Below are 57,047 nucleotides of genomic sequence, written 5' to 3' on the forward strand. Positions count from 1 at the left end.
AGTACCTGCTGGCCGCACAGGAGGTGGCTCTCTCAAAGGGAATTACCGCCGTACACGACATGGTGCGGCAGTCTCACGCCCCGCGAGTGTACCGCGACCTAGACACCGAGGACGCACTCTCCCTGCGGATTCGGCTCAACTACTGGGTAGACCACCTCGACGCCATACGGGAACTCGGACTGGTGACGAACCACGGGAGCGACCGAGTGCAAACGGGCGCGATCAAGACGTACATCGACGGGTCGCTCGGGGCCGGCACCGCGCGGCTCCGGGAGCCGTACGCCGACAGCGACAGCGTCGGCGAGTGGCGAACGGACCCAGATGCCCTCCGGGAACTCGTGTCAGCGGTCGACGACGCGGGCCTCCAGTTCGCCGCTCACGCCATCGGCGACGCGGCTATCGACGCGCTGCTTTCGGCTATCGAATCAGTCGACGCCGCGGATGAGCGCCACCGCGTCGAACACGCCGAGGTGCTCACCGGCGACCTGGCGGAGCGACTGGCGGCGTCGCCACTGGTCGTTTCGGCGCAGCCGAACTTCCACCGCTGGGCGGTGCCGGGCGGCCTGTACGACGAGCGACTCGGCGAGCGCCGCGCGCTGACGAACCGGTTCCGCGACCTCGTGGATGCCGGCGCACAACTGGCCTTCGGGAGCGACTGTATGCCGCTTTCCCCGCTGTACGGCGTCGAGCAGTCCGTCACCGCGCCGGAGTCGAACCAGCGGCTGACAGTTGACGAGGCACTCCGGGCGTACACCAGCGGTGCCGCGTACGCGGGCTTCGACGAGGACCGGATGGGCACGATTACGCCGGGATCGGTTGCGGATTTCGCCGTGCTATCGGCCTCTCCGTGGGACGTCCCGAATGCGGATATCTCGGACGTAGCCGTCACGCTGACCGTCAGCGACGGCCAGACCGTGTTCGATTCCGGCGAGTAAGTCCGACAGACGGTAGTATCGACGCGTCACGTTTCCTGTTTCTCAGTAACAAACAACATAATTCGACAGTACGGGATATAGAAGCAGTTAGATCGCCAAAGCCGGATATAAAACCCGATAGGCCACCAACACCGGAAACAGAACTGTAGTTACCTCCAATACCAGGTATACAATCTCCTTGCCCACCAAGCCCCGACTTTGAAGATAAAATCTTTTCACGGGAGAGCTCCGAAGTGTGAGTACCGACAGGTGGATACATCGTGCCCGAAATGGAAACCGCAGCGTTCGAGACGGACCTCAGCCTCTTCAAGTACGACAACCTCGAGCAGCTCCCGCCGGCGTACCGGGACCTCGATGCGGACGAGCGGACCGAACGCATCGAGAGCGCGCTCGATACCCTCGGTGACGACGTGGTCATCCTCGGCCACAACTACCAGCGCCGGGAGATCGTCGAACACGCCGACTTCATCGGCGATTCCTACCAGCTCTCGAAGGAGGCCGCCGAGTCCGACGCCGACTACGTGATTTTCGGCGGTGTGACGTTCATGGCCGAATCCGCGGACATCATCACGGACGACGACCAGTCCGTGATCCTCCCGTCGATGGAGGCGTCCTGCCCGATGGCCGGCATGGCCGAGGCGCTGCAGGTCGACGCCGCGTGGGCGGAACTGACCGCGGCGCTCGACGACGACGAAGATATCATCCCGATCACGTACATGAACAGCTACGCCGACCTGAAGGCCTTCTGCGCCGAGCAGGGCGGGCTGGTCTGTACCTCCTCGAACGCGCACAAGGCCTTCGAGTACGCCTTCGAGAAGGGCGACAAAGTGCTGTTCCTGCCCGACAAGCACCTCGGTGAGAACACGGCCCACCGGCTCGGCATGGCCGACGAGACCGTCGAGTGGGACCCGTGGGACGCCGAGGGCACCGACGCCGCTGACGCCGTCGAAAACGACGTCATCCTCTGGGAGGGGTACTGCCAGGTCCACGAGCGCTTCCGCGAGCACCACATCGAGTCCATCCGCGAGGACTACCCCGAGGCGAACATCATCGTTCACCCCGAGTGTCGCCGCGAGGTCGTCGAGGCCGCCGATGTGGCCGGCTCCACCTCGACCATCTGTGAGTCCGTCGCCGAGGCTGACCCCGGCGAGACGTGGGCCATCGGCACCGAAATTCACCTCACCCACCACCTCCAGCGGTGGCACCCCGAGGTGAACGTCGTGCCGCTGTGTGGCGATGCCTGCATGGACTGCAACGCCATGCGTCAGATCGATCCGAACTACCTCGCGTGGGTGCTGGAGGAACTGGTCGAGGGCCGCGAGCGAAACGTCATCGAAGTCGCGCCGGAGGAGAAGGAACTGGCACAGGTCGCGATGGACCGAATGCTGGAGATCTAACCATGACGGACGACCCGATTACAACGGACGTGCTGGTCATCGGCTCCGGCATCGCCGGGCTGGCGGCGGCGCTGTCTGCGGCCCGCGAAGGCGACGACGTCACGCTCGCCACGAAGGCGACCCGCCCGGAGGGCTCCTCATCCTGGTGGGCCCAGGGCGGCATCGCAGTCTCCCGGGACACCCCCGAAGAGTTCAAAGAAGACATCATGGCCGCTTCGGACGGCACTGCCGACCCCGACGCCGTCGACGTGCTGGTCGAGAACGCCAACGGAGCCGTCGAGGACGTGCTGCTTGACACCCTCGACATTGACTTTGACCACAACGGCTCCGACCACGACTTCACCCGCGAGGCCGCCCACAGCGAGGACCGCATCCTCCACGTCGACGCCTCGACTGGCAAGCACATCCACGTCCCGTTCCTGAATTACATCGACGACCACGACAGCGTGGAGATTCTGGACGACACCGCCGCGCTCGAACTCATCCGTCACGAGGGTCGTGTCCACGGCGCGATGCTCGAATCCGACGGCGCGGTCGACCCGTACTTCGCCGGCAGCGTCGTGCTGGCGACCGGCGGCATCGGCGACCTCTACCCGCGGACGACGAACCCCGACAATACCACCGGGGACGGCATCGGGATGGCCGCACTCGCCGGGGCCGACGTGGAAGGTATGGAGTACGTGCAGTTCCATCCGACGGCGTGCGTACTCGAAGGTAATTCCGGTAGCGCTGAGGTCGCCTTCCTCGTCAGCGAAGCCGTCCGCGGCGAGGGCGGCCTGCTGCGCAACGGCAAGGGCGAGCGGTTCATGCCCGACTATCACGCCGACGCCGAACTCGCGCCGCGCGATGTGGTGGCTCGGGCGGTCAAAGCCGAGCGCGAGGCGACCGGCGAGGTCACGCTGGATGTCTCTCCCCTGAACTTCGTCGAAGAGTTCCCAGACCTTGCAGACAACTGCGAGGAGTACGGCATCGACTGGACAGACGGCATTCCGGTCGCGCCCGCCGAGCACTTCCTCTGTGGCGGCATCAGCGTCGACGACCGCGGTCGGACGACACTGGACCGGCTCTATGCCGTCGGCGAATGCTCCCGAACCGGCGTCCACGGCGCGAACCGCCTCGCCAGCACCTCCCTGCTCGAAGGGTTGGTCTGGGGCCTGCGCGCCGGCGAAGACGCCGCCGGGGCCGAGCCGGAGCCAATCGAAGCGCCGGAACTCCTCGAACGCGACCCGGATCTGCCCGACCGCTTCGCCCGCGACAAGTTCCAGCGGCTGACTCGCGTGATGGACGAGAACGTCGGCGTCGAGCGGGACCCCGCGGACCTCCAGCGCGCGATGGCCGTCCTCCGCCGGCTCAAGGGCGAAGTCGACGCCTACGTTCGCACGCGGACCAGCCGCTCGCTGTACGAACTCCGCCACGCCAGCGTCACCGCGCTGTTGATCGCGCGCCACGCCGCCGAGAACGAGGAGAGCGTCGGTACGCATAACCTCGTGGATGCGAGTGAGGAACCGCCGGAGTCCACGGCCGACTGATGCTCGCCGATAGCGACATCGAGCGGTGGCTCCGCGAGGACGTGGGCCACCACGACGTGACCAACGACGTGCCCGGGACGACCGAGGGCCGGCTGGTAGCGAAAGAGTCCGGCGTCGCCGCCGGTCTCGACGCCGCCACCGCTGTGTTCGAGTATCTGGACTGTGCGGTTGAGACACCGGTCGACTCCGGGGACGCCATCGATGCCGGCGACGTAGTGCTTCGCGTCGACGGCCCCGCGCAGTCGGTCCTCCGCGGCGAGCGCGTCGCCGTGAATATCACCGGCCACGCCTCGGGCGTGGCGACGAAGACGCGGGCCGCCGTCGATGCGGCGGAATCGGCTGCGACGGATTCCACGCCCCGCATTGCCGGCACGCGCAAGACGACTCCCGGCCTGCGCGGCATCGAGAAGCGAGCGGTAGCGGCCGGCGGCGGCGACACCCATCGACTGGACCTCTCGCACATGGTGATGGTCAAGGACAACCATGTCGCCGAGATGGGACTGGTCGACGCCATCGAGCACTTCCGCGAGCGGGCGTCCTTCGCCACGAAACTCGACGTGGAGGTCGAAGCTCCGGCGGACGCCCCGCGGGCCGCCGAGGCCGGCGCGGACATCGTCCTGCTCGACAACATGACTCCCGCGGAAACTGAGCGGGCCGTCGACAGAGTGGCAACGTCTGCTTCCGACGCGCTTACCGAGGCTAGCGGCGGTATCACAGTTGCGGACGTGCCGGCCTACGCCGAAACGGGCGTGGACATCATCTCGATGGGGTCGCTGACCCACTCCGCGCCGACGCTGGATTTCTCTTTCCGAACGGGCTGAGTCCCGGTTACTCCGGTCCACTCGTCGAAGATTCGGTTCTGAGTTCCGGCGGGAGTTCGAGTTGCTTGATACCGGCCCGCTCGTCGATTCGGAACCGATACAGCGCCGTGGCCTCCGTCTCGGCCGCCCGCTCGAACACGTCGGGCGTCCAGGAAGTGTCTATCTGTTCTTCGATTGCCCTGCGTTCGTCGCCAGGGACTCGTTCGATGGTCCCCGTCAGCAGGACGCTGCGCCAGTTGAACGTCGTTTCGACGTCGTAGATGAGAAACCGGGCAACGTCCGCGTGGTCGCTCACCGTCACTTTCCGGCTGTCGGCACCGAGAACGTAGACGAAGTAGAGCGTGGACTCGCCGTCGTACCAGAAACCAAGCGGGCGCAGTAGCGGCGCGGAATCGGTCGGGACGCCAAGCACGCCGATGCTCTTCCGTTCGAGGGTCTTTTCGATGTCCTCGACGTCCATCTGGAGCATTCCGTAGTCTTCTAGTTCGGTAACTGTCATGTCGTCACTTGTCGGTAGACAATCATAAATCCATAGGGCGCTATCTCCGGGTTCTCCGCTCACGAGCGTGGCGCTTGCCGTCAGTCCGTCTCACTCCAGCCGGCGCGCCATCATCACCTCGTCGACCAGTTCGCCGTCGATCTCGTAGTGGCCATCGCGGACAGCCTCGACCGTCCAGCCGGTCTCCTTCAGGAAGTCGATGGCCCGCTCGTTCGTGGCCGGCAGGCTGTTGTACACCTTTCGACAGCCGCGGCTCGCGGCCCATTCGACCCCGCGGTGGAGCAGGTGGCTGCCGATACCGTGACGGCGGTACGTCTCCATTACTCCGAGCGTGAGTTCGGCCGTCGACGCGAGTTCGGCCACCTCGGACATGGCGACGTGGACCCAGCCGACGACGTCGTCGTCGACCGTGGCGACGAACACGACGCGACAGCGATTGGGACCCCAGCGGACGAGCGTGTCCTCGTAGGCCAGTTGCTCGGCGACACCGGCCGCGATGATGTACGGCGCTTCGCTGGTCACGTCGCGTATCGTCCCGACGACGCCGGAGAGGTCCGACGGCCGGGAAGGCCGTATCTCGTAGCTGACGCCGGCCTCGTAGTGTTCGGCCGTCTCGCCGTGGTGGAGCGCCACGGTCAGCTTCCCGTCCTCGGTGGCCTCGATGAGGTCGTCCCGTTTGAGAATGGAGACGTGGTGCTGGAACCGCTCGGGGTCGACGCTGATGGCTTCGGCCACCTCGGCGGGCGCGACAGGGCCGTTCCGCTCCACGAACCGATACACATCGGACCGCTCACCGCCGAGTTCGAGGTCTGTTGGGGACGGCATTTCGTTATGGCAGACTGATGACTGTATCTACTTGAAGATACCCGCCCGCCGGGATGGAGAGTTAAGCGCTACTTCGGAAGTAGCAGTGCCGTGGCCGCCGGTGAAAGCGTCTGGGACAGCTGTCGATACGCGGGCCGTCGTCACGTCCGCGTGACGCTTTTGTATGGTCGCGGCCCAACCCCGACCATGCCAGATGCGGTCCGTCGCTGTCCCGAGGACGGCTTCTTCGAGGGGAATGCGTGCCCGGTCTGTGACAGAGAGGGGACCCTCGTTCTCGACGGCGCACGGCGACGACAGCTCTCGAAGTTCGTCTCCGGGGCGCTCAGACACTTTCCCGAGGACGCAGGCATCGAGGTAGACGAAGCGGGGTGGACGGCGTTTACCTCTCTCCACGCTGCTGTCGAGCGGAAGTACGACTGGGCCGACGGCGAGGCACTGGCTGGAGTCATCGCCACGGACCCGAAAGGGCGGTTCGAGCGGACAGGAACCAGTGACGAGTCAAGCACAGTAGCCGCTGGCGGCCGCGTTCGGGCGGCTTACGGGCACTCTGTCGACGTGACTCTCGACGCGACCGACGACCCGGTCCCGACGACGCTGTATCACGGAACTGCGCCGCGAAACGCCGCCTCGATACGCGACGCGGGACTGAAGCCGATGGGGCGACAGACGGTCCACCTCTCGGACTCCGTCGCGGCGGCCCGCGAGGTGGGGCGTCGCCACGCCGCCGACCCCGTCGTGTTCGTCGTCGACGCCGCGGCGATGCAGGCCGACGACCGCCGAATCGTCAAGCGCGGGACCGAGACGTACACGACTGACCGCGTGCCGCCGGGGTATCTCTCACTGCTCGAAAAATAGCGTGATCGCGTCGCCCGCTATTCGATAAGCGGCGTGCCGGTCATCGCCTCCGGCTGGTCGATGCCCATGAGCATGAGCATCGTCGGCGCGAGGTCGGCCAGCGTCCCGCCGTCGCGGGCGGTCCGGCCGCCGGCGGTCCCGTCGGCGGCCAGGTAGATGAACGGGACGGGGTTGGTCGTGTGGGCCGTGTGCGGGTCATCGACGGTCCCCATGTCGTCGGCGTTCCCGTGGTCGGCACAGATGAGAGTGTGGCCGCCGGCGGCCCCAATCGCCGCGACCAGCCGGCCGAGCTGTTCGTCGACGGTTTCGACGGCGGTCACCGCCGCGTCGAAGTCGCCGGTGTGGCCGACCATGTCGGGGTTGGCGAAGTTCAGGACCATCGCGTCGGGGTCCTCGCGGTCGATGAACTCGATGGCGGTGTCTGCCAGTTCCGGCGCGCTCATCTCCGGTTGCATGTCGTAGGTCGCCACGTCGGGGCTGTCGACGATCTCGCGGCTCTCGCCGTCGAACGCGACCTCGCGGCCGCCGTTGAGGAAGTAGGTGACGTGGGGGTATTTCTCGGTCTCGGCCAGCCGGATCTGTGTCTTCCCGGCTTCAGAAAGTACCTCGCCGAGCACGTCCTCGGGCTGGTTCGGCGGGAAGGCGACCGGCAGGTCGAACGTCTCGTCGTATTGCGTCATCGTCACCAGTCGGATGGCCGGCGGCTCGGTGTCGGCCCCCCAGTCCTCCGGGCGGATATCCCCGAGCATCCGGGTGAGCTGTCGGGCGCGGTCCGAGCGGAAATTGAAAAATATGACCGCGTCGCCGTCTTCGAAGCCGGCGTGGTCGCCGACGGTCGTCGGCTCGATGAACTCGTCGGTGGTGTCACGGGCATAGGATTCAGTGGCGGCCGCGACAGCGTCGGCGGCGTGGTGGTCGCCCTCGCGGTGAACGATGGCGTCGTAGGCCCGGCGGGTCCGCTCCCAGTTCTGGTCGCGGTCCATTGCGTAGTAGCGGCCGCAGACGGTGGCGACGTGGCCAGTTCCGTGCGCCTCGGCGTGGGCTTCGAGGTCGGTGAGGTAGTCCTCGCCGCCGGTCGGCGAGGTGTCGCGGCCGTCGGTGAAGGCGTGCGAGACGGCGTCGGTCCCGCGCTCGCCGGCGAGTTCGATGAGCGCGTGGAGGTGGTCCTGATAGGAGTGGACGCCGCCGTCCGAAACGAGGCCCATGAAGTGGACTCGACCGCCGTGTTCCTCGGCGTGCTCGAATGCCGACAGAACCGTTTCGTTCTCGAAGAACGGCGGGTCCTGTGCGGCGTCGTCCGGTGGCGACTGGCCCCGCGAGCGGGCGATGCTGTCGCTGACGCGGGCGGAGTCCTGTTTGACGACGCGGCCGGCCCCGATGTTGAGGTGGCCGACCTCGGAGTTACCCATCTGACCTTCCGGGAGACCGACCCGGCGGCCGTGGGTGGCAAGCGTCGACGCTGTGCCTGCGTCTCGGTAGCGGTCGAAGTTCGGCGTGTCGGCGGCGGCGACGGCATCCCGGACATCGTCGTCCGGATTCAGGCCCCACCCGTCTAAGATGATGAGTCCGACGTCCATACCCGGTGGGTCACGCGACCGGCCTAATACACTGTCGGTCAGCCCCGAACGTGACGGTCGATAATGCGAGATTCGGCGGTTCTGGTGTCGGTACTCCATATCACTACCCTGCTATCACTGCCAGTATCGGGAACCCTGAAATTAAGAGGGAGGCCCGCCTTCGGTCTGGCATGACTCGGAACATTCTCTCGGACGATCTGGCCGACGCAATCGTCACGACAGCCCGGACAGCGACGGGTGACTCGCTCCGTTCAGTGACGTATTTCACGCGTGCGAACTTCGAGCAACTCTACCTGCGGGAGGACCTCGAACAGGACGCCGACCTCAACGACTTCGTCGGTCACGAGTGGCAGGGGTACAAGCAGACGAAAAACGCATATCAGGAGTCCGAACTGGGCGACTACCGCTTCACCGTCCGCGCGTTCTCTAACGGCTACCTCCTGCGGGCGACGACCGAGCGCCAGGGCGTGCTCATCACCACGGACGGCCTGACGATGCAGTCCTACGAGGAGATCGCCGAGGCCATCGAACGCATCCTCCGTGAAGAGTCCGGCAAGGAGTAATACTGTCGGCTGTAACTGTTACAAGATATTCGCCAACCCGGAGTGGCGGAATTCGTCACAGACGGACAGCCGACAGTATAAGCGCCGAATCGGCAGGTGACCAAAGGGTTATGCCCGTCCCCGCGAACGCACGGGCATGACGCTGGACCCGGTCCACGTCGACGGCATCGCCAAGCTCGCCGGGCAGGTGCGCGAGACCGTCGAGACGAGCGACCAAGAGGCGGCCGCCGAGGAAGTCTGGGAGAGTTTTCTCGACCCGCTGTGGCAGGACGGAACGAAGATTCTGGAACCGCTAGACGAGCAGCGCCGCCGGAAGGTCCCTATCGAGGATATCGCGCTGGCGGACCCGCCGTTTCCGACCCAGCACGGCCTGGATTCGGGGACTATCAATCCCACGACGTTCAAGAACGGGCTGGTGCTGGACGTGGCACAGGCGGCGATGGGCAGCGTACCTTCGGACGTCGAACTCCACCGCGGCCGAACGATTATCATGGCCGTCCACTCGAACGACGCGACGCTGGGATTCGACGGCGACTGGCAGGGCGGGGACCGCGGCTACGCCAAGCGGCGCGTCCTCGACGTGCCACAGGTCGACCGCTACGAGCAGCGGGTCGTCCACGCGCTGGCGCTGTACCTCGCGGAGAGCCAGCACGCGCTGACAAACGCCGACGTGGTCGAGGACCTGTTCATCCTCGACGGGCCGATCTACCCGACCGGCGTGCTCCGCTGGGCCGACCGCGACACCGAACTGGCCGACCTGCTTGCCGAGGACGACCGCCCGAAGACGGTGGTCAACAACTACGTCGACCTCGTCGAGCGGTTCGTCGAACGGGACGTTCCGATGGTGGGATTCATCAAGAACTCCTCGACGAAGGCCCTCACACGGGCGCTGCGGCGCAAGACCAACGCCCCCTGGGTGAACGACACCGCCTTCTTCCGCCGAATTCTGGAGCGACGCGACGACGAGGGAGAACTGCAGACCGACTGTCTCACTGCGACGAACTGGTTCCGCTCGCGGGGCGGAACTGACGGCATCATGGCCGCCGACGGCGACGCGCTGGGCATCGAGCGGTCGCTCGACCCCGAAGCCTACGAAGTGACGTTTTTCGTCCTCTACGACCCACGTTCCGACCTCGTGTTCCGCGTCGAGGCCCCGTACGCGTTCACTAAAGACCCGGAGTGCCGGGCCAAACTCACGCGGCAGATACTCCACGATGTGGCCCGCGAGCAGGGGCCGCCGCTGGCTATCGGGAAGGCCGACGAACTCGCCAAAATTGACCGCCAGGGGAGCGAGGAACTCACTCGCCGCATCGAGCGGACCTTCGAGACTGACCGCGAGCGGGAGTTCAACGATATCCGGTGGGGCGCCGTCGAAGAATCGTTCTGAAGCGTGCTAATCGCGGCGGGCCAGAACGATGGCGTACAGGAGGGCGATGAGCCCAACGAGTTCTGTGATAGTTCCCGGAAGGGGAAACACCACTCGCGGGAGGACCTGCACGGCACTGAGGGTAACGAGGTACGAGACGAAGGTGAGGAGGCTGATTCCGACGGCCAGTGCGAGCATAGAGCGGGTCCGTCGTCGACGGTAGCCAACGAGCGCCAATGCAGCAATGAGCAGCCCGACCCCCGTCTGTGCGAGGTGGAAAGCAGTGTTCACGGTAACCCACGTTTCGGCGGAGAGGCCGGCAAACTCCATCAGAGCCCCTCCCAGAGATCTACTAGAGCGTCGGCGAACTCGTGTGTCTTCGACTCGACGGAGAGGGTCACGTCGAAGGTCCCGTCGGTAAGCCGCACAGTGAGCGCATCCATCTGTGCCTCGTACACGTCCGGGTGATGGCCGTCGTCCGCGAGTTGCGTTCGAGCGGCGACGAGGCCGCAGTCCTCAAGCGCGTCGAGGCGGCGATACACGGTCGAGAGTGACATGTCGCAGTCGTTGCTGAGTTCGGTTGCTGTCATCGGTCTGTGACTCGTGGCTGCAAGGAGCGCGCGAGCGTAGTCATCGTCGAGGAGGGCGAACACCTCGGTCGGGGACGGGTCCTCGGCCACGCGCAGTGGGTTCACCCGTCACATTGGTATAACTCACTGGTCGTTCGCTGACTCAGAAAACGGGCCGCCGTTCTCCACAGACCTGTCGGCTACGCCGTCTCGGCCTGCTGCACCGTCACGTCGACCGTCTCGCCGGCCACGCCGAGCCGGGCGAACTGCGTTCTGACATGTTCTTTGGCCGCGTCGATTGCCGCATCGCGCGTCTCGAAGCCACGGGGCATCGGGGATTCGAAGGCGATTCGGATCTCGCGGTCGTCGATGGACTGGACCTGTCCGCCGCTTTCGACCTCGTAGAAAGCGTCACAGACCCAGACGTAGGGCGTCCCCTCGTCCGGCGCGCCCTTGAACTCGGGCGGCTCCTCGCCCGGCTCGTACAGCGTCCCGGTCAGCGCCGTCCCGCCCGCGGTCCCCCGAATAAGCAACATAGTTACACGTAGGGGCCACACAGGCAAAAGATTCTCCCTCGGGTCAGGGTTCACAGTCGACCACGACGGGCAGGTGGTCGGAGCCGTAGTGGTCGTCGTCGCGGTCGGCGATGACCGCTCTGGTGTCGACGGCCACGTCCTCGCTGACGAACACATGGTCGATCCCCATCTCGGGGAGGAGGTTGTGGAAATCGGTCCGGCTCGTCGTCGGGCCGTGGGTCGCGGTCGCTGTGTCGCGGGCGTCGACGAGCCTGCGGCCGTCCGGGAGTTCGTGTCCTTCGGCCTGCTCGTAGGCCGGCTCGCCGACGACGCAGTTGAAATCGCCGGTCACGACCGCGGCGGCTTCACGAGCGATAGAATCGAGGTGGTCGAGCACCAGTTCGATGCCCTCAATCCGCGCGTCAGCCCCCCGATGGTCCAGATGCGTGTTCAGACACAGCAGGTCCTCGCCGGTGTCGCGGTCACGGAGGCGCGCCCAGGTCGCCACGCGGGGGTACGCGGCGTCCCAGCCGACGCTGCTCGGCTCGGCGGGCTGTTCGGAGAGCCAGAACGTGTTCGTGGCCGCGCAGTCGAAGCGCTCGGCCCGGTAGCCGATGGCCGTGTGCTCCCCACCGGCGTCGACGGCGTCACGCGGGTCACCGACCCACTCGTAGCCGTCCAGCAACACCTCTAGCTCCCGGAGCTGGTGGGCCATCGCTTCCTGAATCCCGATAATGTCGGGGTCGTGATACCGGAGTATTCCCGCCACCAGCCGCCGCCTGTGGGGCCACCCGTCTCCCCCGTCCCCGGCGGTGTCGTACCGCACATTGAAAGACATCACCCGCGTCGGCTTCATATGCGTTCGTTGACAGCCATCCGGGTAAGGTTTCACATTCATGCTGCCGGGGAAAGGTGTTAATCCCCGGCTACCCTGAACTGGGGTATGTCCGACCTCGGGGATTTCACTGATTTCGACGGCGACGACGCGGCGGCCGACGACGAGGCCGCCGATTCTGCCGAGACGGCCGACGACGGCGACCAGACTGTCGACGCGTCGGGGGGCACGGACCCGACAGCACAATCGACAGACGACGACTTCGAAGATATGGACGTGACACCGGCCGGAACAGACACCGGTCTCGGTGTCCTCTCGGCGGCGAACGGCCTCCGGATCAGCGAGGAAGCCGACGAAACAGTCCTGCGCGCGTACGTCACCGCGCGGAACCGCTCGCGGCTGCGCATCGGGGCGTACCTGCTCGTTCCGTACCCTGACGGAGAGCGACTGTTCTGTCGTATCAAGGCGCTGGAATACGCCCAGGAGTTCCACGCTGACGACGCGACAGAGATCCACGCCCGGCGGGCGATGCGCGAGCGGGGCATCGACGAGCGGGATTTCAAATTCATCGCCGAGCTTGAGCCGGTTGCAGTGCTGTACAGCGACGGTGGCGAACTCAAGCGGCGGATGACCGACCGGGTGCCCAAACCCGAAACCGTCGTCCGGGAGGCCACCGACAAATCCGAGATCAAAACCGGCCTGAAGATTCCCGAGGACGGCGTCTTCCTGGGTCATCTCGCCGTCGGCGGTGAGAAGGTCCGGACGGCCGCCGAGCCGCCGACCATCGACTACCGGCTGAAAGACGACTACGACGCCGGCGACCCGCTCGTGTTCCGGCACACCCTTGTCGCGGGTGGGACCGGGTCCGGGAAGACTCACAGTTCGAAGAACGTCCTGCGGCAGTATCTCGGCCGGACCTACGAGATGGGCGACGGCCGCACGCCAGAACTCGCCGTCGTCCAGTTCGACCCCCAGGACGAGTACGCGCAGATGCACGACGACAACCCCGCGATGACCGACGAGTTCGAGCGCCGCTGTGAGCGGGAGGGCGTCGCCTACGGCGGGCACGACGACACCATCGCCTTCGTTCCGAAGGTGGCCGGGGCCGACTACAACGCCAGCCACCACCGCGCCGAGCAGGTGGAGTTCACCATCCCGTTCTCGCTCGTCCACGACAACCCCTGGCTCATCGCCGGCTCCAGCCTGAACGACAACCAGTACGGCGCGCTGGTGAACACGCTGCTCCCGCGGTTCGAGCGAGAATACGGCGAAAGCGGCACGTACAGTGACTTCCGGACCTTCCTCGGGGACCCCGCGCTCAAGGAGGAACTGGACGAGGCGGGCGACGTCCACGAGGCCACGTTCGACGCCGTCAAGCGCCGCGTTCAGGGCTTCGGCGCTGTCTTCGACCAGGACGCTCGCCCCATCACCGATCAGATATCGCAGTTCGTCCGCGACGGCGGGCTGACGGTCATCCCGACGTACCACATCACGGACTCCCGGACGGCATCGACCATTGTGCTGGCCGTCTCCAGCCTGCTCATCGACCAGAAGCTCTCGAACGACCCGGACTACGACCGCATCAAGGAGACGCCGCTCGTGCTGGGGATGGACGAGGCCCACAACTTCCTCACCGACGCCGACAGCGTCCAGGCCGGCAAGGTCATCGGGAAGTTCACCGAAGCCGCAAAACAGGGTCGGAAGGAGCGCCTCGGCCTGTATCTCATCACGCAGGACCCCCAGGACATCGCCGACCCGGTGTTCAAGCAGATCAACACGACGATGGTACTCAATCTCGGCGACGAGGACGCCATCTCGGCGGTGAACATCCCCAGCAACCTCGAATCGAAGGTCCCCTACATGGAGAAGGGCCAGCGGGTCGTCTACTCGCCGGATAACTCCGAGCCAGTCGAACTAATTGGTCTGTCGACGTGTGTGACCCGTCACGGGCGAGACTGACAGACCGAAGACCCGCTCACCGATTGCAGCGGGCCGAAGATTCAAACCGACCCCAGCGGAATGGGACGTATGGCAAAACGAATCCTCGTTCCGGTCGACAGTTCCGACCAGGCAACGGAAGCGTGTGAGTTCGCAGCCGAGGAGTATCCGGACGCGACGGTCGTTCTCCTGCACGTCATCAACCCCGCAGAGGCCGGCTACAGCGCGGAGGCCTCGATTCCCTCCTTCTCCGAGGAGTGGTACGAGAAACAGAAGGCCACAGCGGAGGACCTGCTCGACGACCTTGAAGCGGAAGTGACCGAGGCCGGTATCGAGTCCGTCGAACGCGTCATCGAGGTCGGGCGACCGACGAAGGTAATCGTGGAGTACGCGGACGAACACGACATCAACCAGATCGTCATGGGAAGCCACGGCCGCTCGGGGATGTCCCGCATCCTGCTTGGCAGCGTCGCCGAAATCGTCGTCAGACGGGCGTCCGTCCCCGTAACCGTCGTCAGATAGCGCTACGGGTGCCGGACGATATGGACGTCGTACCGTGGGTCTTCTGAGACCGGTGAACCGACGCTACAGACCGGTGTCGACACCCGTCCGGCGTTCTCACTGCCGATGAACACGATTGAGGCCCCCTCTTCGTGAGCGACTTCTCTGATGGTCCGGGTGATGTCCGTCGTCGTCGACGCCATCGAACTCACGTCTTCCGGGACCTCGTAGCGGAACGACGCCGTCGGAGCGACCGACTCGGCCTGCTCTCGCATCCGGTCGGCGACAGTCTCAGTATCGAACACCTCGTCCGCGTCGATCCAGCCGCGGTCCCGCGCGTACGCCGCATCGTCCGGGATAACGGACAGCGCAGTGATGTCCTCGTCGCGGTAGTCCGCGAACTCCATCGCCCGCGTTAGCGCGGCTTTCGACAGGGCCGAACCGTCGAAGGGCACGAGTAGTACCATATCCCTCCTGTCGCCCGGTTGTGATTTATTGGTTCCGCAAGCTGGCGCGATTTGAGAGGAATCGTGTTGGAATCGACACATCGCAGTCCTGCGGTAAGCCGAGCGAATAACCCGGCAAGGTGTCTGTAACTAATTATGTAGGGAGTGACCAAGAAACATGGAGTCGCTCGAAGATACACTCAGATATCCCATGGAAGACGACGACTGGACCGTGACCGTCCTCATCGGCGGCGTTCTCAGCCTCCTCGCCTTTCTCCTCGTACCCGGTATCCTCGTGTACGGCTATCTCGTTCAGGCAGTCCGCGAACGGGCGGACGGGGCGACAGAGCCGCCGGCGTTCGAGGACTGGGGCGAACTGCTCGTCGACGGTCTCAAGGCCTGGGTCATCGGCATCGTGTACATGCTCGTCCCGCTCGTCGTGTTCGGGGTGACCGTCGGCGGTAGCCTGTTCGCGATGGCGACGGGGACCCGCGCCGGAGCGGGTGCCGGCCTGGCCGGCCTCTTCGGCGGGCTGGCGATCTCGTTCGTCCTGTCGCTGGTGTTCGGCTACGTGGCGACGGCCGCCATCATCCACTTCGCCTGTACCGGCGAGTTCGGTGCTGGGTTCGATTTCGGGACGCTACGGAAGTTAGTCCTGTCCCCGGAGTACGCGACACCGTGGCTGGTCTCGATTGCGCTGTTCATCGCCGTCAACGTCGTGGTGAACTTGCTCAATGTGATACCGTTCCTCGGTTCGCTCCTCGCCGTGATTCTCAGCCCGTTCGCCACCTTCTACGTGCTGGTCGTCGCGACGGACCTCTGGGCCGGCGGCTACAACGCCGCACTCGACGAGCGGGACGAACCGGAGTCGGTCGGGACGGCGACGGCTTAGAAGATGTTGGCCTGCTGGTAGACCGAGATACCGTCGTTCGTTATCTCGTAGGGTTTCGTCTCCCGCGAGTGGTTCGCGTTCCGTATCTTCTGTATCTCGACGGCGAGTCGTGTCTCACCGGTGTCCGACCGGACGTACTGCAGGATGAACACCGCGTCGGTCAGGTATTCGATGATACCGTGTCTGGACGCGAAGGGGTTGCTCTCGCTGGCTTCGGAGACGAGCATCGTCGTCACGCCGGCCTGTTTCAGCGACCGGGTGAAATCGAACACTTCGGTGCGTCTACGGGACTGGTCGTCGTACATCATCTCGAGCAGCGAGACGGAGTCGAGCACCAGCCGGTCGGCGTCGAATTTCTCGATGAGTGCCGGAAGCTCGCCACGAATGTTGTCGAGGCTGTTTGCCATCTCGACCGGGTCGAGGTCGACAATCGCTAGCTGGCCCTGTTCCTCGTACTCCTCGAATCCCCAGCCGCGTTCGCTGGCGGTGTCCAGTATCGCATCGTGAGACTGTTCAAGGGTCAGAAACACCGCGTTCTCGCCGTTCCGCAGGCCGTGGTGGAGGAACTGCAGTCCGAACGTCGTCTTCCCGGTGCCGGCCGAGCCGATGGTGACGATGAGGTGACGCCGTGGAATCCCGCCCTGAATCATCTGGTCGAGCCCCTCGATACCGATGTCGACCCGCGGGATGTCGGACTCGAACTCCTCCTCGAAGTCGCTACCGCTGTCACCGTCACCGCTGCCGGCGGACTCGAACGCGGTGGCGAAGTCGTCGTCGAAGAGCCCGCCGCCGTCGTCGCCGGAGGACCCAGCGTCGGTATCGGGGGCCTCACTTCCACCGCTGTTGAAGGGGTCATCGCCGCCGTCGTCGAACGGGCTGCTGTCACTCTCCTCGTTAAAGGGAGTGCCCCCATCGTCGTCGAAGGGGCTGTCGCCCCCACTGCTATCACTCTCGTCACTGTCTGCCGCAAACGGCCCAGTGTCCGCAGATGTAGGCTCCTCGGCGTCGCTCTCGGGTTGTGTCGCCGAAGTATCGTCGGTATCCGTCTGTTCGCTGTCGCCGTCCTCGTCGTCCAGCGCACTTTCGAACCAGTCGTCGTCGGACCCGTCGTCCCCGCTCATACGCACGACCACCAGCCACACGAACGGCCCATGGAAGTGGATACGCGTCGGGACGGATATAATTGCCGTCGTAGAGGGTTTATATGCGGCCGGCGGGAACGTCCGGCAATGACTGTCGGTATCGTCGCGCAGCGGGACAACGACCGGGCCATGTCGCTTGCGAGTACACTGTGTGACCGACTGCGCGCCACGTCGGCGGCCGTCGTCGTGGACGAAACGACCGCCGGGGCGCTGGGAGACCACGACGCGTGGGAGGCCGCCGTACCAGATTCGGCCCCGGTCGATGAGATGTCCGCCTGTGACCTCGTCGTGAGCATCGGCGGCGACGGGACGTTTCTGTACGCGGCCCGCGGCGCGGGGTCGACGCCGATCCTGGGCGTCAATCTCGGCGAGGTCGGCTTTCTGAACGCTATCGCACCCGAAGAAGCCGTCGAGACAGTCGTCGCGGAGGTCGAACACATCCAGAAGACCGGGAGCGCCAGAACGCGGGCCAAGCCGCGGCTCCAGGCCAGCGGCGACGACTGGGAGCTGTCGCCGGCGCTGAACGAGGTCGTCGTCCAGGGCGAGCGCCGCGGTCACGGCGGCGGGGCGACGCTCGACGTGTACGTCGACGACTCGCTGTACACGTCCGGTCACGCCGACGGCGTGCTGGTGGCGACACCCACCGGCTCGACGGCGTACAACCTCAGCGAACGCGGCCCGCTCGTCCATCCCGACGTGGCCGGCCTCATCATCACCGGGATGGCAGACGAAATGGGGACGCCGCCGCTGGTCGTCGACGTCGACAGCGAAATCGTCGTCGAACTCACGGACGCCGACAGCGGCGTCGTCGTCAGCGACGGACGGGTCAGAGAAGACGTGGTCCCGCCGGAGCGAATTACGGTCTCGCGTGCGAGCGAACCGGTCCGGCTCGCCGGGCCGCCGCTTGACTTCTTCACCGCACTGGACAAGCTAGCCTAACGCCGACCGACGGCGTACAGCACCGGTGCGAGGACGAGCAGCACCAGGCCGAACAGTTTGTACTGGAACGACGACGCGAGGACGCTCGCACTGCTTGGTTCCATCGCCGACGCCGGCGTAATCACGAGCAGTGCGCCCAGCGCAATCGTATGCAGCCCCAGCATCCGGAGCGACCGTTGCGGGAGAATTGCGACGAGCCCACCGACAAAGCCGAGTAGCAGGACATCACCGATGGTGTAGTTCAGCAGGAAACTATCGATGAGTTGCAGCGGTGACGCGAGCATTCCTATCCAGAATTTCGCCGGGATGGAATCTTTAAAGTTCCGTTACGCCGCCGACCCGTGAGCGGCGTTCGGCCGTTCAATCGCCCGCTGTCCCCAGTGGTGTGAGCAGAAGGTAGCCAGTCGACTGGGTGCCGGCCGTCCGCAGTCGGAACTGCCTCGGTTCGTCGAGTGCCGTCGAGAGGGCCACGACATCGAGGTCTACTGTACTGACTGTCTCGGCGTCCACTTCGTCGATACCAGCCACGAGCAGCGCCTCGGAGAGCGCCGTTCCGTCGAGGCGGTCGGACGGCACGTCGAACGTGGTCCCGAACGCCTCGTTGGCTGCACGCACGACTGGGCCGTGCCCCTCGTCGGCGAAGTACAACACCGGGTCCGGATGACCGTCGAAGAGATCGACCGGTTGTGGCTCCGGTGTTCGCTCGACGTCTGCCGACACCGTCATCGTCTCGTCGGTCGCCTCGCCGGGCGAATCAGTCACTAGAAGGTAGGAGACGCCGCCCAGCCCGCCGCCGAGCGCCAGACCGAGACCCACGGTGACCTGTTCCGAGAGCCCCAGCGAGAACACCGACTGCACCACCAGCGCCACGGTGGCGAGCACGACCGCTCCTGCCCCTATCCAACCGACCACGGCCGCGAGGCTCCCGAGGCGATGTCGACCGCCTGTGCCCGCCGACGACTTGCTCATCGGTACACACTCAATGGGCCATCGGTTAACGCTTTTCGAGAGGCGGCTGCTGATAAAACATATACAGTTGCCAGCCCTAGAACGGTGTAATACCGTGTCAAGAACTACAGGCGGCCCGCCGCGGGTGCTCGTCGTCGACGACGAGCACGACGTCGCCGACACGCAGGCTCTGAAACTCGGCGAGCGCTACGAGACGACTGTCGCGTACAGTGGGCAGGCGGCGCTCGACGCTGCCGGCCCGGAGTTCGACGCCGTGTTGCTCGACCGGCGCATGCCCGATGTCCACGGTGACGACGTGCTGTCGCAGTTGCGCGAGCGGGGGTACGACGGCATCATCATCATGCTGACCGCAGTCGACGCCGACCTGAACATTCTGGAGATGCCCTTCGACGACTACCTCCAGAAGCCGGTCGACCAGTCGACGCTTCTGTCGGCGCTCGACCAGCACCTCGACAGGCCCGACGAGGACGACAGGCTCGACGAGTACTTCCGGATCTCCTCGAAGCTCTCCGTGCTGGAACGCGAGAGATCCCCATCACAACTGGAGTCGAGCGACGAGTACACCAGGCTGAAAGAACGGGCAAAAGAACTGGAGTGGGTGCTGCACGCCGAAAACGACGATTTCGAGGAGCTGAAGGAGACGTACCAGTCGATAAGCCGAAGCTAGGTATCGAGGACCAGCGTCTCTTCGATGTACTCGTCGATAGTGTCCCGAACCTCGGCGACAGGGTTGTCGTTACGAGTTGCGCTCTGAAGAATCACGCCGTCGAGTATCGTGATCATGAACCGCGACACCGTCTCGGGGTCGACGTCGGCGAAGACCCCCTGTTCGATGCCGTCCTCGATGATCTGTACGAGTTGCCGGGCGAACAGTTCGTCCGTCTCAGTGAACTTCTCGCGGAAGTCCGGGTTCTGAACCGCCTGGGCGCGCATCTCGACGTACGACCCGAGGACGGCGTTCTTGTCCGGCGTTTCGACGCAGTCCGGGAAATCGTCGAGAACGAGGCTGACAAACGTCTTGATGTCCTGTTCGGGGTCGCCGGTGGATTCGACCTGAAAGATGCGGTTAAATTCCGTGAGGATGAACTCCTGGAACGACAGCAGGAGGTCCTCCTTGCCGTCGAAGTGGTGATAAAACGTCGATTTGCTGAGGTCGGCCTCGTCCGCGATTCGCTGTATCGAAAGTCCGGCGTACCCGTATTCCCGGAGGGCACGGAACGTGGCCCGCATTATCGCCTCGTGCGAGTCCGCTGGCTCCCCGGCGAACGGAATTCCATCAGTCATCCCGACCGAATATTCGTTCGGGCAGTAAATATCTTCCCACTGTTACGGAACCACAACGTTGATAGACGACCGAACGTTCGTTCGATGTACACGGTTCGGGCGGGAGTCTGCACAGACGTATGTGGGTACATATCCCGATCTCCCAAGCATGACGTCCGCTCCAGACAGAAACAACGGCAAGGAATGTCCGAAGTGTCCCTACGCATGAAACCACGAACATTACTGACGCTGGCAGTTGTCGCATTGCTCATGGCATCCGGAACGGCGATCGCCGCCGTAACCGGGAGCCCCGACTTCGACGCAACGTTCGTCGATAATACCGTCACGCCCGGTGAGGAGACGACACTCGACGTCGTCCTCGTCAACAGCGGAACGATCGACTCCGGGTCCTCGACCCAGGGAGTCCAGAGCAGCGAGGTGACGACCGCCCGCGGGACCACAGTCAAAGTCAACGACGGTGACGCCCCGATTACGGTGACAACGAGCAAACAGGCTGTGGGTTCCGTCCCGGAAGGGAAGACCCAACCCATTTCCTTCGACATCAGCGTCGCTGACGACGCAAGTCCCGGGAGCTACACTGTTCCTGTCATCGTCGAATACGAGTACACGAGCTACATTTCGGAAAACGACGGTGCACGGGACGAAGAGACCGCGACCAAACGGATCGAACTCGAACTCGACATCGACGACGATGCAGCTTTTGACGTGGTAAGCGTCGACTCCGGCGCACGCGTCGACTCGACCGGCACGGTCGCAGTCACCGTCGAGAACACCGGCGATGAACCGGCCCGAGAAGCCTCGGTGACGCTGAAATCGACGAACTCTGAACTCACAGTCGGTGGCGACGCCAGCAGCTCCCGGTTTATCGACACCTGGGAGGCCGGTGAACAGCGTACCCTCCGGTACCGCGTCGGTGCGAGCGGTGATACGAGAGCCGAACCGTATCAGTTCGACCTTCAGGTCGACTTCGACGACACGGACGGGGTGCGAAAGAGCACGACCGCCTCCTCGCTCGGTATTACGCCCGACCCCGAGCAAACGTTCACCGTCGAAAGTACCGATAGCGCCGTCGCTGTCAGCGATTCCGGGACCTACAACGTGACCCTGCGCAACGACGGTCCTGTCACTGTCTCGGACGCGACAGTGTCGCTTACCACGCAGAACAGCGCGATTACGTTCGGACAGTCCGAGTCCACGTCGCAGTTCGTCGGCTCCTGGGAGCCCGGCGAAACGCGAACGGTGAGCGTCGACGCAAGCGCCAGCGACGACGCCAAGACACAGAGCTACGCCCTGTCGGCGTCAGTGAGCTACGACGACCCCGAAGGCGATGCCGGCGTCGCTGACGACATCTCGCTCGGACTCACGCCCGAACCCGAACAGTCCTTCGCCATGGGCGACGTGGAGTCGACCCTCCAGGCGGGCGATGACGGAACCATCGAAGCGTCCCTAACGAACACCGGCGACCGAACAGTCCGCAACGTCGTCCTGAACTGGGCGAGCACCCACGACAACATCTCGCCGAAGGAGACCCAGTACGCGGTCGGCGACCTCGAACCGGGCGAGTCCACGACCGTCTCGTTCGACGCCGACGTGTCGGACAACGCGAACTCCGGCCCGCGGCAGTTCGACTTCGTCGCCAACTACCGCAACAGCGAGGGCGACCAGCGCGAGAGCGACACGCTCGAAATCCGGCAGAGCGTCGACGGCAGCGCTGACGAGTTCATCGTCGAGACGACGAACGCGTCCGTCGACGTTGGCGGGTCCAGCACGCTCGAAGTGACCATCACCAACGACGCCGGCGAGCGACTGACCGATATCGAGGCGAAGCTGTTCGCCGAGTCCCCCATCTCCGTGTCGGACGATCAGGCGTACGTCGACAGCCTCGACCAGGGCGAGTCGACGACCATCGAGTTCGGTATCAGCGCAAGCGGTTCCGCGATGACGAAAAGCTACCCCGTCTCGGTGGACTTCCAGTACGAGGAGCCGGACGGAGATACGCCGATGTCCGACACCTACCGCCTCCCGATCTCCGTGACCAACTCCGGCGGTGGCAGTTCGCCGCTGACGGCGATTATCGGCGTCGCACTCGTGGCCGCCCTGGCCATCGGCGGCTACTTCAGGTTCCGCTAACGCATGGACTACCAGCGCTACATCGATTGGGCGGACGACCGCATCGTCCACGATTCACGGAAGGTGGTGCTCCTCTTCCTGGTCGTGACGGTGGTCTTCAGCGCCGGCCTCGGGAGCGTCTCGACCAACTCCGGGACGTCGCAGTTTACGACCGGACTTCCCGCCGAGGAGGCACTACAGGAGGTCAACGACAAGTTCTCGCCGCCCTTCTCTCCGGATACAGGGAGCACACAGCTCATCCAGCAGGAGAACAACGTGCTCTCGAAGCCGGCGCTGCTCCGGATGCTCAGGTCACAGCATCGGCTGGAACAGCACGGACAGCTCCGTGTCACGTCGACCTCAAGCGCCGCCAGCATTGTCGCCCAGCAGGTAGATCCAGAGGCGACCACGACCGAGCAACAGGTCTATGCTGTCGAGTCTGCGACACCGGGTGAGATCGATGCCGCCGTCAGGCGCGCGGCCGAGCAGAACCCACGGTTCGAATCGCTGCTGAGCAAGGACTTCAACCGTAAAGCCGCCTCGGCGTCGGCGACAATCGGCGTCGTCACACACGAGGTCCCGGCCGGAATCTCTTCTGGGTCAGGACAGGGCGGGTCAAGTCCGCTGACGAGCATTCAGAAACAGGCCGGGTTCACTGTCGCCAGCGCTGACCACGGTGGCATCACCCTGTTCGGCAGCGGTATCGTCGCAGACGAGTTCTCGAACGTCGTCGGCGACTCGCTCATCCTGACCGTGCCCGCGGCAGTGCTGTTCATCCTGTTCTTCCTGACGATTGCCTACCGCGACCTCGCGGACATGGCGCTTGGCCTACTCGCGCTGTTTATGGCCGTCGTCTGGACGTTCGGCTTCATGGGGCTTGCCGGCATCCCCTTCTCGCAGATGCTCATCGCCGTGCCGCCGCTGTTGCTGGCGGTCGGTATCGACTTCGGGATTCACGCCGTCAATCGGTATCGCGAGGAGCGTGAGACCGGGGCGTCGATACAGGACTCGATGCGAATCACGACCGACCAGTTGCTTGTCGCCTTCTTCATCGTGACCGGGACGACGGTCATCGGGTTCGCCGCGAACCTCACCAGCGCGCTACCGCCGATTCAGGACTTCGGCTACGTGGCCTCCGTCGGTATCACCTTCACCTTCCTCATCTTTGGGGTGTTCCTACCCGCCGCGAAGGTGGAGCTTGACCGACTCCGCCAGCGCTACCCAATCCCGACGTTCAGCGAGACGCCGCTGGGTGCAGAGGATTCCGCACTCGGTGACGTGTTGCGCGGCGGCGTCGTCATCTCGAACCGCGCCCCGGTCATCTTCCTCGTCATCGTCCTCGTGTCCACGGTCGGCGCCAGCTACTACGCCACCGGCGTCTCGACGTCGTTCAGCCAGGAGGACTTCCTGCCGCCCGAGGAGAACCCGGACTTCGTCGAGGCCCTGCCGGAACCGTTCGCCCCGAGCGAGTACACCGTAACGGAGGTGACGAACTTCCTCGACGACCGGTTCGACACGACACAGTCCAGTGAGGCGACGGTGTACGTAGAGGGGCCGATGCGGAACGACGCGGCGCTCGAACAGATGTATCGGGCGGGTAACGACCCGCCGGACTCGTTCATCCGAGAGGACGGACGCGCTGATTCGACGTCTATCGTGACGGTCATCCAGGACCAGGCCGAGCGCGACCCCGAGTTCCGCCGGATGGTCGAGCGCAACGACCGGAACGACAACGGCGTCCCGGACGATAACCTCGAAGAGATCTACGAGTATCTGCTCGACTCGCCGGCCCGCAGTACGGCGCTAAATTACATTACCGAGGACTATCGGAGCGCACGCGTCGTCTACACGGTCGAATCGGACGCGACCGACGCAGAGGTGACCACCGATACGAGAGACGTTGCCGACGACTTCCGGTACGAGGCGACGGCGACCGGCTCGGTCGTCGTGTTCCAGGCCGTCTCGGACCTGATTCTGGAGTCGGCCATCCAGTCACTGGCGATTGCGCTTATCGGCGCGTCGGTGTTCCTCATCCTCATCTACAATATGTTGGAAGGGCGGCCGTCGCTCGGCCTCGTGAACATCATCCCCGTCGTCGTCACGGTGGCGTGGCTCGGCGGGACGATGCGGCTACTCAATATCCCGTTCAACGCGCTCACAGCGACGATGTTGGCGATAACTATCGGTCTGGGTGTCGACTACTCGGTCCACGTCACCCACCGGTTCGCCGACGAGTTCGAGGAAAACGACCTCGAAACGGCGCTGGACCGGACCGTCCGCGGGACCGGCGGCGCGCTGTTCGGGAGTATGCTCACCACGACCTTCGGAATCGGCGTGCTCGGGCTGGCTGTGTTCCCGGCAATCGGTCAGTTCGGTATCCTGACAGCGTTGTCAATCGCGTACGCCTTCCTCGCGTCCCTCCTGGTGATCCCCTCTGCGCTCGTCGTCTGGGACCGGGTATTCAACGCCGACTGGTCGGTTCGTGGCATACTCGGGCTCGGGCGGTCGCGTCCACCGGCATCCGTCGACGGCGACGACTGATCCGCGGCCCCGAGGCACGACTCCACTGCCGGTCGTGTTCGGGCGAAACACGCCATTGAAGCCTTTATTTGCGGGCATCGCCCTAGCACTGGTATGACTCACGTCGTTATCATCGGCGCGTATGGCAGTGCCGGGGCCGCAGTCGCCGGCGACCTCGTCGAGGAGGAGGACATCGAGCTCACACTCATCGACAACGGCGAGCCCGGCGGTGGCCTCTGTATCCTTCGTGGCTGTATGCCGTCCAAAGAAGTGCTCTCCGCGGGAGCCCATCGCTTCCAGGCGCGCCACGACGAGCGTCTCGTCGGCGACGTGCCGGAGGTTGATCTAGAGGCCGTCGTCGAGCGCAAGGACGACCACGTACTCGGCTGGGCCGGTCACCGGCGGGACTCCATCCACGAGATGGCCGAGCGCGACGACGTGACATTCATCTACGACAGCGCCACGTTCGTCGACGAGCACACGGTTCGGGCCGGCGGCGAGGAGCACGAAGCCGACTACGTCGTCATCGCGACCGGCTCCAGCGTGAACGTTCCGAACACACCCGGCATCGACGAGGTCGACTTCATGACCAGCGACCAGGTACTCGACGCCACGGAGTTCCCCGACTCCGGTATCGTGATGGGCTTCGGATACATCGGGATGGAGATGGTCCCGTATCTGGCGGAGGCCGGTGGCATGGACCTCACCGTCATCGAGCACGACGACCGGCCAATCGACGAGGGCGACCCGGAGTTCGGCGACGAGGCGCTTTCCATCTACGAGGACAACTGGGACGTGACGATCCCGACGAACTGCTACGAGAAGGAACTGGAGGAGACAGACGACGGCGGCGTCCGCCTCACCGTCGAGTACGACGACGGGGGCGAGGAGACGTTCGAGGCCGATCAGCTGTTCCTCTTTACCGGCCGCCGACCAACCATCGAGGGACTGGGGCTTGAGAACACGCCCGTTTCGGTCGAAGGCGACTGGGCGAAAGACACGATGCAGACCCGCGACGCCGACCACATCTACGCCGTCGGCGACGTCAACGGCAAGGAGCCGATTCTCCACGTCGCCAAGGAGCAGGGCTTTACCGCGGCCGAGAACATCGTCCGGCAGGAGGCCGGTGGAAGCCTCGAAGAGTACCGGAACGTCCACCACCACGTTATCTTCTCCGGGCTGGGCGTGTACCCATACGCCCGCGTCGGCCACAACGAGGAGACGGCGAAAGCGGCTGGCTACGACGTCGTCACGGCGACGCGACAGGCCAGCGACGACGGCGTGTTCAAATCGAAGGACGTGCCCGAGGGGCTGGCGAAGCTCGTCGTCGACGCCGACGACGGGACAGTACTCGGCTGGCAGGGGATGCACTACCACGCGGACAGCTTCGCAAAGAAGTTCCAGATCATCGTCGAGCTGGGACTCGACGTGCGCGACCTTCCGGATCGGGCCTACCACCCGACGCTCCCCGAAAACGTCGACGGCCTCATCCGGGACTGCGTCGACCAACTTCACTCGACCTGAATACCGGTCACGTCGAAGCGCGTGCCGCCGTCTTCGCTTTCCGAGACGGTGATCCGAGCACCGTGTGCGTCGACGATTTCGGAGACGATGGCCAGTCCGAACCCGGTCCCGTCCTCGCTCGTAGTGTAGCCGCGTTCGAACACCTCGTCGCGCTCGTCCTCGGGAATACCGGGGCCGTCGTCCGCGACGTAGAACCCCCGCCCGTCCGAGAGCGTCCCGACGCGGACGGTCACGGTGTCGTCGGCCCCCGTCGGACTGCCCCCGTGTTCCACGCTGTCGTCGGACTCCGTCCGACTGCTTGTGGAACCATGTTCCACACTGTTTCGGAAGAGGTTCTCGAACAGTTGCTGGAGGCGTGTCTGGTCGCCCGTGATTCGCGCGTCCGTGTCGACGCGTTCGAGCGTCGCGTCCGAACTCTCGACGGTGTCCCAGGCGGCCGTAATGATATCGTCTAGCGACGCTTCGGTCGCGTCGATGACCTTGTGGCCGCCGCGGGCGAGCGCGAGCACGTCGTCGATGAGTTCGTCCATCCGTTCGAGCGACCGCCGGAGCGCCTCGACGTGCTCCGGGTCCCCGTCGTACGCCTCGTCGACGAGCGTGAGCCGGCCGAACGCGACGTTGAGCGGGTTCCGGAGGTCGTGGCTGACGACGCTGGCGAACTCCTCCAGGCGGTTTCGCTCGCGGGTGAGTTCCTGCTCGCGGCGTTCGCGCTCCTGTTCGTAACTGACCCAGTTCCCCATCAACTCGACGAGCGTGACTTCCCACTCCGAGAACGAGTCGCGTGGCTCGGTGCCGTAGAAGCAGAACGTACCGTATACGGAGCCGTCGACGACAACGGGCGTGCCGAGGTAACAGGAGACGCCCATTTCGGCGTAGCCCGCTCTCTCAGTTAGTTCTGGCCGGTCCTCGGCGATATCAGCGAGCACCAGCGTCTTCTCCTCGACGACGGCCCGCTCGCAGTTCGTCGCGTCCAGCGGGACTGCATCGCCCGCCTCGATGGCCCCCGTCCGGTCGCGCACGATTTCGAAGACGTACATGTCGCCATCGATGCGTGAGAGCGCGGCCGTTTCGGTTCCGAGGACGTTCTGTCCGATTTCGAGCAGGCGCTCGACCTTGTCCTCGAAATCGAGGTCCTTCCGGGAGATGACCCGGTAAATCTCTCTGAGCGTCCGCTCTCTACCCCTGATCTCCTTCTCGTGCTTATGACGCTCAGTGATGTCACGGAAATACACCGAAATCCCGGCCGGCGACGGGTACACAGACACTTCGAACCACGTCTGTAGCGGCTCGAAGTACGCCTCGAAGGATGTTGGTTCCTGCTGGGTCATCGCCTGCCGGTACTGCTTGCTGAACTCTGTTCCTTCCAAGGACGGAAGCACTTTCCAGATGTTGCGCCCCAGTAGGTCCGCAGTGCTAATTTCTGCCCCCATCACACGGCCGATAACGCGTCGGCCGCGTTCGTTGGCGTACGTGAACTCCCAGTTCTCGTCCACGGCGAAGAACGCGTCGGTCATCCGGTCGAGAATGTCCGCTTCCTCCTGATAGCGGGCGACAGCAGCGGTGATTCGCTGTCGGAGCAGTTCCGTCTGCTCCGAAAGCGGCGTTTTCGTCACGTAGTCCGTGACGCCGGCAGAGATAGCGTTGCTGGCCACGCTCTCGTCCCCCTTGTCAGTGAAGAGCAGAAACGGGAGGTCGAAGGACCGCTCCCGGACGGCCCGTAACAGTTCGATTCCGTCTCGGTCCGGCAGTTGGTACTCGCTGACAACACAGTCGTACGACGCGTTCTCGATAGTTCTGATCGCGTCATCCGCCGTCTCACACACTGTCACCGTGAACTCGTCAGTGCTACCAGTCAGCGCCTCCTTGACCGCCGTGATGTCGTCGCAGTCCTCGTCGACGTAGAGGACACGCACTCGACCGGCGGTCCCATCGGCCCCGTGACGGTTCGGCGTAGCCACGGGCGTATCCATATGCGTTCCAAGGCGTGTGGGGCTAAAGTTGTACCGCCGGTAAGCTTCCATTACCAGGGTTCTAACCCAGCTATAGCGGCCACAATCTCAGTCGGGCCGGCGGGTCGAAAGCACTGGAATCTCGTCGATGCGCGCCGGGGTAAGCGCGTCCCAATCGACGCCCGCTGGTGTCGTGTGCGTGGTCGCCGTTTCGACAGTTCGCTCCGGCGTCACGATCCAGTCCATCGGCACGTCGTGGTCGTCGACGGGCACGGCGGTGTCGACGACGCCCTCGGGGCCGCCGACAATCTGGAGTTCGTGAACCGTCGTCACGACCGGCGTTGTCTCGTCGACCAGCCCCAGTTCCCGGAGGACGGCGTATTCGAGGTCGCTGTACCCCTCGCCCTTTCCGATACGCGCGCCGTCCTCGGTGACCGCGACCGAACCCGACACCACGAGGTCGACGCTCCCGACCGCCTCGGGACCGACCTGTCGCGCGTGGTCCGCGACGTTCGAAACCGCCGGTGCCGCCTCGATGTCGTCGAGTTCGTCGGGGTCGAGTTCGTAGAAGCACCGCTCGTCCCGGAGCCGTGGCACGGCCATGTACACCGTCTTGCCGGCCCGCAGCGCCGCCCGTCGCACCGGGAGCTGTGGCGAGTCCGGGTTCGCCTTCACCGTCTCAGCGGCGTCCCAGACCGCCGTCTCGGTCAGGCGCTGTGCGGCCTCGCTTGCGCCCTCGAAGTTCGGAATCCGGTCGTGGGGCGGGAACGGGAACCGGGCGATACCCTGCTCTTCCAGCGCGTCCCAGACCGTTTCGCGGATAGTTTGCTTGTCCATGGCGCTACGGCCTCCGGCGGCGGAACTGCTGTGTGCAGACCAGCGCCAGCAGTGCGACAAGCGCCCCGACGGCGGTGAACCCGGGACCGCTGGCGTCGGTCGTGGACTGGTCAGTACTCGGCGTGTGGTCCGCGGGCGTGGGCTCGCTCGTTTTGGTCTCGGCCGGCGTCACCGCCGATCGGGGAACGTAGCTGTCGGCGTCGTAGCGGTCCGGATAGAGCTGTGCGGTGGCGTTGTGCGCGAACGAGACCACGCTCCGCGGGGCGGGCTGATTGATGTTCCGCACCTGTACGGTGACCGTCGTGTTGGTCTCGCCCGCGGTCGTGCTGGCGTATGGTTCCATCTGCGCGATGGTCGCCGTGTTCTCGGTGATGAAGAGAACATCCGGGTCGAGCTTGAGGATGACCTCGTCGTTGAGCTGTGGGTACTGGGTGTGGTTGCGGGCCGCGACGTTCTCCGCGCCCGCGAGTTCGATAAGCGACGTGACGAAGGTATTGTTCGCCGCCACGTACCCCCCGCCAAGTGGGTACAGCGCCGTCGGTCGGTCTTCGGCGTCCGCGGTGACCTGCCGAACGGCGTCGACGTTCGCGTCCATCCAGGCGTTCGCTTCGCTCGCGCCTTCGCAGTTACCGGTCAGCCGACCGATAGTCGCCGTCTTCGCTCGAATATCCTCAATAGTTGTCGCAGCGGGGAGGTGATACACTGTGAGCCCGGCCTGCCGGAGCGGTGCCACGTCACCGGCGCTGGCGTTCGGCGCGATCACCAGGTCCGGGTTCGTGCCGACGACACGCTCGACGTTGACGCCGAAGCTCGCTGAGACGTTCGTTCGGCTCTCAGCACCGTCGAGATAGCTCGCGTACTGGGTGAGCCCGACCACCTGGGAGCGGCCGTCGATCTCCCACATCGTCTGTGCCGCCGATGGGTTGGTCGTCGTGACTCGCTCCGGGCGCTCCTCGATAGTGACCTCGGTCCCGGTCGCGTCAGTCATCGTTACGGGAAACGAGCAGTCGTCCGCCTGCGTGTCGGCCGTTGCTGCGGCCGGAGCGACACCCGCGAACGAGCCGACGAGCAGGACAAAGACGCATACGAGAGAAAGTCGTCGCATGCCCTATGCGGGTGTCAGGAGCAATAAATACTTATCTACTGCAACTGGGCTTTCATACATGCGTTTCGCGGGTCGGACCGTCGGGTGGTCGGTGGGACTCGTCGCCGTCCTCTGTGCCGTGGTGACGACGAGCGCCGGCATCGGTCCGGTGTGGATTCCGCCCGGAGTCGTCGGGAAAGTGCTGCTCAACGCCGTCGTCGTCCCGACGGGTATCTCGGTCTCCGGCCCCGCCGTCGACGTGACCACGGCCCATGTGTTTTCCTACGCCGTGAGCGACCTCCAGACACAGATCGTGATGCAGGTCCGGCTCCCACGGATACTGCTGGGCGCGGTTGTCGGCTTCTCGCTCGCCGCCGCGGGGACGATCATGCAGGGGATCTTCCGGAACCCGATGGCCGACCCCTCTATTATCGGCGTCTCCTCCGGCGCGGCGGTCGGCGCGGTCGGCTTCATCGTCGCGCCGGTCGTGATCCCGTTCGGACTCGGCCTCCGCGGCGCGGCCTTCGTGGGTGCGCTGGTCGCGGCCTTCGGCGTCTATCTCATCGCGACGCGAAACGGCCGCACGCCGGTCGCGACGCTGTTGCTGGCCGGCGTGGCGATACAGACGTTTCTCGGCGCGGTCGTCTCCTTCCTGTTGCTCCACAGCGGCGAGAGCATCCGCCGGGCGCTGTACTGGCTGATGGGCCATCTCAAGGGCGCGTCGTGGCCCGAAGTGACCAGCAGCGTCGTGCTCGTCGCCATCCCGTTCGTCGTGTTGCTCGCCTACGCACGCGATCTGAACGTCATGCTGCTCGGCGAGGAGGACGCTCAGAGCCTCGGTATCGAGGTCGAACGGACCAAGCGGGTCCTGCTCGCGCTGTCGGCAGTCATCACGGCGGCGGGTGTCGCCGTCGCCGGCATCGTCGGCTTCGTCGGCCTCATCGTCCCCCATGTGATGCGGCTTCTCGTCGGCCCGGACCACCGGATACTCCTCCCGACAGCGGCGCTCGCCGGCGCATCGTTCCTCGTGGCGACGGACACGCTGGCACGCTCGGGCAGCGCCGAGGTCCCGGTCGGCATCGTCACCGCCGTCCTCGGCGCGCCGTTCTTCCTGTATTTGCTCCGGAAGCGGGAGGTACACGAGCTATGAGCGAGCAGCCCGCAGCCTACGACACGAACCCGGGACAGGACCGCACTGGACCGATGCTCGACGTGTCCGACCTCGCGGTGTCCTTCGGCGGTCAGTCGGTCGTCTCGGGTGTCGATTTCAGCGTCGACCGGGGCTCGCTCGTCGGCCTCGTCGGCCCCAACGGCGCGGGCAAGACGACCGTCCTGCGGACGGTGAAAGGGACGCTCGACCCGGACGACGGAACGGTTCGCGTCGACGGCGAACCCATCCGGAGGAAATCCGCGAAGGAAGTGAGCCGCCTCGTCGCGAGCACGCCACAGGGCACTGCGCTGTCGTTCGACTTCAGCGTCAGACAGACCGTGGAGATGGGCCGGACACCGCATCTCGGCCGGTTCGACCGTATGGACGAGGGCGACCGGAACGCCGTCGAAACAGCGATGGAGCGTGCGAGCGTCACCCAGTTCGCCGACCGGCCGTTCACCTCGCTCTCGGGCGGCGAGCGCCAGCGGGTCCTCCTCGCCCGGGCGCTTGCACAGGAAACGCCGGTCCTCCTGCTCGACGAACCGACGGCGAGCCTCGACATCAACCACGCCGTCCGCACGCTCGAACTGGTCCGAGCGCTCGTCGACGACGGGAAGACGGCCGTCGCCGCGATTCACGACCTCAACCTGGCCGCGCGGTACTGCGACGAACTGGTGTTGCTCGCCGGCGGCGGGGTCCGCGCCGCGGGCCGTCCTGCTGACGTGCTCACGAGCGACACGCTCCGTGACGCCTTCGACGCGGAGACGCTGGTGACGACCCAGCCCGGCACCGACGCGCCGCTCGTGACCCCGCTGGCCGACCGGGAATCGGTCGCCCGTCGCGTCCACGTCGTCGGAACCGGCAGGCCGGCGGCCGCCGCCGTCTCGAAACTCGTTGGAGCCGGCTGTCGGGTCAGCGTCGGCGTCGTGCCCGCCGGCGACACAGCTGCCGAGCGGGCCGCGGACCTCGGCTGCGAGGCGGTCACAGTCCCGGCCTTCGCCGGCATCGACGACGCAGCCCGCGAGCGCGCCGCCGACCTCGCCGCTGCCGCCGATGCCGTCGTGATAGCGGGCGAAACCGGTGACGGCAACAGCCGGGTTGTCGAGACTGGCGGTGCCTGTCTCGCCGTCGAGACGGATGAGAGCGCATACACCAGCAACGCTCACGACACCGTACCGATAGCTGCGCTCCCGGCGGCAGTCGCGTCTCTCCCACCCGCGGGGGAACGCGATGTGACACGGTCGCCCGCGCAGTCCACGACTGACTGAAAACAGCAACACCGATACTTCTCGTCCACGTACCCCGCCCGTGGACGACACGATCGCGTGGCTCCGGGACCGTCCGTACTACGAGGGACAGATCGTCGACCAGCGGACGATACCCGGTCAGGACGCGAAAACCGCGGACTGTGAGGTGACTGACCGCCTCGCCAGCGTTCTCGACGACCAGGGCATCACGGACCTCTACGCTCATCAGGTGGACGCAATCGAAGCGGTTCGGTCCGGTGACAACGTCGTCCTCGCGACCGAGACGGCCAGCGGCAAGAGCCTCGCCTACACCGTGCCGGCGTTCGAGCGGGCGCTGGACCGACGGGCCACGACGCTGTATATCGCGCCACAGGTCGCGCTCATCAACGACCAGACCGAGACGCTATCGGAACTGGCCCAGGGGCTCGGCTTCGCCTCCGGGGTCTCCGTCGCCCAGTACACCGGTCGGCAGTCGAAATCCGAGAAGGAGGCCATCCGGGAGCGCCAGCCCACCGTGTTGCTGACGACGCCGGACATGCTCCACTACGGCATCCTCCCCCACGCCCACCGGCTGTGGGACTGGTTCTTCCAGCGCCTCGAAACCGTCGTCATCGACGAGGTGCACGGCTACCGCGGCGTGTTCGGCAGCCACGTCTCGCTGGTGATGCGTCGCCTCCAGCGGGTCGCCGAGCGGTTCGACGCCGGCGGCGATAGCAGCGAAAGCAACGGCAGCAGAGGCGACAGCGCAACAGCGGGCGGCCCGGAGTGGGTCTGCTGCTCGGCGACCATCGGCAATCCGGTCGAACACGCGGCGGCCGTCACCGGCCAGCCCGAGCAGTCGTTCGCGCTGGTCGACGAGGACGCCAGCGCCAGCGGGCCGCGCCACTGGCTGCTGTGGAACCCGCCGGAGTACGAGGGCGACGGCTGGGGGAGCGGCCGCCGGAAGTCGAATCACGTCGAGACGAAACAGCTGTTCGTGGACCTCGTCGAGCGGGGCCTCCAGACGGTCGTCTTCGCCGGGTCGCGCCAGACCGCCGAGCGGTACGCCAGCGACAGCGCGGATGAACTCCGGAGCCGCGGCGAGCACGCCCTTGCCGACAGCGTCGGCGCGTACCAGGCCGCGCTGACCGACGACCGCCGACGCGAACTGGAGCAGGGCCTCCAATCGGGAGACCTGCGGGGCGTCTGGTCGACCAGCGCGCTCGAACTGGGCGTCGACGTGGGCGGCTTAGACGCCGTGTTGCTGGACGGCTACCCGGGAACGCGGATGCGGGCCTTCCAGCAGGCCGGACGGGCCGGTCGCGGCACCGACCCCGCGCTGGTCGCGCTGGTCGGCGGCGAGGACCAACTGGATCAGTACGTCCTGCGCAACCCTGACGCGCTGTTCGAGACGGGGGCCGAGCAGGCCGTGACCAACCCCGAAAACGAGCAACTGCTTCCGGATCACGTCCATGCGGCCGCCTGCGAGAACTGGCTCTCGCCGACCGACGACCGCTACTTCGGCGAGACGTTCCCCGACGTGGTCGCTGACCTCGAATCAGCCGGAAAGCTCGACCGACGCCAGACCGACCAGGGGATGCGCTGGCTCGGCAACGGCAGCCCACACCACGAGATGAACCTGCGGACCGTCGACGACGGCGAAGTGAAACTCGTGGCGAACGGCGACGTGATAGCGAAGCTCTCGGTCGAAGACGCACTGCGGGACGCTCATCCCGGCGCGATCTATCACCACCAGGGCCGGCGCTACGAGGTGACTGACCTCGACCTCGATGCGGGCGTCGCCGAACTCGACCGGACGTGGGCCGACTACTTCACCCGCGTCCTGCACGACAAGACCATCACCGTCGAGGCGGACCTGGCGGAGCGGCGACTGCCGACCCGCGAGGACGTGCCGGTCCGGTTCGCGTCCGTGACGATGCGCAAGCAGATTACCGGCTACGAGCGCCGGGACGGGTCCTCCGGAGAGGTGCTGGGACAGCGTTCGCTCGATTTGCCAGAGACGACGCTGGAGACGAAGGCGCTGTACCATACGGTGCCATCGGACCTGGAAAGCGAGATACGGCAGGGAGCCTACGGGGCAGAAAGAGACCCCGAGAGCGGAAGCGGTGGCAGGGGCGGCGGTCAGCCCGGCGATGCAGCGACCGACGGCGGCAGCGAGCCCGGCGACTTCTCGGGGGCCATCCACGCCGCCGAGCACGCCATGATTTCGATGTTCCCCTTCGAGTACCTCTGTGACCGCGGCGACATCGGCGGGCTATCGACGCCGCGTCATCCCCACACCGGCGAGCCGACCATCTTCATCTACGACGGCTACCCCGGCGGCATCGGCCTGACACGAGCCGGCTACCACGACATCGGGCCGCTGATGGACACCACGCTGTCGATGCTGACTTCGTGTGACTGCGCCGACGGCTGTCCGGCCTGCGTGCAGTCGCCCCACTGCGGGAACGCGAACGACCCGCTCGACAAACACGGCGCGATACATCTACTGGACGGGCTGGTAGCGCAGTAGCGTGACCGTCCGGTGGAAAAACCGCCTCAGGAGCCGTCCGTTGCCGTCAACAGCGTAACCCCGACTACCGTCCCCGTCGGCTCGTTGTCCTCAACCCACACGTCGCCGCCGTACGCGTCGACCAGCGTTCGGACGAGGTAGAGGCCGACCCCGGTACCGTCACTGTCCGGGCGTTTCTCCCCGCGTTGGAACACCGCCTGTTTCTGCTCGTCCGGGATTCCCGGTCCGTCGTCGGCGACAGTGACGTGGACCACGTCACCGTCGTCGATCACGTCGACGACAACCGACGGTGTTGCCGAGTCGTTGTGCTGGACGGCGTTGGTCAGGACGTTCCGAAACACGGAGGACAGGAGTTCGTCGGCTTGTATCCGTATCGACGAGTACTCGTCCGGGACGGTGACCTGTGCGTCGCTGTACGTCGCTGTGATATCCTCGGTCACCGAGGACAGTACTGGTCCAAGCGCCACCGGCTCGGTCTCCCAGTCCGTCTGTCGCATTACCGTCGCGAGATCCCCAGCCGTCTCAAGCAGTTCCGCGGCTGCCTGGCTACTTTCCCGAATCCCGTCGACGTGTTCCAAAGCGTCGCCGCTGCACTGGTCCCGGAGCAGTTCCGCCCGGCCGCTGATGGTCTGTAAGTGGTTCGTGAGGTCGTGGCGGACGATCTGGTTCAGCAGGTCGAGGTTGTCGCGCTGCCGTTTCAGCTCCTGCTCGCGCTCGATCCGTTCGAGGGTCGAGAGCACGTTCTTCCCGAGGATGTCGGCCAACTGCGTCTCCCGCTCGGTCGGTTCGGATCGCTCATCCGTCCCGGCTGTCAAGAGCCCGTACTCCGCGAGTGGGACAGTAATACCGCCGTGGAGTGGCGCGTCGGACGCCGCTTTCTCTTCATCAACGAGGACCCACTGCGTCTCGTCACTCTCGTAGTGGTCCCACAGCCAACTCCCGCGCTCGTGTCGCAGTACCTGTCCCGGATCATCCGGAACCTCGACGTGCTCTCGAAGCGGGTCAGAGATCGCCTCTGCTTTGAGCCCGCTATCAGTTGCCTCCCAGAAGACACTGAACGGGAAGTCGAGAATCGCTGTCGCAGTCTCGACAGCGGTAGTCGCGACTTCGGACTGGTCCTCGGCAGTCATCAGCCGTCGCGTCGCCACGTACAACTCCCCGATCTGGTCGTCCGGAGCCACCTGACAGGAGGGGAAATCGGAGTCCATCCCCATTTTCACCTAGTTAAATTGACCTGAATATAAATGTTCGTCTCGTGTGTGACAGAGACACACCCCGGCGCGGCCGTCGAGACCTGTCCCTCGCAAACCGCCCATTTGCGTTCGATTTCCGGCCCCGGTCACAGCGGCTAGCTGAAGTCTTCTAGTCGTAACTGATCGGGGTGGATACCGTCCGGTTCGCTCGCGCCGAGCAGACGAGGGAGTGCTGTGTTCGCGAACGTCATGCCGACGACGAGCAGTATCGGGGCGAAAAAGAGCCCGTAGAACCCCAGCACGACGGGGCCGAGCGTGTACGCGAGCATCAGGAGTCCGACGTGCGTGCTCTCGCCGCTGAGAAGTGGCCGAAGCAGCAGGTCCGGAATCGTGTCGACGACGACCACCGCGACGAGGAGGAATCCGAGCACGTACGCGAGCAGCGAAGACTGCCCGTCGAGCACCACCGGGAGCGCGGTGAAACCGGTCAACGGGAGGTAGATTATTTTCATCCCAACGACGGGAATCAAGCTCGCGATACCGGTCAGCGCGCCGGCGAGCGTCGGATACGGGACCTCGACAGCCGCCGGCGCTACGACGTTATAGCCGGTGAACGCGGCGATGGCGATGAGCGAAATCGCCAACACGTTCAGGAGATTGCCGAACAGTACCGCTTCCAGTTCCTCGTCGACAGCTTCGAGGTACTCGCGGATGATAGCACCGTCGTCGAACCGGAGCAACCACTCACGAATGCGCCGCCCGTCCACCAGAAGGTAGTACGTGACGATGGTCGTGATGAACAGATTGAGCACGAACTGGGAGGCGACCGAGGTAAGCACCATCGCGTTCTCGCTGAGGAAGTCGACGAACGGCGAGAGCTGTCCCGACTGGTAGGCGCTGTACAGCCCCTCGACGGTGAGGTCCGGCACGGACTCCGCGCCGTCAAGCCAACTGACGTGCGTCGCGGCCACGTCGACGAGCGCGTACTGGGTGACGAACTGCCGGGCTTCGACAATGAGGAGGACGGCCGCATAGCTGACGAGCAATAGGAGCGGAATCGCCAGCGATGCCATGACGATGACCGCACGCACCCGCGCTGGAAGGCGGAGCCTGCGCAGGGAACTGTAGTACCGTCGCGTCGAATAATAGAGGAACACGGAGACGGTCAGCGCCGCGATGAACTGATATGCGAGTACGCCGACCACCACCGCGACAGCGAGGCCGAAGAGGGCAACGACGAAGCGCTTCTCGTCCATATACGTACCAGATTATGAACAGTTATAAATATACGGGCGCTGCGAACCTCGCAGACAACGCGGGGCCGGACACGGTCCCGAGCGGTGGCTACTCGGTTCGCTCGTGCGCCGGCCCGACGCTGTCGTGGACGCCGATGTCGCCGGAGAGTTCGTGCTGGCTCGTGTCGCTGAGATCGATGCCCTCGGCGCGGCAGTCGGTCTGTACCTGCTGGATGAACGCAGCCCTGACTGACGCGAGTCGGTTCCGCCGTTCGTTGGGGATCCAGATCCGGCCTGTCAGGATGACCGCCGTCGACGCGAGGTCGCTGACTCTAGCTGTCGGAGCCGGCTTCTCCGAGACGTGGTCGAGGTCGCGGGCGGCGTTCTCGATGATGGCCTGCGCGGTTTCGATGTCGTCGTCGTAGCCGATACCGAACTGATAGGAAATTCCGATAGGCCCAGTCGAGGTCTGGTTCGTCACCGCACTCGTCGCCAGCGCCGTGTTCGGGACGATGATGCGCTCGTTGTCCAACGTCCGAATCCGGGTTACCCGCAGGTCGATGTCGACCACTGTGCCCTGCATCCCGTTCCAGGCGATAGTGTCGCCGACGTTCAGGTCCGGGTCCGTCACGATGAACGCGCCGGCGACGAAGTTCCCGAGGACGTCCTGTGCCGCCAGCCCCACCGCAAGCGTGATGCCCGCCGCCAGCAGGGTCGACCCCGCGAGTGCACCCCGGAAGCCCGCGACGCTAGCGCCGATGACCACCGCGAGGATGACCGAGATTAGGTGGACGGCGCTGGTCAGCGCACTGGCGACTGTCTTGTTAGTCTCGGTTCGTGACAGCAGCCATCGGACTGCTGGCACGACGACTAGCCGGCCGATAGCGTAGAGGAGCGCCGCGACGGCGAGGAACTGCGCCCCGTCTGTCGCGAGTTGTCCGTACGCCGAGACGATGTCGGTATCCAGGCCCACCGGGAACTGCATACCGTCTGTCGTAGCCCAACGGACATGAAATCAGGGTGTCACGTCGGTGCTGGTGGGGACCACGGCTCCGCCTGCTGTTCGGAAGTCCGGGGACCTTGACCGTAGGGGAGGGGCCCTGCTCACGGTTCCTGTCGTCACCGTTCGCATAAAACGAGGCCTCTCACTCCGTTCGAGCCCTCGCTGCTCACGGTCCCTGTCGTCACCGTTCACATAAAACGAGGCCTCTCACTCCGTTCGAGCCCTCGCTGCTCACGGTCCCTGTCGTCACCGTTCACATAAAACGAGGCCTCTCACTCCGTTCGAGCCCTCGCTGCTCACCCGACGCGCTCGTTCAAAATCAACCTCACTCGGCGAATTCCGATTCACCGAGTTGGCTCGCGCGGCGGTGCCGCGCGTTACCCAACTCGTTCGTTCAAAATTAGCCTCGTCTTCGTCCCCACAACTTCCTCCAACTCACGCGCCTGCGTGATGAGCCCGTTGACTGCGTCGGTGTCGGCGGCGTCGACGACGACGACGATATCCTCCTCGCCGGAGACTTGCCACACGAAATCGACCTGCTGCCAGTCAGCGATGCGGTCCGAAACCTCGGCCGTGTCGACGTTGACATCGACGCTGACCTCGATCATCGCTTTCACGTTGCCGGTCCGCGTCGCGACAGTGAAGCGTTCGATAACACCGTCCTCGACCAGTCGTTCGACGCGGTTTCGCACGGTCCCTTCCGACGTGCCGACCCGGTCCGCGATCTCAGTATACGGGGTTCGGGCGTCCCGGCGGAGTATCGAGAGTATCTCTCTGTCGAGGTCGTCCATCGAGATGTGACAGTATCACCGGCCGTGACTTGAGGATTACGAAATTCGAAACTCGTCTTCGAAAGCAACCCTTATGGCCGACTATAGTGTACGCATCTCGTAATGGCTGACGCATACGTGGCAATCGAGGGCGACCGCGTCATCGAGGCGCGCGCTCGCGCTCCGGGCACCGCCCGTGGCGAACTGGTCTTTACAACAGCGTACACCGGGTACGAGGAGAGCCTCACCGACCCGTCCTACGAGGAGCAGGTGCTGACGTTCTCCTACCCGCTCATCGGGAACTACGGCGTCCGAGAGGAGCGCTTCGAGTCGGACCGCGTCCACCCGCGCGCCGCCGTCGCTCGCGAGATGACCGACGACGTCGCCGAGTGGCTGGAGTCCGAGGGCGTCCCCGCTGTGGACCACCTCGACACGCGCGACATCGTCACCGAGATCCGCGACGAAGGGGCGATGAAATGCGGCATCGCCGCCGGGCCGGACGTGACCGAGCAGGACGCGCTCGACGAACTCCACGAATGCAAGCACATGTCCGACCACACCGACATCGGCGCGCAGGTCTCCGTCGACGACGTGGAGGTCCACAACGAGGGCGGCGACGGTGCGACGGTTGCGCTGGTTGACTGCGGTGCAAAGGGCTCCATCGCCGAGTCGCTCGTCGAACGCGACGCCGAGGTTCACGTCTTCCCATACGACGCCAGCGAGGACGACGTGGCCGCCGTCGCCCCAGACCTGCTGTTCATCTCGAACGGCCCCGGCGACCCCGAGAACTTCGAGCAGGCTGGGGAACTCGTCGAGACCTACGTCGGCGACGTGCCGCTTGCGGGCATCTGTCTCGGCCAGCAGGTCGTCGCCAACGCGCTCGGCGGCGAAACCGAGAAGATGGAGTTCGGCCACCGCGGCGTCAACCAGCCTGTTCGTGACCTGCGCTCCAATCAGGTCGTGATGACGACCCAGAACCACGGCTACACCGTCGCCGACCCCGGTGACAAACTCGACGTGACCCAGGTCAACGTCAACGACGACACGCCGGAGGGGCTGGAAAACGACGACCTGAACATCATCACGCGCCAGTACCACCCCGAGGCCAACCCCGGCCCGCACGATTCGCTCGGCTTCTTCGATGATGTGCTAGGGATGGCGGGGGAGTAGGGAGAGCCCGAGCGTAGCGAGGGGTCCCCGGGCTTCCGAGCGAGGGCTCGAACGGAGTGAGAGGCCTCGTTTTATGCGAACGGTGAGCGATAGCGAACCGTGAGCGGCGCGGTTCGGAGCGAGCGTAGCGAGTGAGAACCGGGTAATTCAGTCGCTGTCGTCGTCGATTGGCTGCCCGCGATAGTACGTGGTCTGGTCGCTGCCTTCGTCTTCGTTTGTGGTGTCTTGCGGTGCGACGGGGCGGCCGCGGTACATGACCCGGTTGGCGGTGTCGTCGCCGTCGATGGCGTCCGGGCTGTCCTGCTGATGGTTCTCGATGAACTCGGCGGCCGCGTTCAGGGTTGTCTTGTCGGTCTTGCGGTGCACCCAGCAGTGATACATCTTCCGTGGGGTGCGGAGCGCGAGGCGGTGCGCACGGAATCCGGACTTGGTGGTAACGTCGGCAACCGCCTCGTGTGGGACCTCGATGACTTCGTCGTCCTCGTCTTTCCCGATGAGGCAGAGCGTCCGGCGGCCGGTAATCAGAATGACCGTCCGACGGTCGCCGACCGGCGAATCAGTCTTGCGTTTCGTCCCGCGCCCGATGCCGCGCTTCCCGTTGGTCAGGAGATACGCCGGGGCTTCCGCGCCGTCGAGGTACGTCAGCGGAGGGTTGTTCAGTGGTGGTGACTCGGAGAACCGGCTCTCGTGTCCGGCGAGGACTGCCGTCGTTACCGAGCTACCGGGAGCCATCTCCGCAACTGTCTCCGCCCGCTCGGTGACGTCTTCTATCATCGGCTTCCCGGAGCGGCGACAGCGATTGCAACGCGATCCATACAGCTAGTGCCACAGCCCCGGAAATGAGTGTTACGAACGTGCCATTATTGACGCAGAACAGGACAGATAGGCACCAATATATGAATATTGATTACCTATAGCCAGTATATCGGTGCGATAGTACAGAGTTGTAATGGTGGAGGGGAGGGCGTTCACGGCGAGCAGTCATCACACCCCCACGGCTCAGAACTCCTGTCTGACGCCGCTGAACTCGAACCGTGCGCCGCCAGCCTCGCTCTCGGTCACGGATACCGACCAGTCGTGTGCCGCCGCGATCTCCTTGACGATAGCGAGCCCGAACCCGGTGCCACCGTCAGTGGTGGTGTAACCGCTCTCAAACACCGTTTCGTGTTGTTCAGCCGGGATACCGCCGCCGTCATCGGCGACGTAAAAGCCCGAATCGGTGAGATCACCGACCTCGACAGTGACGGCCGGGCCGCCGTGTGTCACGGCGTTGTTGATGAGGTTCTCGAGGAGTTGGCGAACGCGGCTCTCGTCGGCGTAGATCGTGCTCTCGGCAGTGACTTCGAGAGTGGCATCAGACGTCTCGACGGCATGCCAGCAGGACAGCGCAGTCGATTCGAGGTCGAGCGGCTCCGTTTCGGAGACCGTGTCCCCCTCACGGGCCAGAGTCAGCAGGTCCTCGATGAGTTCCTTCATGCGGTCGATGGCACGGAAACAGCGGTCGAACTGCTCGTCGTTGCCGGTGTCTCTGGCGAGGGCGAGCGAACCTTCGAGGACGCTGAGCGGGTTCCGGAGGTCGTGGCTGACGATGCTCGCGAACTCTTCGAGCCGGTCGTTCTGCCGCTCCAGTTGCTCGCGGTACTCGATGCGGTCGGAGATATCCCGGGAGATAGCAACGAGTCGGTCGATCTCCCCGTCAGCGAAGATCGGTGTCACCTGTGTCTCCCAGACGCCGGTCGGGTGGAGGTCCCGCTCCTCGAACGTGATGGTTTCGCCGGCCGAGACACACCGCTCGTAGTGGTCGGCGATTCGACGGCCGGTGTCCGGGCTGGCAGCCTCGATTGGGGTCTGACCGGTCAGTGACTCGGTTTCGAATCCGCTCTGTCGTTCGTAGGCCTCGTTCGTCCGGACGTAGCGGAACGTCGGATCGTCCGCCGGGTCCTCGATGTCGACGAGCGCGATGGCGTCGTTCGTGTTCTCGAACACCGCCTCGTACTCGTCGGTGAGGCGGGCCAACTCCCGCTCGCGCCGTTTCTGGTCGGTGATGTCGGTCGCAACGACACAGAGGGCGTACGGCTCACCGTCCTCGTCGAGTATCGGCGTCTTCCGCGTCAGATGTGTCCGCTCCGTCCCGTCGACAGGAATCACTGTCTCGACTTCGACGGTCTCTCTCTGTTCGAGGGCCCGCTGATCGTCGGCGTGGGTCTGCTCCGCGATGTGATCCGGAAGAATATCGTAATCGCTCATGCCGACGACGGACTCGTCAGCGTCGACCCCGTAGAGCTCACGGGCCGCGCTGTTGATGAAGAGAAAGCGACTGTCGGTGTCTTTCATCAGGATGTACGTCGGCGCTGTATCGAGAATGACCTGCAGTTTGCGGCTCGTGTCTTCGAGGGCCTGTTTCCGTTCTTTGTGGTCGGTCACGTCCTGATGGATCCCCACCGCACGTACCGGGTCGCCGTTCTCGTCGCGTTCGAACACCTTGCCGATGTCGCGGATCCATCGGTAGTCGCCGGTATCCGTCTTGAGCCGGTGGTCGCACTCGTAGATCTCCGTCTCACCGTCGAAGTGGGCGTTCAGTGCTTCGTAGGTCCGCTCGCGGTCTTCGGGGTGGATCAGTTCGTCCCAGGTGTCTGCCGACGGCTCGAGTTCGTCGAGCGAGTAGCCGAGCATATCGGCCCAGCGCTCGTCGAAGGTGACCTCGTCCGTCTTGACGTTCCAGTCCCAGACGCCGAGTTCGGCACCTTCAAGCGCGAGTTCGTGGCGTTCCGTGAGCGTTCTGAGCTCTTGCTGCCGGTCGAGTCTGGAAAGCGCCTCTTCGGTGTTGGCAGCGAGAGTCCGCATCAGTGAGATCGATGCGTCCTCGAATGCATCGGCATCGGTCGATGCGGCGATCAGCACGCCGTGGTCGCCCAGTGGGATCAGAATCTCGCTGCTGATGTCGGTGTCGGGGTTGTAGCGGCCAGGGTTAGTGGAGACATCGTCGAAGACGCGCAGTTCGCCGGATTCGAACACCTCCCAGACGAGGCTGTCGCCCTCGCGAAACGTCGGGTGCTCGTCGATGATCGCCTGTGCCTGGTCGGTCACTGCAGTCGGTCTGAGAGCGTCGGCCGACTCGTCGGCGAGAAAGACAGCGCTGAGCGGCAGCCCGAGCAGGTCGCGTGCGGTTTCGACGACCAGTTCGGCGACAGCCTCGCGTGACTCAGCGTGCATCAGCTTCCGGGTCGTGTCGTGCAGCGCCTCGATACGCTGCTGTCGCTGCCGGCGCTCCGTTATCTCCCGAAACTGTGAGAAGATCGCGACGGTCTCCCCGTCTTCTCGGATGGTGCGGTTGTGCCACTCACAGACGATCTGCTCGCCGTCGCCGGTCTCGATATCGAGCACGGTATAGTAGCCACCGCTGGCTTCCTGTAGGGCCGTGATCGTCTCTTCGACCGCATCCAGCGCCGAGTCCGGAACGAGCGTCTCGAACGCCTTGCCGACGAGGTCCGCTTCCCCACGCCGGAGAATCTCCTCGCCTTTCTCGTTGACCTGAACCACCTCGAAGCTCTCGTCCCATTCGATGACGCCGAGCGGTGACTTATCGATAAACAGCGAGAGCCGCTTCCGGCTCGCATCCAGTGCCCGCTGTGACCGGTACTGCTCGACCGCGTTGGCGATGCGGTTGGCCAGAATCGTGTACTGGTCAGTGCCTTGCTGCTTCTGGAGGTAGTCCGTCACACCGGCCGAAATCGCCTCGCTGGCCACTTCCTCGGAGCCTTTCCCGGTAAAGAGAATGAACGGGAGGTCTTCGTCGACGGCCCGGACGGATTCCAGAAACTCGATGCCGTCTTGGCCGGGCATATCGAAATCCGAGACGACGCAGTCGATGGGCTCCTCGCTGAGCCGGGTGAGCCCCTCGCTCGCCGATGTTGCCGAAATCACGTCGAAGCGGTCGTCGGTACGGCTGAGAAACGCCGCCGTCATCGACGCGAACTCGGGGTCGTCCTCGACGTGTAGGACACGTACTGCATCGGCCATGGAGAGTATATGAGCGTGTCCAACGAATAAGTATTTGTGCCGATCTGTTCGAGTGACAGGAATCGGTGCCGCCGCGGTGAGCGGTCTGCTTCCGCGGCTAGCCGGCGTTACTCAGCGCCCCACTCGCGCTGGGTCTTTGGCCGTTCGTCGATGGCCTGGACGGCGAGTGGCTGGTCGGCGGAGTTGATGGCTTCCAGCGCCGCTTCGGCGCTCTCGTGGGTCGAGAAGTACGTCACGGTCTCCTCGACGCAGGCTTCCAGCACGTCGCGGTCGCGGGAGAGGACGAGGTCGACCTTGCCGCTCTGGATGGCGTCGATGATAGCGTCGGTGTCCGCGTAGTCGTCGAAGTCCTGCACGTCGAAGTGCTCCTCGAAGCCGAGGATGGGCAGGTCGACGATGGCCGTTCCCTCAAGCGGGATTGCCTTGCCGACGGCCATCTGGGCCTTCTGGTAGGCCTTGCCGAAGGAGCCGGCGGTCCCCATGACCTCGCCGGTGGATTTCATCTCCGGGCCGAGACGCGGGTCCGAACCCGGCAGGCGGTCGAAGGGCAGCACGACTTCCTTGACGGAGACCTGCTCGGGAATCTGCTCCTGCACGTCGAGTTCCGACAGCGTCGCGCCGGACATCACCTTAGCGGCGATTTTGGCGATTGGAACGCCAGCCGTCTTGGAAATGAACGGAACGGTACGGGACGAGCGCGGGTTCGCTTCGAGGACGAACACCTCGCCGTCGCGGACGGCGAGCTGGACGTTCAGCAGACCGACGGTGTCGAGCGCGTCGGCGATGTCCTCGACGACCTCGCGGATACGTGGCATCACGTCCTTGATTTCCTGTGACCGCGGCGGAATCATACAGGCGGAGTCGCCCGAATGGATACCCGCCGTCTCGACGTGTTCCATCACGCCGCCGATGAGGACGTCGTCCTCGTCGGCCACGGCGTCGACGTCCAGTTCGACGGCGTCGGCGAGGAACTCGTCGACGAGGATCGGCTTGTCCGGGCTGACGCGGACGGCTTCCTCGATGTACGTTTCGAGGTCGTCGTCGTTGTACACCACGTCCATCGCACGGCCGCCGAGCACGTAGCTCGGGCGCACGAGGACGGGGTAGCCGATGTCGTGGGCCAGGTCCAGGGCTTCCTCCTTGGAGGTCGCGGAGCCGCCCTCGGCCTGGGAGATGCCCAGTTCGTCCATCAGCTTGTTGAACCGGTCGCGGTCCTCGGCGAGGTCCATCGCGTCGACGGAGGTCCCCATGATTTCACAGTCGAGGTCGCGGCGCTGGAGTTCCTGTTCGAGCGGGTGACCGATGTCGACGGAGGTCTGGCCGCCGAACTGGACCATCACGCCGTCAGCTTCGGTCGCCTCGATCACGTCGGCGACTTCCTCGGCGGTGACCGGCTCGAAGAACAGCCCGTCGGAGGTGTCGTAGTCCGTCGACACCGTCTCGGGGTTGTTGTTGACGACGTGGGCGTCGATGCCCAGGTCCTCCAGTGCGCGGACCGCGTGGACCGAGCAGTAGTCGAACTCAACGCCCTGCCCGATACGGATGGGGCCGCCACCGACGACCACGACGCTCTCTAAGTCGGGGTCGATCTGGAGTTCGTCGCGGTCGATACCCGACAGCGGGTCCCGCGTCGAGTAGTAGTACGGCGTCGTCGCCTCGAACTCACCGGCACAGGTGTCGACGAGCTTGAAGTCGCGGTCGGTCGTCTCCGTCTCGACAGTGTCCACTGTGACACCGGAACCGTCCGTGGCTGCCTCGACTTCCGGTTCGTCGCCGCCGTCCTCGTCAAGGTCGGCCGGGAGCCAGGAGACGTGCGTGTCGTTGAACTCACCGCCGGCCAGCGCGGTGATCTCCTGGTCGGTGAAGCCGGCCTGTGCGGCGGTCTCGTAGTCGCCCTCGCGGGCGGCGTCGGCGGCATCGGCGACCTCTTTGAACCGCTCGACGTACCACTCCTTGATGTCGGTGATTTCGACGACTTCGTCGACGGTGTAACCGCGGCAGAACGCCTCGAACATCGCGTACGGGCGGTCTGGCGTCGGCTTTTCGAGGTACTCCGTTTCGAGTTCCGCGTCGTCAATCTCGTTGAAGTCAGCAGCCGGGTTGTACTCCGAGGAGCGAAGCGCCTTCAGCAGGCTCTCGGGGAAGGTCCGGCCGATAGACATCGCCTCGCCGGTGGACTTCATCGCGGTCGAGAGCTCGAACTCCGTGTCGCGGAACTTGTCGATGGGCCAGCGCGGGACCTTCGTCACGACGTAGTCGATAGCCGGCTCGAAGGCGGCGGTCGTCTCGCCAGTAATCTCGTTTTCGATCTCGTGGAGACGCTTGCCGAGCGCGACCTTCGCCGTGACACGGGCAATCGGATAGCCGGTCGCCTTCGAGGCCAGCGCCGAGGAGCGGGAGACGCGCGGGTTCACCTCGACGACGCGGTACTCGCCGCCGGGCGTGCCGTCGTCGTGCCAGGCGAACTGGATGTTACAGCCGCCCTGGATGCCGAGGTCTCGAATGACCTTCAGCGCGGAGTCGCGCATCTCCTGGTGGCCCTCGTCAGGGATGACCTGCGAGGGGGTGACGACGGTCGACTCCCCGGTGTGGATGCCCATCGGGTCGATGTTCTCCATGTTGCAGATGATGATACAGGAGTCGTCGGCGTCGCGCATCACCTCGTATTCGAGTTCGACCCAGCCGGAGATGGACTCGGTGATGAGGACCTCGTTGTTGCGCGAGAGGCGCAGGCCCTTGCGAACGCGTTCGATGAGTTCGTCCATCTCGTCGACGACACCGGAGCCGGAACCGCCCAGCGTGTACGTCGTGCGTGCGATGACGGGAAGCCCGCCGACCGCGTCGACAGCTGTTTCGACGCGGTCTACGAGCGATTCCTCGTCCAGATCGGTGACCGACTCGCCCTCGTCGAGCGTGATGGTCGTCGAGCGCGGCACCGGTTCACCGATGTCCTCCATCCGCTGTTTGAACAGGTCGCGGTCCTCCGTCGCGTAGATGGTGTCCAGTGGGGTCCCCATCACGTCCACGTCGTACTCGTCGAGGACGCCCTCCTCGGCGAGTTCGGCCGTGACGTTCAGGCCGGTCTGGCCGCCAAGGCCGGCGATGACGCCGTCGGGGTCTTCTTTCCGGATAATCTCAGAGATGGCTTCGGTGTTGATGGGTTCGAGGTACACCTTGTCGGCCATCTCCGGGTCAGTCATAATCGTCGCCGGGTTCGAGTTCACGAGCACGACGCGGGCACCCTCTTCCTGGAGGGCGCGACACGCCTGTGCGCCGGAGTAGTCGAACTCGGCCGCCTGTCCGATCTTGATCGGGCCACTGCCGATGAGCAGGATTGTACGGTCCTCGTCCGCTGTCATTGTACGAGCGGAGTCTATACATCGTAATAAGCCCGGCGAAACAATGCGAAGCTCGAAGCCTAATTTCGAATATCGTAACGTATGTGTGTCACACGATTGGCTGTCTCACAGCGGAGCCACAAGTTAGAATTCCGACGGCAGCGGTGCTGAGAGCCGTCAGTTGTCGCGGTCGGGAACGCGATACCGGTAGGGCTGGCCCTGAATGACCTCGACCTCGCCGGACTGCGCACGGCGACCCAGGACTGTCGCGACACGGTGGGCGCTCCCGAACGCCTCGTCGTGTTCTTCGAGGAGGTCACATATCTCGCGGGCCGTCAGCGTGCCGTCGGCGTCGGCTTCTTCGAGCACTGTCAGGATGCGCTCGAACTCTCCCTCACGTATAGCCATACACAGTTACAACACCGCAACCATCATATAACACCGTCAGACAACAGTCAGACGGCTGATTTCGGGAAATCGACCGACAGCGGCGTGTCACTGGCTGTCGGACAGTTCGAGGTCGCTGTCTGTCGCGTTCCCCCAGCGCTTTCGGACCCACGTCGGTCGGGAGACGGTTGTCTCGCCGACTGCAGAGTACCGGATTTCGTAGCTCACCAGGGCGTTTCTGGAGCGGTCCCAGTACGATACCGTCAGCGACTGGACGAGCCCGTCCGGCCGCACAATCGCCTGCACGCTGTAATTGTCGGCCGGTTCGAACGCCGCCGGTGGGTCCGTGGCCGTGAGTATCACGGGGCAGGTGTCGCAGTTGTCCCTCGGGCGCTCGGCGCTGACGTTCGTTGCGAGGTAGGCTTCGATGAGTCGCGCAGGGTCGGGGTCGAGTACCCCGCTGACCGGGGTTGGCCGCCTCGCTGCGGTCCAGGCTCCCTGTGCTCGCTTGTCGTAGACGTAGCGTCGGTTCCCGTTGGTGTACACCCGCCTGGTGTAGTTCTGGTCGACGATTTCGGTCCGGAACTGGTAGTGATACCTGTCGTCGACGACGAGCGAGACGATCTGCGTGCCCCATTCCAGCGACAGCCGCATCCCCAGCACGTACGAGCGGGTCCGCGTCGCGCGCTGGTGGGCCGCCGCGAGTCGCCTTGCGTCGACGGCGTCCTCGGTCAGGGCGGGTTCGACCCGGCCGTCCTGAGACTGCTCGGGGACCGGAACTGGCGTCACCGTCTGTCGCTCCGCCCCGCCGAAGGCTCCACAGCCCGCAAAAAGCAAGAGCACGAGCAGGATCACCACACGACCCGCCATGCATGGGTGTGCGAGCCAGACCCACTAAGTACTCAGGTCGCAGTCGGCCTCAGATTGCGGTGTCCGACCGGCCGTCGAAGTTCCGCTCGTCCCGGTACTGCTCGACGAACGCGTCGACGTCGAACTGGAGCATCTGCTCCTCGAACTCCGCCATCACGTCGTCGTCCTCGGCGTGGCTGATTGCGTGTTCCATCAGTTCCACGAGCAGTTCGACGACGATTTCGTGAAGGCGGCGGGAGTCGAAATCGCTCACCCACGCCAGCGAGAAGCCGACCGACCCGTCCTCGCTGGTGTCGGCGGCGACGACCTTCTCCGGGAACTCCTCCATCACGACGCCCATCAGGTGGACAGTCGTGAACTCGTCGTAGTCGTCGTTGGTCTCGATGGTCGCGTGCAGCACCTCGGTGAGAAACTCCGGAACGAAGCGTGCCAGCGGGTGCGGGTCGAGCACGACGGCGTGTGTCTTCCCGCAGTCGCACGCGAACTCCCGCATGCCCAGATGGAGGTCATGCGTGTCGACGCGTTCGCCACAGGCCAGTTCGAGTTCGGACTCGCGCCCGCCGGGCACGCGCGGTTCAGCCATTATCCGTGATTGGTCGCTCCCGTGGTTAAAGGCCGCGATACGAACCGCAGCGGCCTAGAGCCCGCCGACGGACTCCGTCTCGTGGGCGACATCGTGGTCAGACTCAGTCGCTTGGAGATATGCGACAGTCGTCACAGCAATCGAGAACACGCCGACGACACTGGAGAGAACCGTCGATACCGTCGTCAGGACCATCGGTGGTAGCGATATCGGGAGGAGGCTGAAAGCCCCCCCAAGAACGAATCCGAGCACCGCGAGCACAACGGCAAGGACAAACGCGGCGAGGAGGTTGTCGGTGACGATACTGACACTGTTGCTGATTGATTCGATAATTCCGCTGTCGTTCAGCGCAATCTCCTGTCGGACAAAGAAAAACAGGAGTGCAAACACCAGTCCGGGGATAATAAGCAGAACAAGGCCGACGCCCACTGCGATAGTAGTGAGAATGCCGGCTGCGATCGCGATCCCAACAGTTTTGCCCAGTCGCCGGCCCACGTTGTCGGGAATCGGTTCACGGTCATCGCTGGCAAAGGCACGAATCGCGACGATGTTCAGCGCTTCGTTGACCACAAACAGCACGAGCGCGCCGACGGCAGCAACTGCAAGCGGGAGGTCGAGTGCCAGTGGCGTCCCGCCAGCCATTGCCGCCTGATTGACCTGTGCATCGCTCGGCAATTGCCCCAGGAACAGTTCTGTGAACGCCTGTGAAAGCGACGCCCAGACGACAGAGCTGAGCAATCCATAGACGATGAATACGCCGGCAAACACCGCCCCGCGCTCACTGAGTAGTTCGTCGATACCGTCTTGGAAGGCACGGCCGATTTGGAGGGCCATACACACCACCCATAACCGGGAAAATATAAAGCTACTCGACTTGTTGTCAGCCGGAGATGTCCGCGCCTACGGCCAGTCGTCGCGCTCCTCGTCCGCGTCGGTTGTCGCGTCCGGCGTCTCCGGTTCGCCGAGGTCCCAGTCGGCCGCCTCCGCGGCCTGCGTGACGGGGAGGTACTCCCAGCCCGCCGTCTCGGCGAGGTCGGCGTCCTCATCGGTTCCGCCGACGAAGACGTGCCGGTCAGTGTCGAACTGCTCTTTGACGTTTTCGAGGCTCTCCTCGCGGCCGCGCGGCCCCGAGAAGAAGTCCTGTCTGATCCGGTGTTTCCGGGTGAAGTTAGTCACGACGTAGGTGGGCTGTTCGGAGATGACGCCGACGTACTCGGACCACTGGCGCGCGTCGTTGAACACGCTGTCGGGGTAGGCCAGTTGCTTGAGGGCGTCGAGGTCGAACGCGAGTGTCATATCGCCGCTGCCGCCATCCATACGCGACTCTCCGCCTTAGGGCGAAAAAAGAGCGTCGTTCTCCTGCTGGCAGTTACTCGCGGTGCTGGTCCGCCTGTGCGAGGCGGTTGGCCTCTTCCTGCACTGCGGCCATCTCGCTAGTGGCCTGGCGGTCGCTCTGGCCGTGACTGTAATTGACCGACGCATCGAGCAGCGAGCCGGCGAAGCTGGCGTTGTCATCGGCTGCCGTGTCTGCCCCACCCGACTGGCCGTCACGACGGGTGAGCCGGGCAACGATGCTGGAGAGGGCGTCACGCATACGCGTCACTACGTCCGCAGCGCTGAAAAAGATCGGTGTCGGCGGGCCTTATTCGGCCGGGGCGGGCGTCTGTGCCTTCACTTCTTCGAGGTCCACTTCCTTCTCCAGCAGCAGTTCCTTCTTCTCCGCGACCTGACGCTCTTCGCGGATGAGCTGTTTGAACGCCGACTGCTGTGAGAGGTCGCCGATCAGCACGCCGCCGATGAGCTGTCCGTCCTCGAAGGCGAGACGCCGCCACTCGCTGTCGGAGTACTTCCGTTCGGCCTCGTCGTCGCCGCGGGTCGGGTGCCCGAAGGAGAGGAACGGGAAGTCGAAGTGCGTGATGGAGTACGAGGAGACCCAGCGGAACTCCTTCTCCTCGGCGTCTGCGACCATGTTGGTCCCGGCGACCGACCCCTGCTCCTTGGCCGAGCCCCACGCGCCGTTTTGCGCCTGGGAGTCGAGGATGGTGTCGTAGAACTGGGTGAGGTCGCCCGCGGCGTAGATGTCCTCGATGTTGGTCTGCATGTACTCGTCGACGACGACGCCGTCGTCGAGTTCGAGCCCGGTTCCGTTGAGGAACTCGGTGTTGAAGTTCAGGCCGATAGCGACGCCGGCCCACTCGCCGTCGTAGTGGTTGCCGTCGGGGTCGACGGCACCGGTGACGTGGCCGTCGTCGTCGACTTCGAAGTGGTCGACGCCGGACTCGAAGACGGGTTCGACGCCGTTCTCTTCGAGGGCCTCGTGGATGATCTCCGCGCCGTCCTCCGAGAGCGCGTAGCGCCACCAGCGGTTGCCACGCATCAGGTACTTCGCGTCGATTTCCTGTGCGGCACAGACCGCCGCGAGGTCGATCCCGAGCAGTCCCGCCCCGACGATGATGCCCTGGTCGGACTCGTCAGCGTGCTCGCGGATGCCACGCGCGTCCTGGAACGTCCAGAAGTGGTGGATGCCGTCGGCGTCGCTGTTCTCGACCGGGAGCTGTGCCGGCGTCCCACCCGTGGCCACCAGCAGCTTGTCGTACTCGTAGGTATCCCCCTTGTGGGTGTGGATCTCGTGAGCGTCGGGATCGATGTCCGTTACGTGGGTGTTCAGCTGCAGGTCGATATCACGCTCGTCGTACCACTCCGGCTCGTGGATGGAGATCGGCGCTTCCGGCAGCTTCCCCTTGGCGAACTCCTTGATGAGGATCCGGTTGTACAGTGCCTCCCCCTCGTCGGTCAGGACTGTGACCGACGCGTCCGGGTCCGCTTCCCGGATTGTCTCGGCTGCGGACGCACCCGCGATGCCGTCACCGATGATTACGTGCGACGTGCTCATGTACGGGCGGTACGAAATCAGGCTTAATGTGGATTGCTATCTGCGTATCGTTTGCGATAGCGCACTGAAGACACCGATAGTCGGGGATTTGAAGGCGCTGTAGCCCGTATTCGTGACTGAAATGAAAATATACCAGAACCCGCGCCACTGGGCGAGCAAGAAGGCGCTGACCACACCCGGCGTCCGGTCGGTGGCCAACTACGGGCTGGTGAAACTCCACACAAAGATCTTCCTCGGGAAGGCCGACGAGGCCCACCGGGAGGAGCGGCGTGACCACCTCGACGACTTCTTCGACGCCACGATGGACACCTACGTGGCCGCGCTCCAGGCGGAGTACTCGGAGGCCGAGGCCCGGGAGATCACCCACATCCAGGCGAATTTCGACTTCTACAACCACGGCTGGACGGAGATGATGGAGTTCCCGGCCGACGAACTCGAAGCCCACTACGAGCGGTACGCGGATTTCTTCGACGCCCACGGCATCACCATCGACGACCCGCTCGGGACGTTCCGCCCAGCCGGTGGCGTTGCCGACGCACCGTCGACGCCGGAGCGGCTAGACGAGCCGGAACACCCCCACGCCGTCGGTGGCTTCGCCGACGACGTCTACGTCGAAACCGAGGACGGCGAGATGATCGTCGGCGGCGGCCGCGAGGAACCGGACGACGTGAGCGCGGCCGACGCGCCGGTCGTCGACGAGGACGACGTGGAAAGCGCGGCCGGCGACTGATTCGGGCGACACACCGAATTGGGCTTTCCGATAGAGAACAGATTTGAGGGCAGCAGAGCGCTCAGCGGCGGGCTTCCGAAAGCGGCGAATCGTCGGTTTTCGTCGCCGCTGACGGGTTGCGTGCGATCCGATCGGCGCACTCGAAGCCCGCGACGATACCGCCGTTGAGCGAGCGCTCCGGATACTGGGCACGCGAGGCCATCCCGGCGTAGTAGAGACCGTCCGCGACGGCGTCGCCGAGGTCGTAGGGGATGACCATGTCCAGATAGCCGCGCTCGTACACCGGTGCCGTCCGGGGGTTGCGGCCCGTCCGAATCCAGTTGACGGCGTCGCGGTCGAACTCGGGGAAGAGGGATTCGATGCCCTGCAGCCACGTCTCGGCGACTTCGTCGTCGGTCTGTTGCCAGATGGCTTCGGATTCGTCCTGGATGTAACGAGCGACGTACAGCAGATGTTCGCCGCCGTACCGCTCGGCGGAGACGAAGTTCGTGTGTTCGATGAGCGCGCCGAAGGGGGCGTCGTCGGCGATGTTCAGCCAGTACGTATCCAGCAGGGGTTCGTCCATACTGATGACCGAACACACCGTCCCCTGGAAATCGATATCGCAGGTGTAGCCGGTCAACGCCTCCAGTACGTTCGGCATCGCCGCGACGACGACGTCGTCGGCTTCGTGAACCGTCGTCTCGGTTCCGTCCGTGGCCGTCAACGACGAGACGGTCCCGCCGCTCGTATCGACCTCGGTCACGCGCGTGCCCGTGGAGATATTTTCGCGGCCGACGGCGTCGACCAGCGCGTCGAGCAGTCGGCCGAATCCGCCGTCGAAGTAGCCCAGAATCTCGCCGTTCAGGATGTCCCGCTCGCCGCGAAACTTGACCCGCCCGAGCAGCCACGCGGCGCTCACGTCGTCTTTCCGGTCGCCGAACTTCGCGTCGAGCAGCGGCTCGAAGAAGTTCTCGTAGACGCCCCGGCTGGTGTGCTCGACGACGAACTCCTCGATGGGAACGTCCTCGAAGTCCTCTAAGCGTTCGTAGGTGTCGAACTTCGGGACGCCGCCGCGAACGTCGATGTCGAGGACGAGCATCCCCAGCCGGAACGTGTCGTACAGCGAGAGATGCGGGTACGAGAGGATCTCCCAGGGCTTGTCCATGGAGTGGACGACGCCGTCGACGTAGTAGGCGTTCTTCCCGATGTGCCACTCGACCGCGTCACCGAGGCCCAGGTCCTCGGCGAGTTCGACGATGGTTTCCTCGGATTTCGAGAGGTGGTGATAGAACTTCTCGATGGGGTCCCCGGCCGTCTCGTAGGTCGCTGCCAGGCCGCCCAGATCCTCGCTCGCTTCGAACACACGGACCTCGTGGCCGCGTTGCTGGAGCCGGTACGCTGCCGAGAGGCCGGCGATACCGCCACCGACGACGCCAATCATACCCCGACCTATCAGCGGTCGTGGGATTTAGTTTGCGCTTCGGTCGCCGCCGTCTCCGTGTCGTCGGGTCCGAAGTCATCTTCCGCCTCATCACCCGTCACCGCCTGCTGGAATTCGAGGATCGCGACGGTCCCCGTCGGGTGGTTGTCCTCGAACCAGAGCGTCCCGCCGTACAGGTCCATCATGACTGAGACGAAGTAGAGGCCGAAGCCGCCGGCGGTCTGGTCGGGGGAGAGCCCGCGTTCGAACACCGTCGTCTTCAGTTCGTCGCTCATTCCGGGGCCGTCGTCGGCGATACGGACCTGCAGCCAGTCGCTGGCCTGCTGGACCGAGACGGCCACTTGCGGGGTGTCGGCGTTGTTGTGGTCGACCGCGTTCCGGAGGATGCTCAGGAGGACCTCTTCGAGCAGTGCGTTCGCCTGCACGCTGTAGTCTCCGACCAGTTCACAGGAGACCGATACCGACTCGTACTCGACCCGGAGCGACTCAATCGAGCGACGGAGCGTGGCGTTGAGGTCGACGGCGTCCAACCGCTCAGCTTCGCTCGCCGTCACGGTGTTGTTGATATCCCGGATCGTTTCGCTCATCTCCGTGAGCTTCCCACACCAGTTGCTGATGCTGTCGAGATGCCGTCGTTTCGACCGCGGCACGTCGGTTCTGATGTGCTCCGCGCGGCCGCGGATGACGACCATCGCGTTGTGCAGCGAGTGTCTGAGGACGCCGTTGAAGAACTCGATCTGCTCGCGGCGTCGCTGGACAGAACTTCGGCTCTGGCGGAGTTCGCGCTCGCGTTCGACCTGGTCGAGGGCTACCTGCGTCGTCTGTGCGAGAATCGCGGCGTACCGCCTGTCCTCCGTGGCGAGGGTGCTGTCGTGGGACGTAATCGCCATCACGCCGTGGGAGCCAAGCGGCAGCATCAGCGCGTTGTCCAGTGGGTCGAGTCCGTCCTTATCGAGCGAGACGGCCTGTATCTCACCGGTTTCGTACGTCTTCCAGAGTTTGCTTTCGGGCTCGTCCGTCGGCGAGGCGTACAGCAGTTCGTCCTCGACGTGTTCCGCAATCGATTCGCTAATGACGGCCGGTTCGAGGATGCCGTCGTCTTCGAGGAACACGCCCGCCGCGTTCTGGTCGAGGACGGCCGTCGCGAACTCGACAGCCATCTCCGCGACCGCCTCGGCGGTCTCGGCCTCGATGAACTGCTGGGTCGCGGCCTGCAGCGCTTCGAGTCGGTCCTGACGGCGCTGCTGGCCGGTCACGTCCCTGAGAACGACGAGCCGACCGCGTTCCGTCCCGGACTGGTCGGTGAGGCTCGTCGTCTGTGGGTTGTAGTACGTGAACGAATCTCCGAACGAGAACACCTCGCCACGCTCGATGTGGTCAACGAGCCCCGGGACGAGGTCGTCAAGTAGCTCTCCGTCGGGGTCCGGGTGATCCAGCGCGCTGGCCGCCGCGGCGTTGTAATCAATGATGACACAGTCGTCGTTGAGAGCGATGACTGGGTCGGGGAGGTTGTCGACGAGGGTGTCACCCGACAGCGTCGTCACAGACAGCGATTCGTCCTTGAACAGTACCCAGCCGACGAGCACCGCGTTGAGCGAGAACGCTACCGGCGTGAAGTCGATGGCCGGGTGCGGCGTGTAGCCGAAATCATACAGCACAGCGACGAATATCGGAAGGCCGGTTCCGATAATGATCGCCGCTGTCTGTCGCCGATAGACGTTCTGCGACCGGAACAAGAACTCGATCAGGAGTGCGTATCCGAGCAGTAACAGCCCGTAACTGACGGCGAGAAGTACCGCGAACGTGGGACCGCGCTGGATGGCGACCAGCGTCGTACCGAGCTGAGTGACAGGCACGGCCGCCACTTCGACGAGGTCGTGTGCCTGGTCCGTCAGCAGTAATAGCACGTCCGCGTTCACCACGAGAAACAGCGGGACGAGAGACGATGGCCGAAGCCACGACTGTCGGCCGGTGTAGACGAGCGCGAAGACGACCCAGAGCCCGATGACCTGCATAGCGGCGGTTCGCGACAGCAGGTACACTGTCCTGACAGCGGCGGGGTCCGAAACGACTATCTGCCATATCGAGATAGCACACCAGCAG

51 protein-coding genes (2 of these 51 cut by a window edge) are annotated in these 57,047 nt (G+C 64.6%); 20 read left to right on the forward strand and 31 right to left on the reverse strand.

What is annotated here, in order from left to right:
- The 4 genes from VI234_RS09975 to nadC form a co-directional block, all read left to right on the forward strand.
- On the forward strand, positions 1-935 hold the 3' portion of the coding sequence (locus tag VI234_RS09975) for an amidohydrolase (RefSeq protein WP_336329888.1). 562 nt of this gene lie to the left of the window's left edge; the window shows 935 of its 1,497 coding nt (coding positions 563-1,497); the start codon falls outside the window, past its left edge; its stop codon occupies positions 933-935.
- Positions 936-1,204: 269 nt separating this feature from the next.
- Positions 1,205-2,332, forward strand: coding sequence for a quinolinate synthase NadA (gene nadA / locus VI234_RS09980; protein WP_336329925.1), 1,128 nt, complete (start codon positions 1,205-1,207; stop codon positions 2,330-2,332).
- 2 nt (positions 2,333-2,334) lie between these two features.
- The gene (locus tag VI234_RS09985; protein WP_336329889.1) at positions 2,335-3,861 is read left to right on the forward strand and encodes an L-aspartate oxidase; all 1,527 of its coding nucleotides are present in this window, start codon (positions 2,335-2,337) and stop codon (positions 3,859-3,861) included.
- Positions 3,861-4,682, forward strand: coding sequence for a carboxylating nicotinate-nucleotide diphosphorylase (gene nadC / locus VI234_RS09990; RefSeq protein WP_336329890.1), 822 nt, complete (start codon positions 3,861-3,863; stop codon positions 4,680-4,682). The genes VI234_RS09985 and nadC overlap by 1 nt, the downstream gene beginning before the upstream one ends.
- 7 nt (positions 4,683-4,689) lie before the next feature.
- On the opposite strand, the gene VI234_RS09995 is transcribed toward nadC, so the two are convergent.
- On the reverse strand, positions 4,690-5,181 hold the full coding sequence (locus tag VI234_RS09995; RefSeq protein WP_008310720.1) for a pyridoxamine 5'-phosphate oxidase family protein: 492 nt from the start codon (positions 5,179-5,181) through the stop codon (positions 4,690-4,692).
- Between the two features lie 90 nt (positions 5,182-5,271).
- Positions 5,272-6,006, reverse strand: coding sequence for a bifunctional helix-turn-helix transcriptional regulator/GNAT family N-acetyltransferase (locus tag VI234_RS10000; RefSeq protein WP_008310722.1), 735 nt, complete (start codon positions 6,004-6,006; stop codon positions 5,272-5,274).
- Positions 6,007-6,192: 186 nt separating this feature from the next.
- On the opposite strand from VI234_RS10000, the gene VI234_RS10005 reads away from it, so the two are divergent.
- A complete protein-coding gene (locus tag VI234_RS10005; RefSeq protein WP_336329891.1) occupies positions 6,193-6,861 on the forward strand; it encodes an RNA 2'-phosphotransferase in 669 nt (222 codons plus the stop codon).
- A 17-nt stretch (positions 6,862-6,878) separates the two neighbouring features.
- Here VI234_RS10005 and gpmI read toward each other — a convergent pair whose 3' ends face one another.
- Positions 6,879-8,438: a 2,3-bisphosphoglycerate-independent phosphoglycerate mutase gene (gene gpmI, locus VI234_RS10010; RefSeq protein WP_336329892.1), complete on the reverse strand. Its 1,560-nt coding sequence runs from the start codon at positions 8,436-8,438 to the stop codon at positions 6,879-6,881.
- Between the two features lie 170 nt (positions 8,439-8,608).
- Here gpmI and VI234_RS10015 point away from each other — a divergent pair, with 170 nt between their 5' ends.
- A complete protein-coding gene (locus tag VI234_RS10015; RefSeq protein ID WP_008310728.1) occupies positions 8,609-9,001 on the forward strand; it encodes a DUF7522 family protein in 393 nt (130 codons plus the stop codon).
- Between the two features lie 136 nt (positions 9,002-9,137).
- Positions 9,138-10,388 carry a DNA double-strand break repair nuclease NurA gene (locus VI234_RS10020; RefSeq protein ID WP_336329893.1) on the forward strand — a complete coding sequence of 417 codons (1,251 nt, stop codon included), beginning with the start codon at positions 9,138-9,140 and terminating at the stop codon, positions 10,386-10,388.
- 6 nt (positions 10,389-10,394) lie between these two features.
- Here VI234_RS10020 and VI234_RS10025 read toward each other — a convergent pair whose 3' ends face one another.
- The 4 genes from VI234_RS10025 to VI234_RS10040 all read right to left on the reverse strand — a co-directional run bounded on the left by VI234_RS10025 (position 10,395) and on the right by VI234_RS10040 (position 12,307).
- Positions 10,395-10,697 (reverse strand): hypothetical protein, encoded by a 303-nt coding sequence (locus tag VI234_RS10025; RefSeq protein WP_008310733.1) that lies wholly within the window; start codon positions 10,695-10,697, stop codon positions 10,395-10,397.
- On the reverse strand, positions 10,697-11,047 hold the full coding sequence (locus VI234_RS10030) for a winged helix-turn-helix domain-containing protein (RefSeq protein ID WP_336329894.1): 351 nt from the start codon (positions 11,045-11,047) through the stop codon (positions 10,697-10,699). Before VI234_RS10030 ends, VI234_RS10025 begins: the two co-directional genes overlap by 1 nt.
- 89 nt (positions 11,048-11,136) lie before the next feature.
- Positions 11,137-11,472 carry a DUF7113 family protein gene (locus VI234_RS10035; RefSeq protein WP_008310737.1) on the reverse strand — a complete coding sequence of 112 codons (336 nt, stop codon included), beginning with the start codon at positions 11,470-11,472 and terminating at the stop codon, positions 11,137-11,139.
- 43 nt (positions 11,473-11,515) lie between these two features.
- Positions 11,516-12,307, reverse strand: coding sequence for an endonuclease/exonuclease/phosphatase family protein (locus VI234_RS10040; RefSeq protein ID WP_336329895.1), 792 nt, complete (start codon positions 12,305-12,307; stop codon positions 11,516-11,518).
- Between the two features lie 87 nt (positions 12,308-12,394).
- Between VI234_RS10040 and VI234_RS10045 the strand changes: the two genes are divergently transcribed.
- Entirely contained in the window at positions 12,395-14,245 is a 1,851-nt protein-coding gene (locus tag VI234_RS10045; protein WP_336329896.1) for an ATP-binding protein, read from the forward strand.
- A gap of 69 nt (positions 14,246-14,314) precedes the next feature.
- Complete coding sequence (locus VI234_RS10050) at positions 14,315-14,746, forward strand: universal stress protein (protein ID WP_008310740.1); 432 nt, start codon at positions 14,315-14,317, stop codon at positions 14,744-14,746.
- A gap of 2 nt (positions 14,747-14,748) precedes the next feature.
- On the opposite strand, the gene VI234_RS10055 is transcribed toward VI234_RS10050, so the two are convergent.
- A complete protein-coding gene (locus VI234_RS10055) occupies positions 14,749-15,192 on the reverse strand; it encodes a universal stress protein (RefSeq protein ID WP_336329897.1) in 444 nt (147 codons plus the stop codon).
- 157 nt (positions 15,193-15,349) lie between these two features.
- On the opposite strand from VI234_RS10055, the gene VI234_RS10060 reads away from it, so the two are divergent.
- A complete protein-coding gene (locus VI234_RS10060; RefSeq protein ID WP_008310742.1) occupies positions 15,350-16,063 on the forward strand; it encodes a DUF4013 domain-containing protein in 714 nt (237 codons plus the stop codon).
- Here VI234_RS10060 and VI234_RS10065 read toward each other — a convergent pair.
- The gene (locus tag VI234_RS10065; protein WP_336329898.1) at positions 16,060-17,184 is read right to left on the reverse strand and encodes a KaiC domain-containing protein; all 1,125 of its coding nucleotides are present in this window, start codon (positions 17,182-17,184) and stop codon (positions 16,060-16,062) included. The genes VI234_RS10060 and VI234_RS10065 overlap by 4 nt on opposite strands.
- Positions 17,185-17,292: 108 nt before the next feature.
- On the opposite strand from VI234_RS10065, the gene VI234_RS10070 reads away from it, so the two are divergent.
- Positions 17,293-18,144, forward strand: a complete 852-nt coding sequence (locus VI234_RS10070; protein WP_336329899.1) for an NAD(+)/NADH kinase — start codon at positions 17,293-17,295, stop codon at positions 18,142-18,144.
- Here VI234_RS10070 and VI234_RS10075 read toward each other — a convergent pair.
- Positions 18,141-18,428, reverse strand: a complete 288-nt coding sequence (locus VI234_RS10075; protein ID WP_008310747.1) for a hypothetical protein — start codon at positions 18,426-18,428, stop codon at positions 18,141-18,143. The two genes, VI234_RS10070 and VI234_RS10075, sit on opposite strands and share 4 nt — an antisense overlap.
- A gap of 76 nt (positions 18,429-18,504) precedes the next feature.
- Complete coding sequence (locus VI234_RS10080) at positions 18,505-19,113, reverse strand: hypothetical protein (protein ID WP_336329900.1); 609 nt, start codon at positions 19,111-19,113, stop codon at positions 18,505-18,507.
- A 124-nt stretch (positions 19,114-19,237) separates the two neighbouring features.
- On the opposite strand from VI234_RS10080, the gene VI234_RS10085 reads away from it, so the two are divergent.
- Entirely contained in the window at positions 19,238-19,780 is a 543-nt protein-coding gene (locus VI234_RS10085) for a response regulator (RefSeq protein ID WP_336329926.1), read from the forward strand.
- On the opposite strand, the gene VI234_RS10090 is transcribed toward VI234_RS10085, so the two are convergent.
- A complete protein-coding gene (locus VI234_RS10090) occupies positions 19,777-20,397 on the reverse strand; it encodes a TetR/AcrR family transcriptional regulator (RefSeq protein WP_336329901.1) in 621 nt (206 codons plus the stop codon). The genes VI234_RS10085 and VI234_RS10090 overlap by 4 nt on opposite strands.
- Positions 20,398-20,601: 204 nt before the next feature.
- On the opposite strand from VI234_RS10090, the gene VI234_RS10095 reads away from it, so the two are divergent.
- From VI234_RS10095 to VI234_RS10105, 3 genes are all read left to right on the forward strand, one after another.
- Positions 20,602-22,527 carry a COG1361 S-layer family protein gene (locus tag VI234_RS10095; RefSeq protein WP_049942961.1) on the forward strand — a complete coding sequence of 642 codons (1,926 nt, stop codon included), beginning with the start codon at positions 20,602-20,604 and terminating at the stop codon, positions 22,525-22,527.
- Between the two features lie 3 nt (positions 22,528-22,530).
- A complete protein-coding gene (locus VI234_RS10100; RefSeq protein ID WP_008310755.1) occupies positions 22,531-25,047 on the forward strand; it encodes an efflux RND transporter permease subunit in 2,517 nt (838 codons plus the stop codon).
- A 93-nt stretch (positions 25,048-25,140) separates the two neighbouring features.
- Positions 25,141-26,550 carry a dihydrolipoyl dehydrogenase family protein gene (locus VI234_RS10105; protein ID WP_336329902.1) on the forward strand — a complete coding sequence of 470 codons (1,410 nt, stop codon included), beginning with the start codon at positions 25,141-25,143 and terminating at the stop codon, positions 26,548-26,550.
- Here VI234_RS10105 and VI234_RS10110 read toward each other — a convergent pair.
- The 3 genes from VI234_RS10110 to VI234_RS10120 form a co-directional block, all read right to left on the reverse strand.
- Entirely contained in the window at positions 26,538-28,520 is a 1,983-nt protein-coding gene (locus VI234_RS10110; protein WP_336329903.1) for a hybrid sensor histidine kinase/response regulator, read from the reverse strand. The two genes, VI234_RS10105 and VI234_RS10110, sit on opposite strands and share 13 nt — an antisense overlap.
- 87 nt (positions 28,521-28,607) lie before the next feature.
- The gene (locus VI234_RS10115; RefSeq protein WP_336329904.1) at positions 28,608-29,336 is read right to left on the reverse strand and encodes a 5-formyltetrahydrofolate cyclo-ligase; all 729 of its coding nucleotides are present in this window, start codon (positions 29,334-29,336) and stop codon (positions 28,608-28,610) included.
- Positions 29,337-29,340: 4 nt separating this feature from the next.
- A complete protein-coding gene (locus tag VI234_RS10120) occupies positions 29,341-30,441 on the reverse strand; it encodes a PGF-CTERM-anchored ABC transporter substrate-binding protein (RefSeq protein WP_336329905.1) in 1,101 nt (366 codons plus the stop codon).
- A 58-nt stretch (positions 30,442-30,499) separates the two neighbouring features.
- On the opposite strand from VI234_RS10120, the gene btuC reads away from it, so the two are divergent.
- The 3 genes from btuC to VI234_RS10135 are packed head-to-tail and all read left to right on the forward strand — an operon-like array spanning position 30,500 to position 35,329.
- Positions 30,500-31,570: a vitamin B12 ABC transporter permease BtuC gene (gene btuC, locus VI234_RS10125; RefSeq protein WP_008310771.1), complete on the forward strand. Its 1,071-nt coding sequence runs from the start codon at positions 30,500-30,502 to the stop codon at positions 31,568-31,570.
- Complete coding sequence (locus VI234_RS10130) at positions 31,567-32,838, forward strand: ATP-binding cassette domain-containing protein (protein ID WP_336329906.1); 1,272 nt, start codon at positions 31,567-31,569, stop codon at positions 32,836-32,838. The genes btuC and VI234_RS10130 overlap by 4 nt, the downstream gene beginning before the upstream one ends.
- 40 nt (positions 32,839-32,878) lie before the next feature.
- Positions 32,879-35,329, forward strand: coding sequence for a DEAD/DEAH box helicase (locus VI234_RS10135; RefSeq protein ID WP_336329907.1), 2,451 nt, complete (start codon positions 32,879-32,881; stop codon positions 35,327-35,329).
- Positions 35,330-35,355: 26 nt separating this feature from the next.
- Here the strand turns inward: VI234_RS10135 and VI234_RS10140 are convergent, their stop codons facing one another.
- The 4 genes from VI234_RS10140 to VI234_RS10155 form a co-directional block, all read right to left on the reverse strand.
- Positions 35,356-36,543, reverse strand: a complete 1,188-nt coding sequence (locus VI234_RS10140) for a sensor histidine kinase (protein ID WP_336329908.1) — start codon at positions 36,541-36,543, stop codon at positions 35,356-35,358.
- A 134-nt stretch (positions 36,544-36,677) separates the two neighbouring features.
- Positions 36,678-37,778 (reverse strand): AI-2E family transporter, encoded by a 1,101-nt coding sequence (locus tag VI234_RS10145; protein WP_336329909.1) that lies wholly within the window; start codon positions 37,776-37,778, stop codon positions 36,678-36,680.
- 88 nt (positions 37,779-37,866) lie between these two features.
- Entirely contained in the window at positions 37,867-38,742 is an 876-nt protein-coding gene (locus tag VI234_RS10150) for a mechanosensitive ion channel family protein (protein ID WP_336329910.1), read from the reverse strand.
- Between the two features lie 395 nt (positions 38,743-39,137).
- Entirely contained in the window at positions 39,138-39,551 is a 414-nt protein-coding gene (locus VI234_RS10155) for an Lrp/AsnC family transcriptional regulator (RefSeq protein ID WP_008310783.1), read from the reverse strand.
- 102 nt (positions 39,552-39,653) lie between these two features.
- Between VI234_RS10155 and carA the strand changes: the two genes are divergently transcribed.
- Positions 39,654-40,700 (forward strand): glutamine-hydrolyzing carbamoyl-phosphate synthase small subunit, encoded by a 1,047-nt coding sequence (gene carA, locus VI234_RS10160; RefSeq protein ID WP_336329911.1) that lies wholly within the window; start codon positions 39,654-39,656, stop codon positions 40,698-40,700.
- A gap of 147 nt (positions 40,701-40,847) precedes the next feature.
- Here carA and VI234_RS10165 read toward each other — a convergent pair whose 3' ends face one another.
- The 10 genes from VI234_RS10165 to VI234_RS10210 form a co-directional block, all read right to left on the reverse strand.
- Positions 40,848-41,474, reverse strand: a complete 627-nt coding sequence (locus tag VI234_RS10165) for a hypothetical protein (protein WP_336329912.1) — start codon at positions 41,472-41,474, stop codon at positions 40,848-40,850.
- 225 nt (positions 41,475-41,699) lie between these two features.
- A complete protein-coding gene (locus tag VI234_RS10170) occupies positions 41,700-44,720 on the reverse strand; it encodes a PAS domain S-box protein (protein ID WP_336329913.1) in 3,021 nt (1,006 codons plus the stop codon).
- A gap of 107 nt (positions 44,721-44,827) precedes the next feature.
- Positions 44,828-48,079: a carbamoyl-phosphate synthase large subunit gene (gene carB / locus VI234_RS10175; RefSeq protein WP_336329914.1), complete on the reverse strand. Its 3,252-nt coding sequence runs from the start codon at positions 48,077-48,079 to the stop codon at positions 44,828-44,830.
- Between the two features lie 156 nt (positions 48,080-48,235).
- Positions 48,236-48,466: a hypothetical protein gene (locus VI234_RS10180; RefSeq protein ID WP_008310792.1), complete on the reverse strand. Its 231-nt coding sequence runs from the start codon at positions 48,464-48,466 to the stop codon at positions 48,236-48,238.
- Positions 48,467-48,553: 87 nt separating this feature from the next.
- On the reverse strand, positions 48,554-49,315 hold the full coding sequence (locus VI234_RS10185; protein WP_336329915.1) for a hypothetical protein: 762 nt from the start codon (positions 49,313-49,315) through the stop codon (positions 48,554-48,556).
- A gap of 49 nt (positions 49,316-49,364) precedes the next feature.
- A complete protein-coding gene (locus tag VI234_RS10190) occupies positions 49,365-49,898 on the reverse strand; it encodes a DUF5815 family protein (protein ID WP_008310796.1) in 534 nt (177 codons plus the stop codon).
- A gap of 54 nt (positions 49,899-49,952) precedes the next feature.
- Complete coding sequence (locus tag VI234_RS10195; RefSeq protein ID WP_008310798.1) at positions 49,953-50,732, reverse strand: hypothetical protein; 780 nt, start codon at positions 50,730-50,732, stop codon at positions 49,953-49,955.
- A 66-nt stretch (positions 50,733-50,798) separates the two neighbouring features.
- Positions 50,799-51,215, reverse strand: coding sequence for a DUF7124 domain-containing protein (locus tag VI234_RS10200; protein WP_008310801.1), 417 nt, complete (start codon positions 51,213-51,215; stop codon positions 50,799-50,801).
- A gap of 52 nt (positions 51,216-51,267) precedes the next feature.
- A complete protein-coding gene (locus tag VI234_RS10205; protein WP_008310803.1) occupies positions 51,268-51,492 on the reverse strand; it encodes a hypothetical protein in 225 nt (74 codons plus the stop codon).
- 48 nt (positions 51,493-51,540) lie between these two features.
- Positions 51,541-52,791: an NAD(P)/FAD-dependent oxidoreductase gene (locus VI234_RS10210; protein WP_008310804.1), complete on the reverse strand. Its 1,251-nt coding sequence runs from the start codon at positions 52,789-52,791 to the stop codon at positions 51,541-51,543.
- Between the two features lie 121 nt (positions 52,792-52,912).
- Here VI234_RS10210 and VI234_RS10215 point away from each other — a divergent pair, with 121 nt between their 5' ends.
- Complete coding sequence (locus tag VI234_RS10215; protein ID WP_008310805.1) at positions 52,913-53,521, forward strand: DUF6149 family protein; 609 nt, start codon at positions 52,913-52,915, stop codon at positions 53,519-53,521.
- Positions 53,522-53,582: 61 nt separating this feature from the next.
- Here VI234_RS10215 and VI234_RS10220 read toward each other — a convergent pair whose 3' ends face one another.
- Together VI234_RS10220 and VI234_RS10225 are read right to left on the reverse strand one after the other, a co-directional pair.
- Complete coding sequence (locus VI234_RS10220; RefSeq protein ID WP_008310806.1) at positions 53,583-54,944, reverse strand: NAD(P)/FAD-dependent oxidoreductase; 1,362 nt, start codon at positions 54,942-54,944, stop codon at positions 53,583-53,585.
- An 11-nt stretch (positions 54,945-54,955) separates the two neighbouring features.
- Positions 54,956-57,047 carry the 3' portion of a sensor histidine kinase gene (locus tag VI234_RS10225; RefSeq protein WP_336329916.1) on the reverse strand. The gene runs 140 nt beyond the window's last position, so 2,092 of the gene's 2,232 nt are visible here — the last part of the coding sequence; its start codon lies beyond the right edge, outside the window — the gene reads right to left on this strand; the stop codon is at positions 54,956-54,958.

Source organism: Haloarcula sp. CGMCC 1.2071, from assembly GCF_037078445.1.
GTDB classification, from domain to species: domain Archaea; phylum Halobacteriota; class Halobacteria; order Halobacteriales; family Haloarculaceae; genus Haloarcula; species Haloarcula amylolytica.

Bases quoted from the DNA above. Each gene is read 5' to 3' on its own strand.
- nadA (WP_336329925.1), top strand. From the start codon at position 1,205: ATGGAAACCGCAGCGTTCGAGACGGACCTCAGCCTCTTCAAGTACGAC.
- VI234_RS09985 (WP_336329889.1), top strand. From the start codon at position 2,335: ATGACGGACGACCCGATTACAACGGACGTGCTGGTCATCGGCTCCGGC.
- nadC (WP_336329890.1), top strand. From the start codon at position 3,861: ATGCTCGCCGATAGCGACATCGAGCGGTGGCTCCGCGAGGACGTGGGC.
- VI234_RS09995 (WP_008310720.1), bottom strand. From the start codon at position 5,181: ATGACAGTTACCGAACTAGAAGACTACGGAATGCTCCAGATGGACGTC.
- VI234_RS10000 (WP_008310722.1), bottom strand. From the start codon at position 6,006: ATGCCGTCCCCAACAGACCTCGAACTCGGCGGTGAGCGGTCCGATGTG.
- VI234_RS10005 (WP_336329891.1), top strand. From the start codon at position 6,193: ATGCCAGATGCGGTCCGTCGCTGTCCCGAGGACGGCTTCTTCGAGGGG.
- gpmI (WP_336329892.1), bottom strand. From the start codon at position 8,438: ATGGACGTCGGACTCATCATCTTAGACGGGTGGGGCCTGAATCCGGAC.
- VI234_RS10015 (WP_008310728.1), top strand. From the start codon at position 8,609: ATGACTCGGAACATTCTCTCGGACGATCTGGCCGACGCAATCGTCACG.
- VI234_RS10020 (WP_336329893.1), top strand. From the start codon at position 9,138: ATGACGCTGGACCCGGTCCACGTCGACGGCATCGCCAAGCTCGCCGGG.
- VI234_RS10025 (WP_008310733.1), bottom strand. From the start codon at position 10,697: ATGGAGTTTGCCGGCCTCTCCGCCGAAACGTGGGTTACCGTGAACACT.
- VI234_RS10035 (WP_008310737.1), bottom strand. From the start codon at position 11,472: ATGTTGCTTATTCGGGGGACCGCGGGCGGGACGGCGCTGACCGGGACG.
- VI234_RS10040 (WP_336329895.1), bottom strand. From the start codon at position 12,307: ATGAAGCCGACGCGGGTGATGTCTTTCAATGTGCGGTACGACACCGCC.
- VI234_RS10045 (WP_336329896.1), top strand. From the start codon at position 12,395: ATGTCCGACCTCGGGGATTTCACTGATTTCGACGGCGACGACGCGGCG.
- VI234_RS10050 (WP_008310740.1), top strand. From the start codon at position 14,315: ATGGCAAAACGAATCCTCGTTCCGGTCGACAGTTCCGACCAGGCAACG.
- VI234_RS10055 (WP_336329897.1), bottom strand. From the start codon at position 15,192: ATGGTACTACTCGTGCCCTTCGACGGTTCGGCCCTGTCGAAAGCCGCG.
- VI234_RS10060 (WP_008310742.1), top strand. From the start codon at position 15,350: ATGGAGTCGCTCGAAGATACACTCAGATATCCCATGGAAGACGACGAC.
- VI234_RS10065 (WP_336329898.1), bottom strand. From the start codon at position 17,184: ATGAGCGGGGACGACGGGTCCGACGACGACTGGTTCGAAAGTGCGCTG.
- VI234_RS10070 (WP_336329899.1), top strand. From the start codon at position 17,293: ATGACTGTCGGTATCGTCGCGCAGCGGGACAACGACCGGGCCATGTCG.
- VI234_RS10075 (WP_008310747.1), bottom strand. From the start codon at position 18,428: ATGCTCGCGTCACCGCTGCAACTCATCGATAGTTTCCTGCTGAACTAC.
- VI234_RS10080 (WP_336329900.1), bottom strand. From the start codon at position 19,113: ATGAGCAAGTCGTCGGCGGGCACAGGCGGTCGACATCGCCTCGGGAGC.
- VI234_RS10090 (WP_336329901.1), bottom strand. From the start codon at position 20,397: ATGACTGATGGAATTCCGTTCGCCGGGGAGCCAGCGGACTCGCACGAG.
- VI234_RS10095 (WP_049942961.1), top strand. From the start codon at position 20,602: ATGAAACCACGAACATTACTGACGCTGGCAGTTGTCGCATTGCTCATG.
- VI234_RS10100 (WP_008310755.1), top strand. From the start codon at position 22,531: ATGGACTACCAGCGCTACATCGATTGGGCGGACGACCGCATCGTCCAC.
- VI234_RS10105 (WP_336329902.1), top strand. From the start codon at position 25,141: ATGACTCACGTCGTTATCATCGGCGCGTATGGCAGTGCCGGGGCCGCA.
- VI234_RS10110 (WP_336329903.1), bottom strand. From the start codon at position 28,520: ATGGATACGCCCGTGGCTACGCCGAACCGTCACGGGGCCGATGGGACC.
- VI234_RS10115 (WP_336329904.1), bottom strand. From the start codon at position 29,336: ATGGACAAGCAAACTATCCGCGAAACGGTCTGGGACGCGCTGGAAGAG.
- VI234_RS10120 (WP_336329905.1), bottom strand. From the start codon at position 30,441: ATGCGACGACTTTCTCTCGTATGCGTCTTTGTCCTGCTCGTCGGCTCG.
- btuC (WP_008310771.1), top strand. From the start codon at position 30,500: ATGCGTTTCGCGGGTCGGACCGTCGGGTGGTCGGTGGGACTCGTCGCC.
- VI234_RS10130 (WP_336329906.1), top strand. From the start codon at position 31,567: ATGAGCGAGCAGCCCGCAGCCTACGACACGAACCCGGGACAGGACCGC.
- VI234_RS10140 (WP_336329908.1), bottom strand. From the start codon at position 36,543: ATGGGGATGGACTCCGATTTCCCCTCCTGTCAGGTGGCTCCGGACGAC.
- VI234_RS10145 (WP_336329909.1), bottom strand. From the start codon at position 37,778: ATGGACGAGAAGCGCTTCGTCGTTGCCCTCTTCGGCCTCGCTGTCGCG.
- VI234_RS10150 (WP_336329910.1), bottom strand. From the start codon at position 38,742: ATGCAGTTCCCGGTGGGCCTGGATACCGACATCGTCTCGGCGTACGGA.
- VI234_RS10155 (WP_008310783.1), bottom strand. From the start codon at position 39,551: ATGGACGACCTCGACAGAGAGATACTCTCGATACTCCGCCGGGACGCC.
- carA (WP_336329911.1), top strand. From the start codon at position 39,654: ATGGCTGACGCATACGTGGCAATCGAGGGCGACCGCGTCATCGAGGCG.
- VI234_RS10165 (WP_336329912.1), bottom strand. From the start codon at position 41,474: ATGATAGAAGACGTCACCGAGCGGGCGGAGACAGTTGCGGAGATGGCT.
- VI234_RS10170 (WP_336329913.1), bottom strand. From the start codon at position 44,720: ATGGCCGATGCAGTACGTGTCCTACACGTCGAGGACGACCCCGAGTTC.
- carB (WP_336329914.1), bottom strand. From the start codon at position 48,079: ATGACAGCGGACGAGGACCGTACAATCCTGCTCATCGGCAGTGGCCCG.
- VI234_RS10180 (WP_008310792.1), bottom strand. From the start codon at position 48,466: ATGGCTATACGTGAGGGAGAGTTCGAGCGCATCCTGACAGTGCTCGAA.
- VI234_RS10185 (WP_336329915.1), bottom strand. From the start codon at position 49,315: ATGGCGGGTCGTGTGGTGATCCTGCTCGTGCTCTTGCTTTTTGCGGGC.
- VI234_RS10190 (WP_008310796.1), bottom strand. From the start codon at position 49,898: ATGGCTGAACCGCGCGTGCCCGGCGGGCGCGAGTCCGAACTCGAACTG.
- VI234_RS10195 (WP_008310798.1), bottom strand. From the start codon at position 50,732: ATGGCCCTCCAAATCGGCCGTGCCTTCCAAGACGGTATCGACGAACTA.
- VI234_RS10200 (WP_008310801.1), bottom strand. From the start codon at position 51,215: ATGGATGGCGGCAGCGGCGATATGACACTCGCGTTCGACCTCGACGCC.
- VI234_RS10205 (WP_008310803.1), bottom strand. From the start codon at position 51,492: ATGCGTGACGCCCTCTCCAGCATCGTTGCCCGGCTCACCCGTCGTGAC.
- VI234_RS10210 (WP_008310804.1), bottom strand. From the start codon at position 52,791: ATGAGCACGTCGCACGTAATCATCGGTGACGGCATCGCGGGTGCGTCC.
- VI234_RS10215 (WP_008310805.1), top strand. From the start codon at position 52,913: ATGAAAATATACCAGAACCCGCGCCACTGGGCGAGCAAGAAGGCGCTG.
- VI234_RS10220 (WP_008310806.1), bottom strand. From the start codon at position 54,944: ATGATTGGCGTCGTCGGTGGCGGTATCGCCGGCCTCTCGGCAGCGTAC.